At 60.4% G+C, this 57,141-nt stretch carries 52 protein-coding genes and 3 tRNA genes (2 of these 55 running past the window's edge); 19 read left to right on the top strand and 36 right to left on the bottom strand.

All coding sequences use genetic code 11. The features are described 5' to 3' along the window. From GOQ28_RS12620 to GOQ28_RS12605, 4 genes are all read right to left on the bottom strand, one after another. Nucleotides 1–979, bottom strand: partial view of an ABC transporter substrate-binding protein gene (locus tag GOQ28_RS12620; protein WP_160356694.1) — the 5' portion only. Its footprint begins 1,283 nt before the window's first position; 979 of the gene's 2,262 nt are visible here — the first part of the coding sequence; the start codon lies at nucleotides 977–979; the stop codon falls past the left edge of the window. A 110-nt stretch (nucleotides 980–1,089) separates the two neighbouring features. After that, nucleotides 1,090–1,785, bottom strand: coding sequence for a thermonuclease family protein (locus GOQ28_RS12615; protein WP_236844329.1), 696 nt, complete (start codon nucleotides 1,783–1,785; stop codon nucleotides 1,090–1,092). 144 nt (nucleotides 1,786–1,929) lie between these two features. Beyond that, nucleotides 1,930–2,934 (bottom strand): magnesium and cobalt transport protein CorA, encoded by a 1,005-nt coding sequence (locus GOQ28_RS12610; RefSeq protein WP_160356693.1) that lies wholly within the window; start codon nucleotides 2,932–2,934, stop codon nucleotides 1,930–1,932. 65 nt (nucleotides 2,935–2,999) lie between these two features. After that, nucleotides 3,000–5,078: an ATP-dependent helicase gene (locus GOQ28_RS12605; RefSeq protein WP_160356692.1), complete on the bottom strand. Its 2,079-nt coding sequence runs from the start codon at nucleotides 5,076–5,078 to the stop codon at nucleotides 3,000–3,002. Between the two features lie 149 nt (nucleotides 5,079–5,227). Between GOQ28_RS12605 and GOQ28_RS12600 the strand changes: the two genes are divergently transcribed. Then, nucleotides 5,228–6,130, top strand: coding sequence for a DUF72 domain-containing protein (locus GOQ28_RS12600; protein WP_160356691.1), 903 nt, complete (start codon nucleotides 5,228–5,230; stop codon nucleotides 6,128–6,130). A gap of 62 nt (nucleotides 6,131–6,192) precedes the next feature. Here GOQ28_RS12600 and GOQ28_RS12595 read toward each other — a convergent pair whose 3' ends face one another. Continuing rightward, nucleotides 6,193–7,854, bottom strand: coding sequence for an L-lactate permease (locus GOQ28_RS12595; protein WP_160356690.1), 1,662 nt, complete (start codon nucleotides 7,852–7,854; stop codon nucleotides 6,193–6,195). Nucleotides 7,855–8,065: 211 nt separating this feature from the next. Here GOQ28_RS12595 and GOQ28_RS12590 point away from each other — a divergent pair, with 211 nt between their 5' ends. Next, nucleotides 8,066–8,914, top strand: coding sequence for an inositol monophosphatase family protein (locus GOQ28_RS12590; protein ID WP_160349032.1), 849 nt, complete (start codon nucleotides 8,066–8,068; stop codon nucleotides 8,912–8,914). Nucleotides 8,915–9,054: 140 nt separating this feature from the next. On the opposite strand, the gene GOQ28_RS12585 is transcribed toward GOQ28_RS12590, so the two are convergent. The 3 genes from GOQ28_RS12585 to GOQ28_RS12575 form a co-directional block, all read right to left on the bottom strand. Next, complete coding sequence (locus GOQ28_RS12585; protein ID WP_160349031.1) at nucleotides 9,055–9,903, bottom strand: NAD-dependent protein deacetylase; 849 nt, start codon at nucleotides 9,901–9,903, stop codon at nucleotides 9,055–9,057. Continuing rightward, nucleotides 9,900–10,847 (bottom strand): serine O-acetyltransferase EpsC, encoded by a 948-nt coding sequence (epsC, locus tag GOQ28_RS12580; RefSeq protein WP_160356689.1) that lies wholly within the window; start codon nucleotides 10,845–10,847, stop codon nucleotides 9,900–9,902. The genes GOQ28_RS12585 and epsC overlap by 4 nt, the downstream gene beginning before the upstream one ends. 214 nt (nucleotides 10,848–11,061) lie before the next feature. Then, nucleotides 11,062–12,843, bottom strand: a complete 1,782-nt coding sequence (locus GOQ28_RS12575) for a hypothetical protein (protein WP_160356688.1) — start codon at nucleotides 12,841–12,843, stop codon at nucleotides 11,062–11,064. 273 nt (nucleotides 12,844–13,116) lie between these two features. Here GOQ28_RS12575 and GOQ28_RS12570 point away from each other — a divergent pair, with 273 nt between their 5' ends. The 3 genes from GOQ28_RS12570 (at nucleotide 13,117) to GOQ28_RS12560 (ending at nucleotide 17,148) form a co-directional block, all read left to right on the top strand. Next, on the top strand, nucleotides 13,117–15,510 hold the full coding sequence (locus tag GOQ28_RS12570) for a 3-hydroxyacyl-CoA dehydrogenase/enoyl-CoA hydratase family protein (RefSeq protein WP_160356687.1): 2,394 nt from the start codon (nucleotides 13,117–13,119) through the stop codon (nucleotides 15,508–15,510). A gap of 64 nt (nucleotides 15,511–15,574) precedes the next feature. Next, nucleotides 15,575–16,771 carry an acetyl-CoA C-acyltransferase gene (locus GOQ28_RS12565; protein WP_160356686.1) on the top strand — a complete coding sequence of 399 codons (1,197 nt, stop codon included), beginning with the start codon at nucleotides 15,575–15,577 and terminating at the stop codon, nucleotides 16,769–16,771. Between the two features lie 80 nt (nucleotides 16,772–16,851). Further along, the gene (locus GOQ28_RS12560; protein ID WP_160356685.1) at nucleotides 16,852–17,148 is read left to right on the top strand and encodes a hypothetical protein; all 297 of its coding nucleotides are present in this window, start codon (nucleotides 16,852–16,854) and stop codon (nucleotides 17,146–17,148) included. 150 nt (nucleotides 17,149–17,298) lie between these two features. On the opposite strand, the gene GOQ28_RS12555 is transcribed toward GOQ28_RS12560, so the two are convergent. Continuing rightward, a tRNA-Arg gene (locus GOQ28_RS12555) sits at nucleotides 17,299–17,375 on the bottom strand. Nucleotides 17,376–17,431: 56 nt separating this feature from the next. Next, the gene (locus GOQ28_RS12550; protein WP_160356720.1) at nucleotides 17,432–18,691 is read right to left on the bottom strand and encodes an MFS transporter; all 1,260 of its coding nucleotides are present in this window, start codon (nucleotides 18,689–18,691) and stop codon (nucleotides 17,432–17,434) included. Between the two features lie 246 nt (nucleotides 18,692–18,937). Here GOQ28_RS12550 and GOQ28_RS12545 point away from each other — a divergent pair, with 246 nt between their 5' ends. Continuing rightward, nucleotides 18,938–19,744 (top strand): AraC family transcriptional regulator, encoded by an 807-nt coding sequence (locus GOQ28_RS12545; RefSeq protein WP_160356684.1) that lies wholly within the window; start codon nucleotides 18,938–18,940, stop codon nucleotides 19,742–19,744. Nucleotides 19,745–19,782: 38 nt separating this feature from the next. On the opposite strand, the gene GOQ28_RS12540 is transcribed toward GOQ28_RS12545, so the two are convergent. Beyond that, nucleotides 19,783–19,859 (bottom strand) — tRNA-Arg (locus GOQ28_RS12540). 238 nt (nucleotides 19,860–20,097) lie between these two features. Between GOQ28_RS12540 and GOQ28_RS12535 the strand changes: the two genes are divergently transcribed. Next, on the top strand, nucleotides 20,098–20,802 hold the full coding sequence (locus tag GOQ28_RS12535; protein WP_160356683.1) for an ankyrin repeat domain-containing protein: 705 nt from the start codon (nucleotides 20,098–20,100) through the stop codon (nucleotides 20,800–20,802). Nucleotides 20,803–20,827: 25 nt separating this feature from the next. Here the strand turns inward: GOQ28_RS12535 and GOQ28_RS12530 are convergent, their stop codons facing one another. Next, entirely contained in the window at nucleotides 20,828–21,238 is a 411-nt protein-coding gene (locus tag GOQ28_RS12530) for a VOC family protein (RefSeq protein WP_160356682.1), read from the bottom strand. 31 nt (nucleotides 21,239–21,269) lie between these two features. Next, nucleotides 21,270–21,884 carry a glutathione S-transferase N-terminal domain-containing protein gene (locus GOQ28_RS12525; RefSeq protein WP_160356681.1) on the bottom strand — a complete coding sequence of 205 codons (615 nt, stop codon included), beginning with the start codon at nucleotides 21,882–21,884 and terminating at the stop codon, nucleotides 21,270–21,272. Nucleotides 21,885–22,003: 119 nt separating this feature from the next. Here GOQ28_RS12525 and GOQ28_RS12520 point away from each other — a divergent pair, with 119 nt between their 5' ends. After that, a complete protein-coding gene (locus GOQ28_RS12520) occupies nucleotides 22,004–22,915 on the top strand; it encodes a LysR family transcriptional regulator (protein ID WP_160356680.1) in 912 nt (303 codons plus the stop codon). Here the strand turns inward: GOQ28_RS12520 and GOQ28_RS12515 are convergent. From GOQ28_RS12515 to cysS, 10 genes are all read right to left on the bottom strand, one after another. Next, nucleotides 22,869–23,594 carry a potassium channel family protein gene (locus tag GOQ28_RS12515; RefSeq protein ID WP_202109708.1) on the bottom strand — a complete coding sequence of 242 codons (726 nt, stop codon included), beginning with the start codon at nucleotides 23,592–23,594 and terminating at the stop codon, nucleotides 22,869–22,871. The two genes, GOQ28_RS12520 and GOQ28_RS12515, sit on opposite strands and share 47 nt — an antisense overlap. A 117-nt stretch (nucleotides 23,595–23,711) precedes the next feature. Next, a complete protein-coding gene (locus GOQ28_RS12510; protein ID WP_160356679.1) occupies nucleotides 23,712–24,380 on the bottom strand; it encodes a DUF3313 domain-containing protein in 669 nt (222 codons plus the stop codon). Nucleotides 24,381–24,658: 278 nt separating this feature from the next. Next, a tRNA-Ser gene (locus tag GOQ28_RS12505) sits at nucleotides 24,659–24,751 on the bottom strand. Nucleotides 24,752–24,820: 69 nt separating this feature from the next. Further along, nucleotides 24,821–26,086 carry an aspartate kinase gene (locus tag GOQ28_RS12500; RefSeq protein ID WP_160356678.1) on the bottom strand — a complete coding sequence of 422 codons (1,266 nt, stop codon included), beginning with the start codon at nucleotides 26,084–26,086 and terminating at the stop codon, nucleotides 24,821–24,823. Between the two features lie 88 nt (nucleotides 26,087–26,174). Further along, on the bottom strand, nucleotides 26,175–26,537 hold the full coding sequence (locus tag GOQ28_RS12495; RefSeq protein WP_160356677.1) for a hypothetical protein: 363 nt from the start codon (nucleotides 26,535–26,537) through the stop codon (nucleotides 26,175–26,177). A 140-nt stretch (nucleotides 26,538–26,677) separates the two neighbouring features. Next, nucleotides 26,678–26,989, bottom strand: coding sequence for a hypothetical protein (locus tag GOQ28_RS12490; protein ID WP_160356676.1), 312 nt, complete (start codon nucleotides 26,987–26,989; stop codon nucleotides 26,678–26,680). A gap of 245 nt (nucleotides 26,990–27,234) precedes the next feature. After that, a complete protein-coding gene (tilS, locus tag GOQ28_RS12485) occupies nucleotides 27,235–28,212 on the bottom strand; it encodes a tRNA lysidine(34) synthetase TilS (protein ID WP_255448226.1) in 978 nt (325 codons plus the stop codon). An 88-nt stretch (nucleotides 28,213–28,300) separates the two neighbouring features. Further along, on the bottom strand, nucleotides 28,301–29,266 hold the full coding sequence (locus tag GOQ28_RS12480; RefSeq protein WP_160350026.1) for an acetyl-CoA carboxylase carboxyltransferase subunit alpha: 966 nt from the start codon (nucleotides 29,264–29,266) through the stop codon (nucleotides 28,301–28,303). A gap of 36 nt (nucleotides 29,267–29,302) precedes the next feature. Then, complete coding sequence (locus tag GOQ28_RS12475; RefSeq protein ID WP_160356674.1) at nucleotides 29,303–29,947, bottom strand: DNA-3-methyladenine glycosylase family protein; 645 nt, start codon at nucleotides 29,945–29,947, stop codon at nucleotides 29,303–29,305. 15 nt (nucleotides 29,948–29,962) lie between these two features. Next, nucleotides 29,963–31,426: a cysteine--tRNA ligase gene (gene cysS, locus GOQ28_RS12470; protein WP_160356673.1), complete on the bottom strand. Its 1,464-nt coding sequence runs from the start codon at nucleotides 31,424–31,426 to the stop codon at nucleotides 29,963–29,965. A 246-nt stretch (nucleotides 31,427–31,672) separates the two neighbouring features. Here cysS and GOQ28_RS12465 point away from each other — a divergent pair, with 246 nt between their 5' ends. The 3 genes from GOQ28_RS12465 to GOQ28_RS12455 all read left to right on the top strand — a co-directional run bounded on the left by GOQ28_RS12465 (nucleotide 31,673) and on the right by GOQ28_RS12455 (nucleotide 33,679). After that, nucleotides 31,673–32,278 carry a tetratricopeptide repeat protein gene (locus GOQ28_RS12465; protein WP_236844334.1) on the top strand — a complete coding sequence of 202 codons (606 nt, stop codon included), beginning with the start codon at nucleotides 31,673–31,675 and terminating at the stop codon, nucleotides 32,276–32,278. 128 nt (nucleotides 32,279–32,406) lie between these two features. Continuing rightward, nucleotides 32,407–32,916, top strand: coding sequence for a peptidylprolyl isomerase (locus GOQ28_RS12460; RefSeq protein WP_160350030.1), 510 nt, complete (start codon nucleotides 32,407–32,409; stop codon nucleotides 32,914–32,916). Beyond that, a complete protein-coding gene (locus GOQ28_RS12455; RefSeq protein WP_160350031.1) occupies nucleotides 32,909–33,679 on the top strand; it encodes a UDP-2,3-diacylglucosamine diphosphatase in 771 nt (256 codons plus the stop codon). Before GOQ28_RS12460 ends, GOQ28_RS12455 begins: the two co-directional genes overlap by 8 nt. A gap of 139 nt (nucleotides 33,680–33,818) precedes the next feature. Here the strand turns inward: GOQ28_RS12455 and GOQ28_RS12450 are convergent, their stop codons facing one another. From GOQ28_RS12450 to GOQ28_RS12440, 3 genes are all read right to left on the bottom strand, one after another. Next, a complete protein-coding gene (locus tag GOQ28_RS12450; protein WP_160350032.1) occupies nucleotides 33,819–34,685 on the bottom strand; it encodes an undecaprenyl-diphosphate phosphatase in 867 nt (288 codons plus the stop codon). A gap of 18 nt (nucleotides 34,686–34,703) precedes the next feature. Further along, a complete protein-coding gene (locus GOQ28_RS12445; protein WP_160350033.1) occupies nucleotides 34,704–36,290 on the bottom strand; it encodes a TerC family protein in 1,587 nt (528 codons plus the stop codon). A gap of 147 nt (nucleotides 36,291–36,437) precedes the next feature. Then, on the bottom strand, nucleotides 36,438–37,220 hold the full coding sequence (locus GOQ28_RS12440) for an inositol monophosphatase family protein (protein ID WP_160350034.1): 783 nt from the start codon (nucleotides 37,218–37,220) through the stop codon (nucleotides 36,438–36,440). A gap of 150 nt (nucleotides 37,221–37,370) precedes the next feature. On the opposite strand from GOQ28_RS12440, the gene GOQ28_RS12435 reads away from it, so the two are divergent. Beyond that, on the top strand, nucleotides 37,371–38,153 hold the full coding sequence (locus tag GOQ28_RS12435) for an RNA methyltransferase (protein WP_202109707.1): 783 nt from the start codon (nucleotides 37,371–37,373) through the stop codon (nucleotides 38,151–38,153). A gap of 174 nt (nucleotides 38,154–38,327) precedes the next feature. Here the strand turns inward: GOQ28_RS12435 and GOQ28_RS12430 are convergent, their stop codons facing one another. Next, a complete protein-coding gene (locus GOQ28_RS12430) occupies nucleotides 38,328–39,320 on the bottom strand; it encodes a Bug family tripartite tricarboxylate transporter substrate binding protein (RefSeq protein WP_160356672.1) in 993 nt (330 codons plus the stop codon). Nucleotides 39,321–39,488: 168 nt separating this feature from the next. Between GOQ28_RS12430 and GOQ28_RS12425 the strand changes: the two genes are divergently transcribed. Then, nucleotides 39,489–40,250 (top strand): IclR family transcriptional regulator, encoded by a 762-nt coding sequence (locus GOQ28_RS12425; protein WP_160350036.1) that lies wholly within the window; start codon nucleotides 39,489–39,491, stop codon nucleotides 40,248–40,250. 71 nt (nucleotides 40,251–40,321) lie between these two features. Here GOQ28_RS12425 and GOQ28_RS12420 read toward each other — a convergent pair whose 3' ends face one another. The 6 genes from GOQ28_RS12420 to GOQ28_RS12395 all read right to left on the bottom strand — a co-directional run bounded on the left by GOQ28_RS12420 (nucleotide 40,322) and on the right by GOQ28_RS12395 (nucleotide 47,029). Continuing rightward, the gene (locus GOQ28_RS12420; RefSeq protein ID WP_160350037.1) at nucleotides 40,322–41,158 is read right to left on the bottom strand and encodes a mechanosensitive ion channel family protein; all 837 of its coding nucleotides are present in this window, start codon (nucleotides 41,156–41,158) and stop codon (nucleotides 40,322–40,324) included. 103 nt (nucleotides 41,159–41,261) lie between these two features. Beyond that, the gene (locus GOQ28_RS12415) at nucleotides 41,262–42,419 is read right to left on the bottom strand and encodes a DUF1513 domain-containing protein (protein WP_160356671.1); all 1,158 of its coding nucleotides are present in this window, start codon (nucleotides 42,417–42,419) and stop codon (nucleotides 41,262–41,264) included. After that, the gene (locus tag GOQ28_RS12410; protein ID WP_202109706.1) at nucleotides 42,409–43,479 is read right to left on the bottom strand and encodes an imelysin family protein; all 1,071 of its coding nucleotides are present in this window, start codon (nucleotides 43,477–43,479) and stop codon (nucleotides 42,409–42,411) included. The genes GOQ28_RS12415 and GOQ28_RS12410 overlap by 11 nt, the downstream gene beginning before the upstream one ends. A gap of 21 nt (nucleotides 43,480–43,500) precedes the next feature. Next, complete coding sequence (locus tag GOQ28_RS12405; RefSeq protein ID WP_160356716.1) at nucleotides 43,501–44,973, bottom strand: di-heme oxidoreductase family protein; 1,473 nt, start codon at nucleotides 44,971–44,973, stop codon at nucleotides 43,501–43,503. 32 nt (nucleotides 44,974–45,005) lie between these two features. Then, complete coding sequence (locus GOQ28_RS12400) at nucleotides 45,006–46,304, bottom strand: imelysin family protein (RefSeq protein ID WP_160356670.1); 1,299 nt, start codon at nucleotides 46,302–46,304, stop codon at nucleotides 45,006–45,008. Between the two features lie 176 nt (nucleotides 46,305–46,480). Next, the gene (locus tag GOQ28_RS12395) at nucleotides 46,481–47,029 is read right to left on the bottom strand and encodes an antibiotic biosynthesis monooxygenase (protein WP_160350042.1); all 549 of its coding nucleotides are present in this window, start codon (nucleotides 47,027–47,029) and stop codon (nucleotides 46,481–46,483) included. 293 nt (nucleotides 47,030–47,322) lie between these two features. Here GOQ28_RS12395 and GOQ28_RS12390 point away from each other — a divergent pair, with 293 nt between their 5' ends. Continuing rightward, complete coding sequence (locus GOQ28_RS12390; protein WP_160356669.1) at nucleotides 47,323–47,877, top strand: NADPH-dependent FMN reductase; 555 nt, start codon at nucleotides 47,323–47,325, stop codon at nucleotides 47,875–47,877. A 607-nt stretch (nucleotides 47,878–48,484) separates the two neighbouring features. On the opposite strand, the gene GOQ28_RS12385 is transcribed toward GOQ28_RS12390, so the two are convergent. Continuing rightward, nucleotides 48,485–48,703: a dodecin gene (locus tag GOQ28_RS12385; RefSeq protein WP_160350044.1), complete on the bottom strand. Its 219-nt coding sequence runs from the start codon at nucleotides 48,701–48,703 to the stop codon at nucleotides 48,485–48,487. Between the two features lie 463 nt (nucleotides 48,704–49,166). On the opposite strand from GOQ28_RS12385, the gene GOQ28_RS12380 reads away from it, so the two are divergent. Then, nucleotides 49,167–50,408, top strand: coding sequence for a Hint domain-containing protein (locus GOQ28_RS12380; protein WP_160356668.1), 1,242 nt, complete (start codon nucleotides 49,167–49,169; stop codon nucleotides 50,406–50,408). Nucleotides 50,409–50,521: 113 nt separating this feature from the next. On the opposite strand, the gene kynU is transcribed toward GOQ28_RS12380, so the two are convergent. Next, a complete protein-coding gene (kynU, locus tag GOQ28_RS12375; protein WP_160356667.1) occupies nucleotides 50,522–51,772 on the bottom strand; it encodes a kynureninase in 1,251 nt (416 codons plus the stop codon). 138 nt (nucleotides 51,773–51,910) lie between these two features. On the opposite strand from kynU, the gene GOQ28_RS12370 reads away from it, so the two are divergent. The 4 genes from GOQ28_RS12370 (at nucleotide 51,911) to GOQ28_RS12355 (ending at nucleotide 56,964) form a co-directional block, all read left to right on the top strand. Continuing rightward, nucleotides 51,911–52,384, top strand: a complete 474-nt coding sequence (locus GOQ28_RS12370) for an Lrp/AsnC family transcriptional regulator (protein ID WP_160350047.1) — start codon at nucleotides 51,911–51,913, stop codon at nucleotides 52,382–52,384. A gap of 283 nt (nucleotides 52,385–52,667) precedes the next feature. After that, the gene (gene mutS, locus GOQ28_RS12365) at nucleotides 52,668–55,268 is read left to right on the top strand and encodes a DNA mismatch repair protein MutS (RefSeq protein WP_160356715.1); all 2,601 of its coding nucleotides are present in this window, start codon (nucleotides 52,668–52,670) and stop codon (nucleotides 55,266–55,268) included. Between the two features lie 50 nt (nucleotides 55,269–55,318). Beyond that, nucleotides 55,319–56,458 carry a cupin domain-containing protein gene (locus tag GOQ28_RS12360; RefSeq protein ID WP_202109712.1) on the top strand — a complete coding sequence of 380 codons (1,140 nt, stop codon included), beginning with the start codon at nucleotides 55,319–55,321 and terminating at the stop codon, nucleotides 56,456–56,458. A 266-nt stretch (nucleotides 56,459–56,724) separates the two neighbouring features. Continuing rightward, nucleotides 56,725–56,964 (top strand): endopeptidase, encoded by a 240-nt coding sequence (locus tag GOQ28_RS12355; RefSeq protein WP_160356665.1) that lies wholly within the window; start codon nucleotides 56,725–56,727, stop codon nucleotides 56,962–56,964. A gap of 97 nt (nucleotides 56,965–57,061) precedes the next feature. Here GOQ28_RS12355 and bamC read toward each other — a convergent pair whose 3' ends face one another. Next, nucleotides 57,062–57,141: the 3' end of an outer membrane protein assembly factor BamC gene (gene bamC, locus GOQ28_RS12350; RefSeq protein WP_236844326.1), read on the bottom strand. 1,051 nt of this gene lie beyond the right edge of the window; the window shows 80 of its 1,131 coding nt (coding positions 1,052–1,131); the start codon falls outside the window, past its right edge; the stop codon is at nucleotides 57,062–57,064.

Raw genomic sequence — 57,141 nt, 5'->3', positions numbered from 1 at the left:
CGCCACGGAAATTGGGATTGCGCGCCAGCACATGTCGCCGATTCTGCAAGGACTCCACCAGCATGTAGGGCCCAGTGCCGGCCGGCCAGGTGTTGAGTGACAGATTGTGTGCCGCCATCCCGGGTTGGCTATAGAACCGATCGGCTTCCCATGGGATAGGCGCGGTAAACGTCATGGCAAGCCAGTATTTGAACTGCGGATACTTGCCACGAATACGAATGCGCAAGGTGTGGTCATCCAGGGCCTGGACGCCGTCGAATCCATCGGATTCACGTAGATCCAGCCAGGGGAGATCGCGCTCGCCGGCCGGCAAGCCTTTACGCAAGGCCTGATCGCGCGCTTTCAAGCGTTCGCCATATTCGCGCATCCCGACTATATATTCGGCCAACAGCGAATAAATCGGCGAGGCCACGCGCGGGCTGGCGAGGCGGCGGATCCCATATACATAATCGGCGGCCGTGAGCGCGCGCGTGCCTGTTTCCTTGAAGTCTGTCAGGTAGTACTTGCCATCGATGTCGCCGGGCTTGAGCGGATAGTAGGTATAGCCACCCTGTGCATCGCGCGCGAAGGCGGGATGCGGCTGGAACAGGATATCTTTTTGGATCGGAATGTCGTAGACGCTTTGCGCGATTTGTTCGCCCGGTGCGTCCTCCGGCAAGACATTGCCTTGCGCATCCAGATAGCGCGGCGGCGCGATCTGCGCCGCCGCGCGAGGGATTAATTCGTAGGGCCGCTTGAGGTAGTGATACTGATACAGCGGCTCGTAAATATTGTAGGTAAATGGCGTCTCGTCGCTGGAATAGGAAAGCGCGGGATCGAGGTACTTGGGCGATTGCCTGACGAACGCCGTATACAAGGCGTTTTCGGACATCGCGCCAGTTTCATAGGGGCTATTGATCGGATCCCGGGAGCAGCCAGCCAGGGCTGCCGCCAGCGAGACCAGCACGACGATCCACGTCCGTTTCAACCATTCGCCCATACAATGTTTCCGTGTAGTAACCGGTTTCAAGCTGGGCAAAGCATAGCAAAGCTACAACGATTAGGGGGCCCGATAGGGCCCCCTCGCTGTGAACCGCCGGGCGAAATCGATCAGGGATGCTCGCAACGCTGGTTGCGCCAGCAGTCGTAGCGCCATTTCCACGGCTCGGTCGGACCGCCTTGCGCCCACAGGCCGCGCCCCGCCTCGCGTGCTTGCTCTTGCAGACTGCGCAGCGCGGTGTCGCGCAAATATTCGCCCCGCCGCGCGGTATAGGCCCAGGCGAAGCCATTCGCGACCATCAAACGGTTGACCGAGTCGCCATCTGGGAGCACCAGGGCACAGAGTTCACGGTTGTACTGATCCTTTTCATAGCACTGCGCCGTGATGCGCTTGCCGCCAACCAGACCCTCGAGATAGCGTTGGGATGCCTCGGCATAGGGCTGCCCGGGTTCGGTTTCGCTATGGCCGATTTCCGGCGCGTCGATACTGTCGAGCCGTACACGGCGCGACTTGCCACTGACAGTGATGGTCACGGTGTCTCCATCGGCGACTTTGCTGACCACACCGTTCAGCGTGTACTTCCCCGCAGGCGAGGCCCCCACTCGCAAGACGGCCGGCGACGGCGATGTCTGCGCCGCGGATTCTTGCGGAGCCGCTGGTTGCTGCGTCGACCGCGCGATATCCGGCTCGCGGGTGGAGTGGAAGTCCGGGCCCTGCGCCCACCAAAGCGCCAGTGCGGCAATGGCCAGCCCTAGCCCGATTCTCAGATTGCGGCCGGGGCGACCGCGCGACGACCGTCTACGCAAAATCAAATTATTCCTTAAAAAACGCTGGCTTACAGTTTGCCACAACCGCTATATATTACGGTCGAACTGGCATGATCAACTGAGCAGCGCCGTTATGGACCTGGTTGTAATCAGAGGTGCTCGCGACTGAAACGGCGCAATCGGCTAGAGCCAGCCCGCCTTTCGGAATCGCCAATACAGGCAACCACACACCGCGCCGATCCCGGCTAAGGTCAGCGGAAACCCCCACGGCGTCTGCAGGCCCGGCATGAATTCGAAGTTCATGCCGTAAATCCCCGCCACCGCGGTGGGCACTGCGAGGATGGCCGCCCACGCGGCTAGCCTGCGCATGATGTCATTCTGCTGGGTCTGCGCCATCATCAGGCTCGCCTCGAACGCGAAAGCCAGCGTTTCCCGCAGGCCGCTGACCAATTCGTCCACCCGCTTGACCCGATCCGCCACGATCGAAAAATACGGACGCGCCTCAGGATCGATATTGGTCATCTCCAGCGTAGCCAGTCGACGACAGATCTCGGCCAAAGGCGAAATCACCGTGTGGACCCGCAGCAGGTCGCGCCGCTGGCGATAGATCGTTCGAATGTCCGCGTCCTTCGCGCCGCGAATCATCAGCTTCTGCTCGGCGCCTTCGACCACGGCTTCCAGTTTGGCGGCCGCCTCGACATAGCGGTCGACCAACAAATCCAGCAACTCCGACGCGACATAGTCGCTGCCCCGCCGCAAAAGGTCTGGCGCCGACTCCAGTCGCTCGCGCAAGCCGCTGTGATTGGCGGTCGCCCCTCGCCGCACCGTGACCAGATAGCCATCGCCAATCACGATCTGGGTTTCGCCAAAGCTCGGTCTGCCCTGACCCACCTCCACAGTTATGCCGACGACCAGCACACAATGCCCGAAATCGATGACTTTGGGGCGGCGATGCACCTCGAGCATTTCCTCGCGAGCCTTGGGCTGGATGCCGAGGTCTTCCAACACACGTTCCAACAGCGACGCATCGGGGTTGCGTAATCCGATCCACAGCAGGTGTTCGTCCGCGATGGTGTGCGACTTGATCTCGTCCAGCGGCACATCGCGGAAGCGTTGCCCGCGTACATAAGCCACCGATGCCACCAGCCCATCTGGAAAAGACGGGGAAATGGTCTCCTGCTGCGACATGCCACCTCCGCATTGACCCACCAGGATAGCAATCATGCCAACCTAGTAATGCTGAGCATCATAGCCTAGCTAAAAAGCTTGCGAACACGCTGACCGACGTCGATGGACGGCTTGGATGCGGGCGCGGCCTGACCACGGCGAAATGGCAAATCCGCCAAAGTGGGAGGCGGGGGCAATGCCTCGAATAACGGCAATAAGGGTTCCGGAATAAAGCGCGTGCGGTTGCCGTAGACATGACGGTCGCCCATGCCGCTCTGCTGATGCACATAGAACCGCTGCGGGACAATCAGGTGCAGGCGCTCTTTAGCGCGGGTCATCGCGACATACAGCAGGCGACGCTCTTCTTCGATTTCATCGGCCGTGCCGGTACTCATGTCCGAAGGAATACATCCATCCACCACATTGAGCACATAGACGGATTTCCATTCCTGACCCTTCGCGGAATGGATAGTGGACAGAATCATGTAGTCTTCATCGCGCAACGGCGGCCCGGCCTCGGCGCTGGTGGCATCGGGAGGGTCCAGCGTCAGTTCGGTGAGAAACCGTTCGCGACTCGCATAGCCCGCGCCGATGCGCGCCAGCTGGTCCAGGTCCGCGCGACGCACACGGGCATCGTCATAGAGACGCTCGAGTTGCGGCGCATACCAGCCAATGGCGATATCCAGATCCGCGGGCCAGCGCTGACCGGAATCGCGCAATGCCGTATAGGCGTCTATCAAGCCATTCCAATCCGATTTGGATGCGTTGCCTGGCTTGAAAGATTCGAGCACATGCATCGGCTCGGCCGCCTCGGCAAGCGCATCCATCAAACGGCCCGCGATCGCCGGCCCGACACCCGGCAAAAGCTGCGCGACCCGAAAACCCGCCAGTCGGCTGCGGGGATTCTCGGCCCACCGCAACAGCGAGAGCACGTCCTTGATATGCGCGGCCTCCAGAAACTTCAAGCCTCCGAATTTCACGAAGGGAATATTGCGCCGTGTCAGTTCGAGTTCGAGCGCCGCGCTATGGCTCGCCGCGCGAAAGAGCGCGGCCTGCGACTTCAGCGTTGCGCCCGTCTCGCGTTGCGCCAGCACCTGATCGGCCACCCATCGCGCCTGCCCCGCCTCGTCACTGACCGTCACGAGCGCAGGGCGGATATCGGAGGCTCGGTCCGTCCAAAGATTCTTGGTGTAACGCTCGCGCGCCAGACCGATGACCGCATTGGAGGCGTCCAGGATGGGTTGCGTCGAGCGGTAGTTGCGTTCGAGCGTAATGATGTGTGCGGGTGGCGTGAACTGCGAAGGGAAGTCGAGAATATTGCGCACGGTGGCTGCGCGAAACGAATAAATCGATTGCGCGTCATCGCCCACGACGGTCAACCCGCGGCCATCGGGTTTCATGGCCAGCAAGATGGCGGATTGCAAGCGATTGGTATCCTGATACTCATCGACCAGCACATGATCAAAGCGTGCGCCGACATCGCGTGCAAGGTCGTCGTCTTGCATCATCTCTGACCAATAAAGCAGCAGGTCGTCGTAATCGAGAACCTGTTGATCCTGCTTTGCCTCTACATACGCGGCGAACAGGCGTTTGAGGGCGTCTTCCCATTGGGTGCACCACGGAAACGCGTGTTTGAGCACCTCGCCCACCGGGGACTGGCTATTGATGACGCGCGAGTAGATGGCCAGGCACGTGCCTTTCAGCGGAAAACGTTCCGCCGTGGCCGAGAATCCCAACTCATGGCGCACCATGCCCATCAGGTCTTCGGCATCGCCGCGATCGTGTATGGTGAAATTCTCAGACAGGCCGATGCGTCCCGCGCAGTCGCGCAGTAGCCGCGCACCGATGCTATGAAACGTACCCGCCCATGGCAAGGACGGCGCCTTCTGGCTGGAGTGCAGTTTCATCACGCGCTGCAAGACCTTGCCAACACGGCGTTCCATTTCTAGCGCGGCGCGACGCGAAAAGGTCAGCAGCAGCATCCGTTGCGGGTCTGCGCCGTTCAACACCAGATGCGCGACGCGGTGCGCCAGCGTGCTGGTTTTGCCCGAACCCGCGCCAGCAATCACGAGCAAGGCGGGCGCGTCGGGCGAGCCTGTGCCGTACGTCGCGGCTTCGCGCTGGGCCGGATTGAGGTCGGACAGGTAGTCGAGGTCGGCGGACATGCGGTAGAAATTGGAAGGATGAGCGAAACAGCGTGCCCGGCAATTCACCGAGCAGGCCTACGCGGCACAAGTCAAATTAACTGTATATTCATACAGATCATAACGGAACTGCTGGCCGCCTGCTCGCAGCGGCAGGCCGCCTTGTCACCATGCATATTCTGACCGGCACCGCTTCTTGGACAGATCCCACGCTGTTAGCCTGCGGCCGTTTCTACCCCCGAGACGTGCGCACGCCCGAAGCACGGCTGCGCTATTACGCCACGCAATTCAATCTGCTCGAGGTGGATGCCACCTATTATCGTTTGCCAGACGCGCGCGCCGCGCACGCATGGGCACAACGTACGCCCGAGGATTTCGCATTCCACGTTAAAGCCCATCGCCTGTTTACCGGGCACCCCGCCCCGACCCAGGATCTGCCTGGCGATATACAGCAGGAGCTCGCTGGGCAGACGAAGCTGTTCTATCACCAACTGCCTCGCGAGTTGCAGGAGGAGCTATGGCGACGATTCCTCATTGCGCTGGAACCGCTACGGCTGGCGGGCAAACTGCACGCTATTCACTTTCAATTCGCGCCATGGATTCAGCGCGGCGCGCGCGGCATGGCGTTGCTACGCGAGTGCCAGCGCTATATGGATGAACACGTGATGAGCGTGGAGTTTCGCCACCGCAGCTGGTTTTCGACAAAGACGGCATCGGCTTGGACGCTGGATGTTTTGCGTGAGGCCAACATGGTGCATACGGTGGTCGATGCCCCGAAAGGATTCGACAATACGGTGCCAGCCTTGTGGGACGCTACGCATCCAGACCTCGCCGTCGTACGATTGCACGGTCGCAATGCCGACGCTTGGGGGAACAACACCGGCGCTTCGTCCGGCCGGTTCCAATATGAGTATTCGCCCGAAGAGCTGGCCGAACTCGCACAAAGCATCAAACGGCTGGCTGAGCGCGTGCGCAATACTCATGTCGTGCTCAACACCAATTATCAAGACCAGGGCATGCGCAACGCGGCAGGGCTCGCCGCCGCGTTACGTAACACTCCCGCCCTGCCCTAGCATCGCGGCGCGGCGACGGCGATGCAAACAAGCCATCGCCGTGTCACCGGAGCATCGCCCGATCAACGCACCACCATCGCCGAGAATGGCCACACATACGCCTGCAAGGTCACCAGGATGCCCATCAAGCAGGCCAGCGCGATGGAGTGGAAAAACACATAACGCAGAATGTCGCCCTCATGATTGAACCAGCGCGTCGCGGTCGAGGCCACGACAATGGATTGCGCATCGATCATCTTGCCCATCACACCGCCCGAGCTATTGGCCGCTCCCATCAAGTTCGGCGACAAGCCCAATTGATCCGCCGCGACTTTCTGCATGCCGCCAAACAGGACGTTAGACGCGGTATCCGAGCCGGTCAGCGCCACGCCCAGCCATCCCATCAAGGTACCAAAGAACGGATACAGTACGCCGGTATTGGCGAACGCCAGGCCCAGCGTGGTGTCGGTCCCGGAATAGCGCGTCAATGTGCCCAACGCCAACATCAACACGATGGTGAGCAGCGAGTACTTCACCAACCACACGGTCTTGAAGAACGTACGAACAATCGCCACGGGCCCATAGCGCATCACAAAGGCGCTGATCACGGCCGCCAACAAAATCGCCGTCCCTGTAGCCGACAGTAGATTCAGCGTATAGACCGCGGCCTCCGGATGCACGCTGGGCACCACGGGCGGCACCTTCATGACCAGATTGTGCAAGCCCGGCATGGGATAGGCCGGCGCAAACAAGCTGTTGAGCCATCCCTTGACCGGCGGCAGGCCCCAGATAAACACCACGACAGAAAGGATGACCCACGGCGTCCACGCGGCAATCAAGGCCTCGCGGCTATGGCGCACCGGCGGCTGGGCAGGCTTGGCTTCCTCGGCGCTCAAATCCTTGCCACGCAGCGAGGCCGAGGTCCAGATCTGCTTGGGCTGCCAGACGCGCAAAAAGGCGACCAGGCAGGCCATCGACACCAGCGCGGCGATGATATCCACCAGTTCGGGGCCCATGAAGTTCGAGACCAAATACTGCGGAATGGCGAACGATGCGCCCGTGACCAGGATAGCGGGCCAGATTTCCCACATGCCTTTGCGCCCGGCGAACGCCCATATCAGCCAAAACGGCACGAGGACCGAGAAGAATGGCAACTGACGCCCGATCATCGCCGTGACGAGCTCCAGGTCGTAGCCATGCACCTTCGCCAAAGTAATGACCGGTGTACCCAACGCCCCGAACGCCACTGGTGCGGTATTGGCGATCAATGACAAACCGGACGCGGCCAAGGGCGAGAACCCCAAGCCAATCAAGATCGCCGCCGTCACCGCCACAGGGGTCCCAAAGCCAGCCGCGCCCTCAAAGAACGCGCCGAAACTGAACGCGATCAACAACAGCTGAATGCGCCGGTCCTCGGTAATGCCAGAGAGCGAATCCTGCAAGACCCGGAAGCTGCCGTTCTGCTCGGTCAGTTGATGCAGGAAAATAATATTGAGCACAATCCAGCCAATCGGCAGCAGACCGGTGAACCCACCGAACACCGCCGCGCGGCCGGCCATGTCGGCGGGCATCCCGTAGGCAAAGATCGCCACCAGTAACGCCGTGATCAAGCCCATGCCGGCGGCGATATGCGCTTTGATATGAAAAAACCCCAGCGCCGCCAACATCACCACGACGGGCAAGGCCGCAAGCGTGGTGGAAATCAGCATATTGCTAAACGGGTCGTAGATCTGCTGCCATGTCATGCTGTTGTCTCCGAATCGTTATCGCGCTGGCCTACAAAGACGGGCGCAAGATGGTTTTCAGAACACTGCTCATCACGGATCTAGCTCAGCCATCAAATCAGTGTTGCCTGACATCAACCTGAATCTCTACGCAGCATAGGGGGAAGCCCTGAGTCACAAAAACCTCACTTTTAAACGTGCTAGATTTCGGAATCATTAAGCAAAGTCCTCTATGAGCCGTTCCTTTACCCGAGAAGACATCCGCCGTATTGGCGCTATCCTGGCCGAAGCCGCGCAGGTCGAAGTCATGCCGCGCTTTCGCCGCCTGTCGGCCGAGGCGGTGCATACCAAAACATCGCCGCGCGATCTGGTCACAGACGCGGACGAAGCCGCCGAGCGCTTCATCATCTCGCGGCTGAGCAAGCTCTACCCCGGCGCCACCATGGTGGGCGAAGAGGCCACGGCACGCAATCCGGCGCTGCTTAACATGCTGGTGGATGCCGATCTGGCATTCTTGATCGATCCTATCGATGGCACGCGCAACTTTGTTGCGGGCTTGCCGCTATTTGGCATGATGGTGGCGGTCTGTCATCGCGGCGATGTGCTGGCGGGTGTGATCTACGACCCGGTAGGCCACGATTGGGCCATGGCGGTACGCGGCGAAGGCGCGTGGCTGGAATCGGGCGACGGCACGCAATCGCCCTTGAAAGTCGGGCAGCCCGCGCCGCCCGAAGACATGGACGGCATGATCAGCACGGAGTTTTTGCCGCCCCCCTTGCGCGGCATCGTCAATGCGAATCTGGGGTCATTGGGCTCGACGGCGTCGCTACGCTGCGCCGCGCACGAATACCGGCTCGCGGCCAGCGGACATTGCCAAGTGCTGCTCTACAACAAGCTCGATCCCTGGGACCATGCGGCCGGGTGGCTGCTGCATCGCGAAGCTGGCGGATTCTCCGCGCACTTCGACGCCAGCCCGTATAAACCGACGCATCGTACGGGCGGCCTGCTGTACGCCCCGGATGTGGGCAGCTGGCATGCAACCCGGCGCGCATTGCTCGGAGAGGATTTCCCGGCAGTGTAGGCAAGGCCGGCGAGCCCTCAGGGTTATCCCCAGTTTCTGTGGACAACCCTCTGGAAAGCCTGGGGTCATTAGGACAACCTTCAGCGATTTCAATGCCTTACAAATCCGCGATGCGAACTGCTCAGCACAACCATGCCGGGTCAACTCGCAGCCGCAGTTTCAAAAGGTCCATACAGTTGATCTAGTGCCTCGGCGCAGGGGGCGGTCACCTTCAGCTGGAACATGGCGTCCGCTCGCGTGCGGCCCAGATTGAGCGCCGCGATCGGCATGCCGTTCTCAAAGGCGCTACGCACGTAGCGGTAGCCCGAATGCACCATTAGCGACGAGCCAACCACCAGCATTGCATCAGCGTTTCGCAGGGCCTCGCGTGCGCGCTCGCCGCGTTCGGGGGGAATCACTTCCCCGAAAAACACCACGTCCGGCTTGACGATGCCGCCACAGACCGGACAATCCGGCACATCGAACTGTGAAAAGTCCACGCCTTCCAGATCGGCATCGCCATCGGGCGCATCCGCGGCGTCCAGCTCTATCCACGCCGGATTGCGCGCGTCCAGAGTGGCCTGCCACTCACCGCGCGACTGACGCCAGTCGCAACGCATACAACGCACCTCGTCTAAGCGTCCATGCAGATCGATGACCCGGCGGCTGCCGGCGGCCTGGTGCAGGCCGTCGACGTTTTGCGTCAACAACAGCTCCACCTTGCCCTGCTGTTCGAGCAATGCCAGCGCGCGATGTGCCGCGTTCGGATGCGCATAGCCAAAGCGGCGCCACCCCACCATACTGCGCGCCCAGTATCGCGCCCGCATCGACGCGTGACTCATAAAGGGCTGATAGTCGATGGGCGGGCTACGGGTCCAGTGACCGTTCTCATCGCGATAGGTCGGTATCCCCGACCCGATGCTGCAGCCAGCACCGGTCAGCACGAACAGCCGCTCGTGCCCGTCGATGAATTGCCCCAGCGCTTGCAGATCCGACGCGGCCGCTGTCACGGATTGCCGAGCCCGCAATTGGGCATGTTGTTAACCAGACTCGCCTGCGTGACGTTGCTGCCAGGCGGCACACTGCGCGTGAGCCAGACATTACCGCCGATCACCGAACCGTGACCGATCGTCACGCGGCCCAGAATGGTTGCGCCCGAATAGATCACCACATCGTCTTCGATGATCGGGTGACGCGGCAGCCCTTTTTTCAGCTCGCCATTCTCGCCGGGCGGGAAGCGTTTCGCGCCCAAGGTCACCATCTGATAGAGCCGCACACGGTCGCCAATGATCGCCGTCTCGCCGATCACCACACCCGTGCCGTGGTCGATGAAAAAGCTCTTGCCAATGGTGGCGCCAGGGTGAATATCGATACCGGTATCCGCGTGCGCGATCTCGGCCACGATACGCGCGAGCATCGGAACGCCCAGCTTATACAGCACGCTGGCCAGACGATGATGGATCATCGCGCTTACGCCCGGGTAGCACAGCAGCACCTCGTCCACGCTTTGCGCGGCCGGGTCTCCCTGATAGGCCGCCATCACATCCAGATCCAACGCCCGCCGCACCGAGGGCAAGGCCGCGCCGAACTGCCGCACGATCTGCACGGCGCGCGTATGGAGCACCTCGTCCGGCTCGACATCGCCCACCAGCCTGCCCATGTGGTGCAACTCCAGACAGACTTGATGCAGCAACGCATCCAAGGCGGCGCCTATCGTATGGCCAACGTAAAAGTCCTCGACTTCGGCGCGCAGATCGATGGGGCCCAAGCGCATCGGGAACAACGCGCCACACAATTGGCGCAAAATGGCTCGCAGACTTTCCTGTGAAGGGAATTCGCGATCGCCGGCATTCTCGCGCAGCCGTCCGCGCGGGCCACGCCAATCCACGCGCGCGGCGCGTAAGCCGGAGACGATTTGATCTAGATTCCAGTGGGCGGCGGGCGTATCGCTCATTGTGCCCGTCCTTTGGCAAGTGTTGCCGGTATGCGATCTAACATGGAAACCTCGGTATTAACTGCGCCGGCCTGAATCCGACGCGATACCGGGCTACTGTAACGCCAAGCCGGAATCTTTACCTGGACGACCCAATTCCCAACGCGGTTTTAGGCAGCGTCCCCATTCCGCTATCCCACGTCGGGAGGCCGAGAGATCGCCCGCAACGGCCCGTTCACGCCATACGATCAGAGAACGTGGTGTACGCATCCATTGTCGACGACGCCGTCAGAACCCGGGCATAAAAGTTAAACGCCTTATTCGCTTCGTAGTACGAGTGCATACCACTGCCCACAATGAACGCCGCCATGGCTCCACAGAATTTCTTGCCCTGCGGCGAAAATGGGTGCAGGTTCAACACATCGAGCACCTTGCACGTCAGATTGGCCATTCCCGACACGCCCGCCACATAGGGCAGCCTCTTGTCCCACATCTTTCCCATTGTCTTGTTGCTGTAATAGACATTGGGCCGCTTGTAGTCGATGTCTCTCACAAAAGGGAGAAATCTCTTGGTGGAAAACAATTCCGATTCAATGGTCTTGCTGTTCCCAAATGCGTACTGGTTAAGTGGCCGCGACGCCTTCTCCTCATCCTGCCAGTACTCCTTTGTCGGTGCGATCAAGTGAGCATATATGGCATCGATCATGGGCTCCCCATCTCCACCTCGACCCGCCATGAACACCGGCCAGATCATCGACAGCAAGATTATGGGGTCGTCGTGCGTTCTCAGCATGTCGACGAAGGCGTCAAACGAAGCTGGCCTTTCTATGGGAATGGGATAGCTGAACATCGAGCTCTTTAAGCTGTCCTTATACCTGTCAAAGAAAAGCTCGCGATCATCGCCGGAGAACATCTGTTCCAACCGGGTGGCCAGCGACTCTCCCACAAATTTGACTGTGGCCGCGGTCTCCTCGGATTGCAACACCGTCAACGCGTGCTGATCTTCCTCTATCAGCTTTTGCTTCTCGCTCAGCCCCTCAGCGCTATATTCGAACTCGAACTTATTGGCCAGATAGAACACACTTCTCTCGGGAAGCTCCAGGGGCTGCGGCGCGCCCGCTTCGGGCGAAGGCAGAACATTTGTGGAAGCCGGAAGTGTAAAGTGCGCTTCTGGAGCCTCCCCCGATGCCACCCATCCTCGCCACTGCAACGCGCCAGCCGCCTCGCCCTGCTCTTGCGGCTCCGCCACATAGGTCGCGTAGTCCAAACGTACGTCTATATTTTTCAGGCCACCCTGATCGAGACGGTATGCAATCCCCTGGGTAAACGCACCTAGGAACTGCGAAAACAACGTGGGAGCCTTGAGCTTGGACGCAAGCGCGTCACCTCGCAAGCCATGTGGATCGTCGAGGATGAATACGCCGGCCTGACTTACTCCCCCAGCCAGCTGGATGCGATCCGGATTGCTGTCATTGAGGCCGCAATTCATCGCCCACAGCGCTTTGAACTTCCCCAAGTCCGTGCCATCAGCGCTCGCGTTGTCCCACTGAATGCTACGACGTATCTCGACCCGCCCCTCGCCCAACGCAATGACTTCCGTGGCATGCCGGGGTTCGCCCTGGACTTTGATTCCAGCGCGGGCGACGACATCGTCCAGCAGATCATGGAACGCGGGCGTGCCGATTTGCGCCGCCACCTCGCGCGCTGCCGTCACGACTGCCGGGTTCTGTATCTCTAAATTCTTATCCTTAATCAATGCCGTGGCTACATGCCAGCTTAGATAAGCTAACAGAGTACGGCCTTGGTTTTCGAAGGATGCCTCGGTGTCTATCTCCAAGTAAGGTGACGGCGGTCCATCAAATCCGGTGAACGTGAGTTTCTCGCCATCCTGCAGAAAATGGGCGGCAAGGTTGACGCAGACGCGCTTCTCTCGCACTTCGGTCAGCCCGAAGGGCAAGGACGCTCCCTCGAGCTGCCGGTGGGTGTTCTGAGTCAGGTTGGAAACTGAGAAAGGCATGGGATTTCTTTAGTGAAATTTGAGATAACACGCTAATGCTGAGTAACATCAACACACCGGCGGTTCCGGCAATCCTCGTCGCCGTGGGGCTGGGTATCGCCTCCCGTACGGGCGTCGGTCGCGAACGGTAGAATGGGTCAGGTGCAACCGTTGCCGAGCGACCCGGCAGGTCGCGCAGGGGTAGTAAACCTCGCCCCTGTTCCGCGCGCATGGTAGACGCACGCATGCGAGCGGCCCACACCTGGCCCGACGCCGCAGATACAGGAGACCGCTTTGAACAATAGATTTATCGTCAAGCACGCCGCCGTCCTAGGAGCCGGTGTCATGGGCGCGCAGATCGCCGCTCATCTCGCCAACGCTGGCATCGCCGTCACCCTCTTCGACTTGACGGCCAAGGAAGGCGATCGCGACGGGATCGCCAAAAAAGCGTTGGCGGGCCTGAAGAAACTGGAGCCTGCCCCCCTGGCGAGCCCTTCGCGTCTGGCCCTGATCACCCCCGCGAACTACGACGACCATCTGGATCAGTTGCGCAACTGCGATCTGGTGATCGAGGCGATTGCCGAGCGCATGGACTGGAAGACGGCGCTCTACACTCGTATCGCGCCGCACGTGTCGCCGGATGCGATTCTGGCGTCCAATACCTCGGGCCTGTCCATCGGCGAGCTGGCCAAGTCGCTGCCGGAGTCGTTGCGTACCCGCTTCTGCGGCGTACATTTCTTCAACCCCCCGCGCTATATGCGTCTGGTCGAACTGATCGCGACTCCCTATACCGAGCCAGTCGTGCTGGATCATTTGGAAAGTTGGTTGACAAGCCGGCTGGGCAAAGGCGTCATCCGCGCGCAGGATACGCCGAACTTCATCGGAAACCGTATCGGCGTCTTCGCTATCCTGGCCGCCATGCATCACACCGAACGTCGGGGACTGGGTTTTGACGAGGTGGATGCCTTAACCGGCCCGAAAATCGGCCGCCCTAAAAGCGCGACGTATCGCACGGCCGACGTGGTGGGCTTGGACACGCTGGCACACGTGGTATCGACCTTGCGTGACAATTTGCCCGATGACCCCTGGCACCGCTATTTTCAGCTGCCCGCGTGGTTGAACGCCCTGATCGAGAAAGGCGCTTTGGGGCAAAAGACCGGGATCGGTGTCTATCGCAAGCAAGGCAAAGAAATCCAGGTCCTGGATCTCGCCGCGCGCGACTATCGGCCTGCCGCCGGTACGGTCGCCGACGAGGTCGAGGCGATCTTAAAGCAGCGCGATCCCGCTCAACGTTTTGCGTCCCTGCGCGCCAGCACCCATCCGCAGGCGCAGTTCCTGTGGAGCCTGTTTCGCGACATATTCCACTACAGCGCGAAGCAGCTTGAACACATTGCTGATAACGCGCGCGATGTGGATCTCGCCATGCGTTGGGGATTCGGTTGGGCGCAAGGACCCTTTGAAACTTGGCAAGCGGCCGGCTGGCAGGGTATTGCGGATGCGATCGCCGAAGACATCGCAGCCGGCACGGCAATGAGCGATGCGCCGCTTCCCGATTGGGTACGGGCGGCTGATCGCTCCGGTGTACATGACGCGGCGGGATCGTATTCCGCACGCGATGGCAAGCAGCATCCTCGCCCGTCTCTTGCCGTGTACCAGCGGCAGCTTTTCCCAGAACGTCTGATCGGCGAGACGGCGAGCGACCGCGGCATCACGCTGTGGGAGAACGCCGGCGTACGACTGTGGCATCTACCCGAGGTGGACGCGGGCATAGGCATTCTTTCATTCACATCGAAGATGCATACCATCGGCGACGAAGTGCTCGACGGTGTCATGCACGCGGTCGAACATAGCGAACGCCATCTGGATGCGCTCGTCATCTGGCACGAGGCGCCCTTCGCGGTGGGTGCGAATCTGTCGCAAGTCGTGCAAGCGTGCGCCGCCGGACAATTCGATGTCCTCGAAGCCACCGTCGCGAAATTCCAGCGTGCCTCGTTGTCATTGCAGCGCGCGCGCGTGCCCACGGTCGCCGCCGTGCAAGGCATGGCGCTGGGGGGAGGATGCGAATTTCTCATGCATTGCAGCCATCGTGTGCTGGCGTTGGAGAGCTATGTCGGGCTGGTCGAAGCCGGCGTTGGCCTGGTGCCAGCAGGGGGCGGCAGCAAGGCACTGGCCGCGCGCGCGGCGGAATTGGCGGCCCACACGGCGACGCCTAACGAGGTTTTCCCGTTCATACAGCCGGTATTCCAGCAAATCGCGACGGCGCAGGTTTCCAAGAGCGCCTTGCAAGCGATCGAGATGGGGTACGCGCGAGCCCATGATCCGGTGGTGTTCCATCCCGATGAGTTGTTGTGGGTGGCAATCCGCCAGGCCCGTGCCGCGGCCGACGCCGGCTATGCGCCCCCGTTGCCCGTCACCAACATCCCTGTCGCCGGCCGCACGGGCATCGCCAATCTGGAAATGATGCTCGTCAACATGCGGGAAGGCGGCATGATCAGCGCGCACGATTACCGCGTGGCCCGCAGCGCGGCGGTCGCATTGTGCGGCGGCGAAGTCGATGCCGGCACCCACGTGGACGAGGAATGGCTGCTCGCTGTGGAACGGCGGGAATTCGTCGCGCTGCTGCGTACCCCCGAGACACAGGCTCGGATCGAACACACCCTCAAAACGGGTAAACCGCTGCGTAACTAAGGCACAGCCCGTGACACGTCACGGCCATCGTCCGCCTTTGTTCAAGACAAGATTGGAGTCCGCTATGAGCCACGCAATTCAGGATGCTTTTATCGTCGCCGCCACGCGACTGCCCGTGGGCAAGCGCAACGGCGTCTACGCCACCACCCGCCCGGACGACATGCTGGCCGCCGCGCTACGCGCCGTGCTGGCGCAAGTCCCCGCCCTGGACCCTGCCCGGGTCGAAGACGTGATCGCCGGCTGCGCCATGCCCGAGGCCGAGCAAGGCATGAATGTCGCCCGCATGAGCTTGTTGTTAGCCGGCCTTCCCGACAATGTGCCCGGCGTCACCCTCAATCGTTTCTGCGCATCCGGCTTGCAAGCCGTGGCCGATGCCGCCGCGCGGATTCGACTGGGCATGGCAGACGTCATGATCGCCGCCGGCACCGAGTCCATGAGCGCCATGCCCCAAATCATGGGCAACAAGGTGGCGATCAACCCCGCGATCTTTGCCGATGATGCCAATCTGGGCATGGCCTACGGCATGGGCCTGACTGGCGAGAAAGTCGCCGCGCAATGGAAAGTCTCGCGCGAGGATCAGGACGCGTTTGCGCTGGCCTCGCATCGAAAGGCCTGCGCCGCGATATCAGCCGGGTATTTCGATGCGGAAATCACCCCCTATCGGGTGGAACACCACCTGCCGGGTGAAAACGGCACCCTGCGTGTGGTTGAACGCCTGGTCGATCGCGATGAAGGCCCACGCCCCGACACCAGCGCCGAAGCGCTGGCCAAGCTTCGGCCGGCATTTGCCGCGCGTGGCACGGTCACGGCGGGCAACAGCTCGCAGATGTCCGACGGCGCGGCAGCCATTGTGCTGGTGTCCGAGCGCATCGTACGCGAACTCAATCTCGCACCGCTGGCACGTTTCGTAGGATTCTCGGTCGCGGGTGTTCCGCCGGAAATCATGGGAATAGGCCCCAAGTTCGCAATCCCCAAAGCCCTAGCCCAGAGCGGTATCTCGCAAGACGACCTGAGCTGGATCGAACTGAACGAGGCTTTTGCCGCGCAATCACTTGCCGTCATCCGCGACCTGGGACTAGACCCTGAAAAGGTCAACCCTCTTGGCGGTGCCATCGCGCTAGGGCACCCACTCGGCGCCAGCGGAGCCATACGCACCGCCACGCTAGTACATGGGCTGCGACGCACCGGTGGCAAGTACGGCATGGTCACCATGTGCGTCGGCACAGGCATGGGAGCCGCCGGGGTGTTCGAGGCGTTGTAACCCACCCGCGCCCACCACCGTCCTTCCACCCACATATGTGTCAAAATGCAATCACAATACGGTGGAGTGCGAGTAGCAAGGTGAAGCTATTACTAGGGGTAGTGGGCCTGGTCGTTCTGATTGGGTACCTGATCACGGTCGCGATTGCGGGTTACGAAGGGATCTCATACGAGTTCGGTAAAGGATGGGCTATCGGCGCAATCGTGCTGGCGTTGGGCCGGTTTGCCTTTCCCTTGGGCGTGGGCGCCTTTCTTGGCGCATGGAAAGTATGGGGATGGCATTGGTTCCCCGCATTGGTGTTGGGGGTGCCGGGCGTGCTGCTTTTTATCCCGGGAATCCTGATGACGATCGTGAGAGTTTTCCGCAAAAAAGAGTGATCGTCTCCGTGCGCGGTCAACCCTGACCGCACGACTACACGGTGCGCGGCAGCACCGGGATCAGCGGCGCCGATGTCGGCGAGACTATCGATATCCGCATCAGAAAAAAAATGGCACTTCCAAAGAAGTGCCATTTTTTGCAATACTGAGTGGCGCGCCCGGCAGGATTCGAACCCACGACCCCTTGGTTCGTAGCCAAGTACTCTATCCAACTGAGCTACGGGCGCGCTGATGAAGAGGCGAAATTATAACTGATTTTTTTAACTTGTCCAGCGGCGGAGTTTCAGGCTGCTTTTTTCTTCCTTCCCTCGATATCGGGCAACCAGAACGCGACCAGCCCCAGCAGCGGCAGATAAGCACACACCTGATAAACGTATCCAATGCTGGTCGCGTCGGCGAGTCTACCCAGTGCAGCGGCGCCTAGTCCGCCCATCCCGAAGGCGAACCCAAAGAAGAGCCCCGCGATCATTCCGACCTTCCCTGGCACAAGTTCCTGCGCGTAGACCACGATGGCGGAAAATGCGGAGGCCAGGATGACGCCGATGATGACCACAAGCACCCCAGTCCAAAACAGATTTGCATGCGGCAACATCATCGTGAACGGCGTCACACCCAGAATAGATACCCAAATCACGATCTTGCGACCGATGCGATCGCCCACGGGCCCGCCGGCCAGCGTGCCGACCGCGACAGCCGCCAGGAACAGGAACAGGTACAGCTGCGCCGAACGCATGGACACATCGAACTTGTCCATCAAATAAAACGTGAAATAGCTGTTCAAACTGGCGAGGTAAAAGTATTTCGAGAAAATTAGCAGCGCCAGCACGCCTAACGCGCCCAGGACCTTGTTGCGGCTCAATGTGACGACATGGCCACCACTGCGCGCGCGTGGCTTGAGCAGTGCACGGTTAGCGGCATACCAACGCCCGATGCCGATCAGGACGATGATGCCGAAAAGCGCGGCCCAGGAAAACCACGCAACACTACCCTGCCCGTGCGGAATAATAATCAACGCGGCCAGCAATGGCCCAAGCGCGGAGCCCACATTTCCGCCGACCTGGAATAAGGACTGTGCCAGACCATGACGCCCGCCCGAGGCCATGCGGGCCACTCGGGACGACTCGGGGTGAAAAATCGAGGATCCGGTTCCGACCAGCGCCGCCGCGGTCAGCAGATACGGAAACGACGGTGCATAGGCGAGAAGCAGCAAACCCACCAGCGTGAAGCCCATGCCCACCGCCAGCGAATAGGGAATGGGCCGTTTATCCGTGTACAAGCCAATGCCAGGCTGCAACAGCGACGCGGCGAGCTGATACGTCAACGTCAGCATCCCGATTTGGGCAAAGCTGAGATCAAACGAATCCTTCAGCATCGGATAGATCGCCAACAGGATCGACTGGATCATGTCGTTCATCATGTGCGCGACACTGATCGCGCCCAGAACCTTGAACGAAGTCGCAGGCATCGCCTGCGGCACATTAGCCGCCGAAGCATCCATTGCTGGGCCGCCCGAGGGTGTGGGCACTGACGGATCAGACACCATGGAACTAGTGGAACCTGCCCGCGCAACGCCAGCAACGGGAATCGTCGCGGCATTAGCACCGGTCGAAGCAGAAGGAACAGTGGTCATGGCAAGCTAACCGGGCAACCGGGGAGTTTTGGATCGAGGCCGGCAACCCATCTCGCAAACGACAGAGCGGAATAGGCAACCGGGGCGGGTGCGAACAAACAGTGTATAAAGTCTCTCTCGCACTGAGGTGCCATTTTCTATCGCCTAAGTGACATAGTGATGCCACCTGCCGTCCCATCCCAGGCGCTGCCGCCTTTGGTTCATATCGAGCCCGCATCCACCGTCTTGCGCCCGGTAACCGCCCTGGCGAAAGCGTACTCGCCTAGCCAGACGACCGGCGCGCACAGTCACGAGGAAGGGCAACTGATCTATGCCATCGAGGGTGTCATGCGTGTCACCACGCCGGACGGCGTCTGGACCCTGCCACCGTTGCGCGCCTTATGGGTGCCGCCCGGCGTCACGCACGGTATTGAGATGATGGGCGCCGTACAGATGCGCAGCCTCTACCTGCATGGTGCAGCCGCGGCGACGTTGTGGCGTCATTGCCAGGTAATCGAGGTATCCGGGCTATTGCGAGAGCTGATTCTGGCGCTGGCGGCTCAGCCGCAGGAATACGCGGTAGAGGGCCGCGGGGGGCAGATCGCTGCGCTGTTGCTGACCGAACTACACGACGCCCCACGTATCCCTATTCGCATACCGTGGCCGCGCGACCGTCGGCTGCAGACCGTCTGCCGGACCATCCTGCTGCAACCCGATCTGAATCGCACCGTTCATGAATGGGGCGAAGAAGTAGGCGCAAGCGGACGCACGCTGATCCGTCTGTTTCAGTCAGAATTGGGCTTGAATTATCGGCAGTGGGTGCAGCAGGTACGCCTGGCCGATGCGGTGAACCGCCTGTCTCTCGGACAAGCTGTCGCACGGGTGGCGGCAGAACTGGGCTATCGCAGTCCCAGCGCCTTCACCGCGATGTTTCGCCGCGCGCTGGGAAAATCTCCGCAGGCTTTCCTGCGAACATCCGGCACATGAAAAAAGGGGTCCCCAAATGGAGACCCCTTTTTAATTTTTGGCGCGCCCGGCAGGATTCGAACCCACGACCCCTTGGTTCGTAGCCAAGTACTCTATCCAACTGAGCTACGGGCGCTGCAAGAAAAAGAATATAACACACATTTCTTTGTGTGCGCAAATCGAGATTTGCACGGCGTGATCGCCGCGAGCAGCGGCATTCCCTCGGTCCAGTCCTATTTTTGTACATGTCGAACATGTTCACCGCAGATTCTTGGCGGTGGGTGTATTGCAATTGCAAGCGCAAAGCACGGGCGGAAATCCTGTCCGTGCGCGCGCCGCTCATCCGATCCACCCATTCAATGCGATATGCCTAGATGATCCCCAACGTACTTGCATCCGCCGGCAACCTGCTCTCCAGCCTGTGGCCCGATAGCGAACCCGTCCGACAGCACGCCGTGATACAAAAACTGATAGCCTACATCGACCAGGATGACGTGACAGCCCTCACGGCTCTGCTCACCGACAGCGATGAACGCGCGCGCATCCTGGCGGCCCTCCCAGACGCCGACCGCTCACCGCTGCATTACGCCGCCGAACACGGCAAGTACAAAGCATTGGAGGTGTGCGTAGACAATTTACCCTTTGAGGTCTGGAACCTGCGCACACGCGATACCGGACGCACACCGTTGATGTTGGCCATGGAGAATAATCACGACGCCATCCTGCCCATGCTGAAGTGCCGGCTGACCGCATGGCTGGATAGCCTGGAGCACCTGTCTGTGGACGAGGCCAGCGATGCGCTGATCGATATGAAAATCGTCTACGATTGCGACTTTGAACGACAAGACGCGCTGGACACGCTGTGGCACATGGTCGTAAACGCGCGGGACCATGAAGGCAACACCCCGATGCTGCTGGCCATGAAGAACAAGCACTATGAATGCTGCAAGGCGCTCCTATTTCGTGGCGCCGACGTAGATATCCGAAATGACCACGATGAGTCGGCGCGTTTGCTGGCGCTCGACTTGCCGGCAGGCGAAGGGGTGCGCTACCTGCTGTACCGCGCCCCGACAGTTTGAGAGACAACGCCGGGAAAGCCGCGCTTCAATGGGCCAAAATCTCGTTGAATTCCAGCACGTTCAAATCCGGGTCGCGGATAAAACATACGTTGCGCCGACCATGTCCCATGATCACCGGGCCCTCGCTGATCCGGATGTTCTCTCGGGCGAGCCACTCCACCAGATCGTTCATGCTTTCCACGATGAAGGCGGCATGTGTATAGCCCGGACGTTTGACGGCGGCATCCAGCAAAACATTGCCTTCCTCCGCGCCGATGCCGTTGAAAATCAAATGGATTCGCAAGCCAGTGGGATGCACAAGACCACAGGCATGTGCTTGCGGGGCATATTCGGCCGGGTCGCGTATAAACCCGAGCTTTGCATAAAACGCTTCCGCTCTCGCCAGATCCGTGACACGAATACCGAAATGATCTAGACGTAAAGAATTAAAGTTCATGGAGATTTCCTGAAGGAGTGTGGATTCGTCATCAAGCTTCGAGGCCAGCACGGGTGCGCTGAAAAGGCAGAAACCCTGGTAAGGCTTCCACCTGACGCAGCCAACGCTGGACGTTGGGGTACGCCGACAGATCAACATTGCCTTCGGGTGCGCGCTCGGTATAGCTATAAAGGGCGATGTCCGCGATCGTAGGTGTCGAGTCGCCTGCGAGCCAACGCTGTGTCGCCAACGTGGTTTCCATGACCGCCAGCGTTGCATGCGCGCGCGCGATGACTTCCTCCGCGTTGAAAGACGCGCCAAACACGGTGATCAGTCTGGCCGCGCAAGCTCCATAAGCCACTTTGCCCGCCGCGACCGATAACCATCGCTGTACATGCGCCTCGGCGACCGGGTCCGTGGGCAGCCAATGCGCAGAACCGAATTTGCGCGCGAGATAAACCAATATCGCCAGCGAGTCCGCGATGATGACACCATCGTCATCGAGCACGGGCACTTCGCCAAAAGCGTTGATGGCGAGATAGTCAGGACGCTTATGCTCGCCCGCGGCCAGATCCACGGGGTTCAGCGTGTGAGGAACACTCAACAGCGACAAGAACAGAGCCGCGCGGTGGGCGTGCCCGGATAGAGGATGGAAGTAGAGTTTCACGACAGTCTGCTCCGGTTGAAGAGGAATCCATTCTGAACTTGGCGTGAAACTGGCACAATCAGGCAAGAACGCATTTCACTATTGCGATATTTGCTATCAATCATCCCGGACGTTCACCCATGGATCGACTGCGTACCTTGCGGCTTTTTGTCAGTGTGGCGGAGCACGCCAGCTTTGCCGAGGCCGGCCGGCAGATGCACCTGTCGCCTACGACCGTGTCGCGCACTATCGCAGCGCTGGAGGGACGTCTGGGCGTGCAGTTGCTACGACGCACCACCCGCAGCGTGCGTCTGACCGAAGAAGGCACCTTGTTTCTGGAAAGGTGTCGGGCGGGTATCGCGGAGATCGATCGCGCCTTTGATGTCGTGCGCGGGCGTGCCACGGCACCGAGCGGACTGTTAACAGTGACCGCGCCCGTGTTGTTCGGCAGGCGGCACATTCAGCCTATCGTGGTGGAACTGCTGGAACGGTATCCGGACCTGCGGATCAGACTGTTATTACTGGATCGGGTGGTCAATCTGGTCGATGAGGGCATCGATATCGCGGTGCGGATCGCGCACCTGCCCGATAGCTCGATGCATACACTGCCCGTGGCGGAGGTGCGGCGCGTTTTTGCCGCCAGCCCCAACTATCTCCTGCGTCATGGCCGGCCGCGATCGATTAACGAGTTGAGCACCCACGCGCTGATATGGACCGAGGACGAATATGGACTCAATCACGGCTGGGGGTTGGACGATGCGCGCCGCCTGGGCCCGACCGCGCGACTGTCCGTCAACAATGTGGAGGCCGCGATCGCTGCCGCGGTGGCGGGACTCGGTGTCGTGCGGGCGCTCTCGTATCAGATTGTCGACGAACTGAAATCAGGCGTCCTGGAGCACCTGATCACCGATGCCGGGCCCGCCATACCCGTGTCATTGCTGTTCCAGGGTGGACGCCAGGACCATCCAAACGTGCGGGCGTTTATCGAAGCGGCCAAAGCGCGTTTCAGTGCGGGGAATTCGACAGATTGGCCGAGTGGGCGCGGGCCGTGATTTCACGCTGACTGATTCGATTGATGATCGTCGTAATGTATGCGGTAAAGATGGGAAATATCGTCATCCCCAGCATCGCCAATATGGTGGTGATGATCTTTCCCGCAACGGTCACCGGTTGGATAGTGGAGCCTACCGTCGTCACAGTCATCGCCGCCCACCAAAGCGAATCCGCGTAAGTCTTAATCTCGCCATTCACGCCCCGCTCGACGACGTAAAAGATGAGCGTGATGAAATAGACAACGGAGATAAGAAAGATCAAATACGAGATAAAAAGCGCTGTCGTATTGTGCCGCACGATGATGGAGACAATAAGCACCAGCGCCGCCGCGCCTCGCGCCAAGGGTATCAACCGCAAAATATATATTTGCTCGGCGCTCAAATGAAAATACGCGTCACCGATGAGCGACAGGTACGGAATCGACAGCAGCAATATGACAAAGTAGCGCCTGAAAAAGCGCCACCTGCGCTCGGCAAGTAAAAGCTGTAGAAAAAAATCGACGATGAAATAGAGGCAGATCCAGAACTCCACGTCGAAATACACCGTTCTCGCGGTGAACGGCTGATCGCTGAATGCTTCCAGCGAAACGCTCACCACAAGGCATACGGACGCGATCACTGCCAGCACGTTTAACGCGTTGATTATTTTCCGGGCATGTGCCGGATTCAGACGTTTCATACGCTGGGGTACCGCTACCTTGTGATTGGTATTTCGAGAAAATGCTTTCAGCAGAAGCCGCTAAGAGCTGACCTGGAATATAGGACAGGACTGTGCCGGAAGTCCTGTCCCACGTCGCTATTTTTTCACAACATCGAACATAGCGGCGTCGGCTGCCAGGCCATCGATCACACCTTTCAGATCCTCGAGCGTGACCTGCTGTTCTGAGTTGTCGACTTGCTTTCCTTGCCCCTTGCGTACGACCTTCAAGACAGGCTTTTTCGTAACGCCGTCAAGCAACTCGCCTTCGAAATAGAGATTGGTGTCCTTGGGCCGCATGCCCGCGGCGGCACGGGTTCCGGCAATCACCAATGCGACCGGGATCAACTCACGCGGCTTTAAATCGCGATCACTGGTATTGACCGCTGTGATCGCCCCACGAAAGATCAACACGCCCTCCCCCGGTGAGTTGACCAGAGGCAACCGTTTTGCCGCCGCCTCGCGTAGTTGTGCATTGGTATAGGTCAACAGTCCATCCAAGGCCTGCTGACTGACCTGGCCGTTGGGCTCGGGCCGAGGGTAAAACCGCACGGGCTCATACACCAACGCTTTGTATTTCCGTGGATCAAAACCCGGCTCTACCCACCGTAACACCGGCGCACCCGATGCCGATACGGTCTGGTGCAGATCCGTATAGTCGCCCAGAAAGCCAGAGTATTGATTTGCGGTAGGCACCTTTGATGCGCAGCCTGCCAGCACGAACGTGCCCGCCAATACCACCGAAGCCATCACTCGCTGTAACCCCATTATTCTCTCCTGACTATGGTTCTTGATCGCGACAGTGAGGCGACGATAAACCAGCTAAGAGAAAACCTCCACGACTTTTATTCGTTGGACCTCTGGATGTTGACGTGTGAGTCGATGGGCAGATTGACGAAACACTCTGAGCGATAAGCGCTTGATCGCTGTGCACGGGCCCGAGGGAAAAGTTCGATGAGCTGTTAAGGCCCACCCTCGTCTAGGACTGTGAGGCAGTAGCTGACGAAAATAAAAAAGCCCTTGAATATCAAGGGCTTTTTCTACTCTGGCGGAGACGGAGGGATTCGAACCCTCGATGCAGTTTTAAGCCGCATGCTCCCTTAGCAGGGGAGTACCTTCAACCACTCGGCCACGTCTCCGCAGAACTTGCAATTCTAGCACTATTTTTTGTGGCGTAGCTCACTACGCCACAAATTTTTATGCAGAATTTAAGCTTTTTCAGCAGGCGCCTGGTCCAGGCCAAAAGCCTTGTGCAGCGAGCGCACTGCCAGCTCCATGTACTTGTCTTCGATCACGACCGAAGTCTTGATCTCGCTGGTGCTGATCATCTGGATGTTGATGCCCTCTTGCGATAGCGTTTGGAACATCAAGCTGGCCACGCCCACATGCGAGCGCATGCCAATGCCAACGATCGACACCTTGGCAACCTTGTCGTCGGTAACCAGTTCGCGCGCCTTGACGGCGGGCACGACTTCGCGGCGCAGCAGTTCGATGGTGCGCTGGAATTCGTTGCGGTTGACCGTGAACGAGAAGTCGGTCGTGCCAGCCACGGACTGGTTCTGCACGATCATGTCGACGTCGATATTGGCGGCGGCCACGGGGCCGAGAATCGAGTAGGCAACCCCCGGGGTGTCGGGCACGGCCAGCAAGGTGATCTTGGCTTCGTCGCGGCTGAAGGCGATGCCGGAGACAACGGCGGCTTCCATTTTTTCGTCTTCCTCAAAAGTAATCAGCGTGCCCGAAGACATTTCTTCTTCGAGCGGAATGAGCGGGTCGGTCAGCGAGGACAGCACACGCGTGGGGACACGGTATTTGCCTGCGAATTCGACCGAGCGAATCTGCAGCACCTTGGAGCCCAGCGAGGCCATTTCGAGCATTTCTTCGAACGACACGACCGACATGCGGCGCGCTTGCGGCACCACGCGGGGGTCGGTGGTGTAGACGCCATCGACGTCGGTATAAATCAAGCACTCGTCGGCTTTGAGCGCCGCGGCAACGGCGACGGCGGAGGTGTCGGAACCACCACGACCAAGCGTCGTGACGTGACCGTCGGGATCGATACCCTGGAAACCAGTCACGATGACAACGCGACCGGCGTCGAGGTCGGCGCGGATGCGAGCATCGTCGATAGACGTGATACGTGCCTTGGTAAAGGCCGAATCCGTGCGCACCGGCACCTGCCAACCGGCATAACTGCGAGCAGCCACGCCTTCGGCCTGCAGGGCCAGGGCCAACAGACCGCTACTGGCCTGCTCGCCCGTCGCCGCGATCATGTCCAGTTCGCGCGGATCGGGCTGGGTTGAAATCTCGCGGGCCAAGCCCAACAGACGGTTGGTTTCGCCGGCCATGGCCGACGGCACAACAACGACTTGATGGCCAGCGGCATGCCATTTCGCGACACGACGCGCGACATTGCGGATGCGCTCGACCGAGCCCATCGAAGTACCGCCATATTTGTGAACGATAAGGGACATCTCGTACTCTGGCTGGAAACCCGCCCCGGCTGGGCAGGCAAAGCTGAGTATTTTAGCGCGTGGTGAAGATTTGCGCAGGCGAGGTCCGCTAGGTCAGGGTAAAGTTGCCGAACGGACAGGGCGGACACGGCGGACAAGGGGCCGATGGCGCACGCTCGGTAGGCGACACATGGATAAGGCCGATGGTCATACCCAACAAGGCGGCCATTGCCAACCGCGCTGCAACGTTATCGTCCACAAAGGAAATCCCGATATCGACAATCATCGCCATAAGCGTGCTTGCCGGGGCCAAACTTATCATTTCCTCGGCGTTGTACCGCCGAGCCATGTGAGCCCCGACCGCATAGGCCACCGCACTCGTCGCACCCCCAAATGCTGCCGCCGCGACATGAACGCCTAGGCCGCCGCCACCCACGACAGCGCCGGTCTCCGAAAGATTGATTACTCGCATACAGCTCCAATAATGGTTCTTGAAACAGTGAAGTGGTGGTTCACCACGGCAGTCGAGGTGCTCACGGCAAAGCGGCCGCCAACGTTGACAATCCGGTTGCGGATACTGCCTAACATGACGGGTAAGCTGACGGCCCTGCCCTAATCCGATCGGGAAGCGTTCGAGTTGGAAGGGGACGCCAGCATGCCCCAGATGACACCGATGATGGCTGCGAGGCCCACGCGTTCTTCGGACATGTCGCCGCGATAAGCGGCGAACGCATCCACAGCCACCGGCAGTGTCCATCCGCTTAGACCCACACCGACCGCTTTTTCATAGCTATATGTCCCAAGCAATGCGGTCCGGGCGGCATAGCCAAGAACCGAACTCGCGGCGCCGACGACCGCCGCCATCACACTCAAGGTAAATCCACCGCCAATCAAGGACATCTGTTGCAGGCTAAGCTCGCGCATCACTGATTCCGGTGCTCAAGGCTGACAAGGAGATTCATCGAAGGGGCTCTACCGACCACAAGGCGCGGCGCGAGGCCAATCAATGGGAGGAGCAGCGAGATTAACGGCGTGAAGCGGCAAGCGATCCCCACCCAAGTAGTTCTTGTCAAATATCGGACAACTGCCCAGATGCCGGAGACCGCACACTAGCGCTGGCCCGCCCTACTCCCGCCCGCAATGCAGGCTCGCGCCGAGGGCGCTAACGCTCAAGCGTCGGTGCGAGGCTCAATCCAGACACGTCCGCGATGACACTGCACGACATGGTCGCCATGAGCGACTTTCATGTGCCGGTCGTGACCAAGGCTATGGAGCTGCCGTAGCTGGCGCAACAAGTCTGCCAGGCGCGCCTCGGTCGGCATGCGCGCGCCATTGCGGCGCAGCCAATAACGCAGCGCCAACGACTGCCGTGCAGGCGACAGGCTGCGCCACTGTGCCAGGGAAAAACTGATGCCATCCGGCGATGGCTGCAGGCCTGCGAAATCGCTTTGCGCGACTTCGTCGAGAATGCTGTTCGATTCCGCGGCATGACGAGCGTGGCTGGACAAGCGCTTCTGCCAGCCAGGCCACCGTACATCCAACACGGGCGTAAGCAATTCACGCACCGCCGCGCGTGTATATCGCGGGTCCGCGTTGGTAGGATCTTGAACGGCGTGCCACAGATATTGTTGAGCAAAGGCCTGCGCGGCCTGCAAAATGCGCGCGCGACTTTGATCCAACCAAGGGCGATGGTAAGTAATGCCATCGCGCTGCATAGAGGGTGCCATAGCGGCCATCCCCTCCGGCCCGGTGCCTCGCAGCAGGCGCAACAGCACGGTTTCTGCCTGATCGTTCTGATGGTGGGCGAGAAGAATATGGCGAACGTCATGGCGCTGCGCCAATTCGCTTAACGCCGAATAACGCGCATCCCGGGCGGCGGCTTCTATGCCCAGCCCAGAATCGTTTTCGACTTGAGCATAAGCGGTGGCCACCCGCACACCGAGTGTCTTGCCCAATGCCTGCACATGATCGGCCCAGCCATCTGCAGCCACCTGCAAACCGTGGTGGACATGGAACAAGATGATCGGCGCGCCGCGTTCGCGTGCGATGAGGCTGGCATGCGCGGCCAGCATGGCGGAATCGGCTCCTCCGCTGGTGGCAACGGCGACACATTCACCCGACGGAATCGAATCAGCAGCAAGATGCAGTGTGGACTTCTCCCCCGCAGATTTAACCGCGCCTGGCCACCCACGGCGCAAGGCTGCGATTAAATCCGGTTGAGGAAACACTGCCGCCTCAGGCGCGGACTTCTTGGAATTTGCCGTAGGACAACAGGCGCTGCACGCGCTGTTCGACCAACTGTTCAGGCGTCATACCGTGGAACTGACGCAAGGCGTCTCCCAACGCTCGACGCAGCAGGCGCGCCATCACGCGCGGGTCGCGATGTGCGCCACCGACAGGCTCATTGACCACGCGGTCAATAAGACCGAGGTCCTTTAAGCGCGGCGCGGTGATGGCCAAGGCCTCGGCAGCCTCCGAGGCCTTATCAGCGCTACGCCACAAGATCGAGGCGCAGCCCTCGGGCGATATCACCGAGTAGGTCGCGTATTGCAACATCAACACCGCATTCCCCACGGCGATCGCGAGCGCGCCACCAGAGCCACCCTCGCCGATGATCGTGGTAATGATGGGCACCTTGAGTTCGGCCATGGCATAGATGTTGTGCCCGATCGCTTCCGACTGACCGCGCTCTTCGGCGCCCACGCCGGGATACGCGCCCGGGGTGTCGACAAAGGTGAAGATCGGCAGCTTGAACTTTTCCGCCAAACGCATCAGGCGCAGGGCCTTCCGATAACCCTCGGGACGCGGCATGCCAAAGTTGCGCGCAGCGCGTTCCTTGGTGTCGCGACCCTTTTGGTGGCCGATGACCATGCAGGACTCGCCGTTGAAACGGGCCAAGCCGCCCACGATCGACTGATCGTCGGCGTACTGACGATCACCATGCAGTTCGTGGTAATCGGTAAAGATCTCGCGAACGTAATCCAGGGTGTAAGGGCGCTGCGGATGACGGGCCACCAGAGCGGTCTGCCACGGCGTCAGCTTGCCGTAGATTTCCTTGGCCAGCGTTTGGCTTTTCTGTTGCAGGCGGCTGATTTCGTCGGAAATGTCGACGGCGGAGTCAGCCTGCACATAACGCAACTGCTCGATTTTGTTCTCGAGCTCAGCCAGCGGTTGTTCAAATTCAAGGAAAGTATTGCGCATGAAGTAGGGTTCCGATATGGGGTGCCGGGTGATGCGTCAGTCCTGAACCGGGTTCGATTCGAGGCTGCGCCACAGGTACCAGGTCGCCACGGTACGCCAAGGCTGCCACGCGGACGAGACCTCTCTGGCCTCGAACCGCGAAACGGGCTCGCCGCTGAAGTAGTGTAACGAGATTGCCTTAAGCAGGCCCAGATCATCCAACGGCAGCACGTCGGGTCGCTGCAGATGAAAGATCAGAAACATTTCGGCCGTCCACCGGCCGATGCCACGAATGGCGACCAATTCAGAGACCACGCTCTCGTCGTCCATCGAGGTCCACTTCTCGGGGTGGACCCGACGCTCGGCGAAATGCGTGGCCAGATCTTGTACGTACTCACATTTACGCTGAGGCAAGCCTGCCTCGCGTAATCCCGCCAAGCCGACGTCCAGCACGCCAGCCGGCGTAGGGCGACGGCCGACGGTGTCCAGGAATCGCTCCCAGAGCGAATCCGCCGCCTTTGTGGAAATCTGCTGTCCCAAGATGGCACGCGCCAGGGTGACGAACGGCGTGCTGCGCTTGGTCAACCAGGTGTCGCCATGCTGCGGGATGATTTTCTTGAGAATGCGGTCACGTCGCATCAGATGTGCGACGGCCTCTTCCCAATAATCGGGTTTGGCGACAACGACTTCTGGACTAGGCATGATGGTCCAGCGTCCTCAGGCGCGACGCCATTGCGTGATGCCGCCCGGCTTGTCATCGAGTTCGATCCCAGCGTCGCGCAACTGAGCGCGGATACGGTCCGCCTCGGCGAAATTTTTCGCCTGTTTCGCCGCCGACCTCGCGGCGACCAGGGCGTCGATCTCCGCATCGTCCAGCGCACCGCCAGCGGCAGACGCACCTTGGCCGAGACTGGCGGCGGAATAGCGGGTCGCGCAGCGGAAATAATCGGCCGGGTCCTGTTGCAACAGACCCAAAACACCAGCCAGGGCCTTGAGCTGCCCGGCTGCTGCGGCGCTACGGCTGCGGTTGGCTTCGGTGGCGAGTTCGAACAAGGCTGCCAACGCACCCGAGGTATTGAAATCGTCATCCATCGCGGCCTTGAAGGCCTGCGCTTGCGGCGACTCCCAATCGACGGCGCTCTCGTCGGGCGCGACGTTGAGCAAGGCCTGATACAAGCGGTCGAGCGCGTTTTGCGCATCGACGAGATTGTCGGGGGTGTAGTTCTGCGGGCTGCGATAGTGGTTGCGCACGATGAAAAAGCGCAGCATCTCGGCTTCGCGCGGATTCACCGCATAATCGGACTGATTCGCGGCCGGTTCGCCCTGGGCGATGGTCTGGCGGATCGTGCGGAAATTGCCGAGCGACTTGGACATCTTGTCCGAGTCGACCATGAGCGGGCCGCAGTGCATCCAGACATTGGCCAGCACCCCGCCGAAGGCGCCCTCGGTCTGGGCGATTTCGTTCTCGTGATGAGGAAACTTCAAATCCGGACCACCACCGTGGATATCGAGCGGTAGACCCAGCAGCGCGCGGCTCATGGCGGAGCATTCGATGTGCCAGCCGGGACGGCCAAGGCCATAGGCCGATGGCCATTTGGTGTCTTCGGGTTCCTCGGGCTTGGCGGCTTTCCACAGCACGAAATCGAGCGGATCCCGCTTGGCCGAGCCGACCGCCACGCGTTCGCCGGCACGCAGGTCATCCAGCGCCTTGCCGGAGAGCTTGCCATAGCCGGGGAAGCCGCGCACGGAATAGTTCACGTCGCCATCGTCGGCGCGATAGGCCAGGCCGTTTTCCTCGAGCTTGCTGATGATATCCAGCATGTCGCCCACGTATTGCGTGGCGCGCGGCTCGCGATCGGGCGGCTGCACGCCCAAGGCGCGCTCGTCGGCGTGCATGGCGGCGATGTAGTACTCGGTGACCTCGCCGATGCGACGGTTCGTTTCCACGGCCCGGCGGATGATTTTGTCGTCGATGTCCGTGATGTTGCGCACGTAATCCACGGCATAGCCGCTGGCGCGCAGCCAGCGCTGCACGACATCGAAAGCCACCAGCATCCGGGCATGACCCAAATGACAATAGTCGTAGACCGTCATGCCGCAGACGTACATGCGCACCTGGCCGGGCTGGGCCGGCTTGAAGGGTTCTTTCGTACGCGATAACGTGTTGTAGATGTGCAGCATGACGCTTGAACAGGCCTCGATGGGTAGCGGGGTACAGTCTGCGCCGGGTGGCGTAACAGCGGCGAAATAACCGTGGACGCAACCGGGGCTAAAATGGTGGTCGTCAAGTATAGCAAGTGGCCTCGCCACGCGCCGGTCTGCCCTTTTTCAACGGAACCCCACGTGACCTTGAACCGCCTTCTTCGACCCTCGCTGATCATCGCGGCCCTGGCCGCCCTACCGGTTGGCGGCGCGCTGGGACAGTCCATGGGCGGCGGCGGCAATCTGCCCTATAGCGACACCGAGACGCGCACCAAGCTCGACGAGCCGCGCCCCGAGGGCGGCTGGAAGGCGCTGGCCAATCTGCTCGAAGCGCTCAAGCCCGGCGTGGATACGCGCCTGGACCCCACACCCTCGCAGATCGCCGCGCATATCGAGCGCCTGCTCAACGCCGGCAAGACGCAAGAAGCGCTGGAAATGATCGAAAAGCGCGAGGCCGCCATCAAGGGGCAGCGCGGCACGGATGTGCAGCTGATGTTTCAGCACGCGCGCGCGTTGGCGGCGCTGGACCGCGTGCCTGAGGCGATGGACATATACCGCGACATGACAACGCGATTTCCGGAATTGCCGGAACCCTGGAACAATCTAGCGGTCCTTTATGCGCAGCAAGGCGAATTGGATCAGGCTCAAAGCGCCCTCGAAATGGCGCTGCAGGCGGATCCGCAGTACGCCGAAGCCCGCGCCAACATGGGCGATATCCAGCTCATGCTGGCGCTGCGTACTTACCAGAATGCGGCAAAACAAGGCGTGCCCGGGACGAACACCAAGGCACGTGAAATCGAAAACATGCTGAAGGAAAGTCAACACAGATGATTTCGCGCTACTCTCCTCTTCATTTGCTGCGTATCGCGGCTTGCGGTGTTGCGCTGGCGATCGTGCCGGTCGCGGCGAGCGCCCAGTCGGCAGCCTCTTCCACACCCTCCACAGAAGGCACTACACCCATGAGCACCTCTTCCCGCGTAAAACTGCAGACCAATCAGGGCGACATCGTGATCACCCTGGATGCGGAAAAAGCGCCCAAGACCGTGGAAAACTTCCTGAGCTACGTCAAGAATGGTTTCTATAACGGCACGATCTTCCATCGCGTGATCGATGGCTTCATGATCCAAGGCGGCGGTTTCGAACCGGGCCTGAAGCAAAAGCCCACGCAGGCTCCGATCGAAAACGAGGCTAACAACGGCCTGAAGAACGACAAGTACACGCTCGCCATGGCTCGCACCAGCGACCCGCATTCGGCCACGGCGCAGTTCTTCGTCAACGTAGCCGACAACGATTTCCTGAACTTCACCGCACCCACGCCGAATGGCTGGGGCTACGCCGTATTTGGCAAGGTGACCGAGGGCACCGACGTCGTGGACAAGATCAAGGGCGTGAAGACCGGCAACAGCGGTTTTCACCAGAATGTCCCGACCGAAGATGTGATCATCGAAAAGGCCGAAATCGTTGAATAAGGTGACACTGCAGGGCCCGATCTGGGTCGCTTCGGATGTGCATCTGGGTCCCGCGACGCCGGCCACGGCCGAAGCGTTCACGGGATTCCTGGACGCGGCCGCGGACGAAGCCGCGGCCCTGCTGCTGCCGGGCGATATTTTCGACGCCTGGATCGGCGATGACGTCATCAAGGTTGCCCCGCCCTGGCTGGCGAGCGCGCTGCAGGCATTGCAGCGCACGGCCAGCCGCATTCCGTTGTACCTGGGACGCGGCAACCGCGATTTCCTGATGGGCGATGAGCTGGCCGGAGCACTAGGCGCGAAAATGCTGCCGGACGTCGCGATTCTGGAGACGGACTTTGGCCGCATTCTGCTTTCTCACGGCGACGAGTACTGTACGGACGATACGGCGTATCAGCAGTTTCGAACGATGGTGCGTAATCCCGAGTGGCAGGCGCAGTTCCTCGCCATGAGCATCCCGGAAAGGATGGCGATGGCGCAGCAGGCGCGTGGCGAGAGCCAGTCGGCAAACCAGATGAAATCCGCCGAGATCATGGATGTCAACGCGCAGGCAGTTGAACAGGCGTTCAGGGACGCCGACGTCGACATCATGGTGCATGGACACACCCATCGCCCTGACCGGCACGTGCTGGAAGTCGACGGACGCCGGCGCGAACGCTGGGTGCTACCCGATTGGGAATGCGACCATGCCAATCCGCCGCGCGGCGGTTGGCTGGTGATCGATCGTGAAGGACTGGCGCCATACGATCTGGATCTGGCCTGACGGCTGATGCAAGTCCCAAAAAAAACGCTGGATTGCGACAAAGCAACCCAGCGTTTTTTATTGGCATCGGACGAGTATCCGTCCAATAAGGCGAGCGCGCGGCCTGCGATACGCTCCCACCCTCCTCATCTATTTACCGCTACATCTTGGTTGTCAGCCAGATTGCGACCACGATACCCAATGCGATGCGGTACCAGGCAAATACCCGATAGGTGTGATTGGCGACAAAGCGCAATACGGCGCGCACGACGACCAGCGCGCTCAGGAATGCCGCGACGAACCCCACGGCGATGCCAGAGAGGTCATTGCTGCTGAGCACATCCATGTTGCGGTACATGTCGTATACCGCCGCGCCCAGCATCGTCGGCATGGCGAGGAAAAACGAGAACTCGGTCGCCGTCTTGCGCTGGATGCCGGCGATCATGCCGCCGATGATCGTGGCGCCTGAGCGCGACACACCGGGAATCATGGCCACACACTGCGCCACGCCCACGCCCAGCGCCTGTTTCCAGGAGATCTGTTCCAGCGTATAGGCCGTAGCACGCTCATCCGATGCGGCATCATCCGCCGCGCCCGGCTTGTCGCCCGGCGTGTGGTGCGTCTTGCGTTCGACCCACAGCATGATCAGGCCGCCCAGCACCAGCGTCACGGCGACAACGCCGGGGTGATAGAACACGCCTTTGATCGTCTTGATGAAGATCGCCCCGATCACCGCCGCCGGGAAAAACGCCAGCAGGAGATTGCGCGTAAACGCCATCTCGGTGGCATTGCCCGTGAGCGTGCCCCGAATCAACTGCCATAGTCGCGCCCGAAATATCCACATCACGGCCAGAATCGAACCCAGCTGGATCACGACTTCAAAGACCTTGCCGGAACCCGAATCGAACGAAATCAAGTCGCCCAGAATGATCAGATGCCCGGTGCTGGACACCGGAATGAACTCTGTCAGCCCCTCGATAATGCCCAGGAAGAAGGCCTTGATCAGATAAATAGTGCTTTCAGTCACAATATGCGCGCGGTGGGGTTAATGGCTATCGCCATCGGCATCGGCATCCGAGGGCGTCAGAGGCGTGCGCTCAACACGCACCGACGCAATGCGACGGCCGGCTAATTCGAGCACCTCGAAATGGAAACGATGATGCAGGTCCTCGCTGTCGCAGCGATCGCCCGGCTTGGGCAATTGCCCGAAACGCGCAAGGAGGTAACCGGCCAGCGTGGAATATTCCTGTGCTTCATCCACCAGCCCTTCGGTTTCCAATACCTGTTCGACATGATGCAGATCCGCTGCACCGTCGATTTTCCAGATGTTGTCCTCAATGGGAGAAATGTCAGGCTGTTCGTCCTCGTCCGGGAATTCGCCCGCGATGGCTTCAAACACGTCGATGGGTGTCACGAGCCCCTCGATGGCGCCGAATTCATCGGCCACCAGCACCAACTGGCCCTTTGAACGTTTCAGCGTGTCCATCAGACGCAGGATGCCGATCGATTCATGCACGATGATCGGATCGCGCAAACGATCGCGGCGGATGCGACGTTCCGAGATCAAGTCCGCCACCAGGTCCTTGGCGCGGCCGATACCGATGACTTCGTCCAGCGAACCCCGGCACACCGGGAAGAAACTGTGGGGCGTACCCATCAGCTGCTCGCGGATGACATCGGGCTCTTCGTCGATATTGATCCAGGACACATCGGTGCGCGGCGTCATGACGGAATGGATAGAGCGTTCGGCCAGGGTCAATACACCGCTAACCATGTTGCGCTCTTCCACCCCGAAGGCTTCGACCTCGGCCTGCTGCTGCCCCGGCACGGTGGCGTCCTCGACATCCACAGGAGGGCGTTTGCCCAGCATGCGCAGCACCGCGCTGGCCGTGCGGTCCCGCATAGGGCGCGAGGCGTCCAGACGCAGGATGTTGCGGCGAGCGACCTGATTCAACGCCTCGATAGCGACCGAGAAGCCAATGGCGGCGTACAGATAGCCCTTGGGCACCTTAAAGCCAAAGCTCTCCGCCAATAGCGAGAAGCCAATCATCAGCAAAAAGCCCAAACACAACACCACGACCGTGGGGTGGGCGTTGACGAACTTGGTCAACGGTTTGGACGCGATCAGCATCACGCCGATGGCGATCGTGACAGCCATCATCATGATGGCCAGATGGTCCACCATCCCAACCGCGGTAATCACCGAGTCCAGCGAGAACACTGCATCGAGCACGACAATCTGCGTCACGATGACCCAGAAGCTCGCGTACACACGCGGGCCGGCCACAAGTGCGGCCTTGCCTTCGATACGTTCGTGAAGTTCGAGCGTGCCCTTGAAGAGCAGGAACAGGCCTCCGATCATCAGGATCAAATCCCGACCGGAGAAAGTCACGGGCCCAACGGAGAACAGCGGAGCAGTGAGAGTGACCAGCCATGACATCACTGACAAGAGACCCAGTCGCATGACCAGGGCGAGGCTTAGTCCGACGATACGCGCGCGATCGCGCTGCGCAGGCGGCAGCTTGTCAGCCAGAATGGCAATAAAAAGTAGGTTGTCGATCCCCAGGACGATTTCTAATACGACCAGGGTCAGCAGGCCGACCCACGCGGCGGGGTCCTGCAGCCACTCCATCAAGTGCTCCGGAAGTTAAGGAACCGCCAATCGTACATGGAAATACAGCATTTTGCCGGGGACATCGCGGCAAATCGGGGGAAAATCCCTGCCATACCCCCGAAATCCAGCCTCCAGCGGGTCAATCACCCGCTGGCTGGCCTGCCCTTAATCCTGCTTGGGCTGTAGATGCGCGAGCATCTGAGCAAAGATCTTCGGGCTGGCAGCAAGAACGTTGCCCGAATCCATCCAGCCTTGTTCGCCGTCGAGGTCGGCAACCAGACCACCGGCTTCTTGCACCAGCAAGCTGCCTGCGGCGAGGTCCCAAGGCTTGAGCTTCAGGCCGCAAAAACCGTCCAAGCGGCCCGTGGCCACGTAAGCTAGGTCCAACACGGTCGAACCCAGGCGGCGCACACCGCTGCAATGCTCGGTCATTTGACGGAAGCGGCCACCGCCGGCGTCGGCATCGGTCGAACGCGGCCAGTGAGCGCCCAGCAACGCCTCGCTATAGCGGGTACGGCTCGCCACGCGCACGCGGCGGTCGTTCAGGAAGGTGCCGCTACCACGGCTGGCGGTGAACAATTCGTTGCGCGACGGATCGTAGACCACGGCTTGCGTGACCTGACCGCGCTGCGTCAGCGCGATGGACACGGCGTAGTTCGGCAGTCCGTGGATAAAGTTGGTCGTGCCGTCCAACGGATCAATAATCCACTGGAATTCGGCTTGATCGGGGCCCTGCAGACCGAATTCCTCGCCGAGCACGGCGTGATCGGGATAGGCGGTTTGCAGGGTCTCGACGATCGCCTCTTCGACGGCGCGATCCACATCCGTGACATAATCGCGCGGTCCTTTGCGCGCTACGCTGATTCGATCCAGATCCAGGCTGGCACGATTAATGATGGTGCCGGCACGCCGGGCCGCCTTGATGGCGATATTGAGCATCGGGTGCATAAAATTCCGTACGTATGCAGTAAAGCAGAAAAGGAAATACCGGAATTCCGGCAGTTCCCTTTGAGCGAAAACAGGGGGCGGCCCTGCCAATTCCGCTCGGCAAAGCCCCGAAAAAATCAGGATGGCACTAGGCCAAACCGGGTATTTTAAATGACTCAAGCATTTTCACGCGTTCAGTTCATCATGGTACAGCCCAGCCACCCCGGAAATGTCGGGTCGGCGGCGCGTGCCATCAAGACCATGGGCTTTCAGGATCTGGTCCTGGTCGAGCCAAAATTCCCCGACATGACGAGCCAGCCCGAGGCCATCGCGCTGGCCAGCGGCGCGGTGGACGTGCTGGATCGCGCCCGCATCTGCGCCACGCTGGAGGAAGCCCTGGAGCCCGTCACGCTCGGTTTCGCGCTGACCGCGCGCGTGCGCGACCTGGGTCCCCCACCCTGCGATATTCGCCAGGCGGCTGAACTGACGCGTGAACACTTGGCCAGTCCCGACACTGGCCACGCGGCAGTGGTGTTGGGCACCGAACGCGCGGGGTTGACCAATGCGCAGATCGCGCTGTGCCATCGTATCTGCCACATCCCGGCGAATCCGGAGTACAGCTCGCTCAATGTCGCGCAAGCCCTGCAGCTGGCCGCGTGGGAAATGCGTTATGCGTTGCTCATCGGGCAAGGCGCGCCTCTGCTGCCGAGTTCGTCTGCGCAGCAAGCCGACCCCGGCGCCGCCCCCGCCACCAGCGCCGCGGTGCAGGCGTTTTTGAAGCATTGGGAAGAAGCACTGATCGAGGTGGATTTTCTGGACCCGGCGCATCCCAAAAAACTGATGCCCCGCATGCGACATCTGTTTAGCCGCAGCGGTCTGACGCGCGACGAAGTCGACATGCTCAGAGGCGTCTGTACCGCCATGCTGCGCAAGGCACGTGGCGCCACCAAATAGACGGTAGGCACCCGCCCGGCTGGCTGCGCGCAGGCGGACGCCTTTGCGCGCTCGTACTTCGGTCTTCTCGAATCACCACGCGATCCGCGGAAGCAACCAGGCAAAAAAACAGGCGGGCTTGACGCCCGCCTGCTGATTCACACCGAGAACGCGATAAATCGCGCCGCGCTCGAGTTAGTCGACTTGCGCGCCCGAGCCCTTGACGACGGGAGCCCAGCTCTCGACCTCGGACTTGATGAATGCAGCGAATTCTTCCGGCGTGGTCTTTTCACCGACGGCGCCCAGGCTTTCAAACGCCTTCTTCACCTCGGGATTGTCCTGCGCCTTGACCATCGCGGCGTTGAGCTTTTCGATCACTTCGCGCGGTGTACCAGCCGGGGCGATCAGACCGAACCACGACGACACGTCGAAGTTTTCAAAGCCCAGTTCTTGCATCGTGGGCAGGTCCGGAGCCGACGGGGAGCGGTTCGCCGTGGTGACGGCCAGCGCCTTGAGCTTGCCGCCCTTCACGTGCGGCCACGAGGCGGGCATGTTGTCGAACATGAATTGCACTTGACCGCCGATCAGATCGGTCACGGCCGGGGCGCTGCCCTTGTACGGCACATGCAGGACATCCAGGCCCGTGCGCATCTTGAATAGCTCGCCGGCCATGTGGATGGACGTACCGCTACCAGACGAGGCGAAGGCCAAAACGCCGGGATTCGCTTTGCCGTATTCAACCAACTCTTGCACCGAGTTGACCGGCACGCCCGGGTTGACCACGAGAATGTTCGGCACCTTGGCGCCCAGCGCGACCGCCTCGAAATCCTTGGTCAGGTCGAACGACACGTTGCGATAAAGCGTCTGGTTGATTGCACTGGTCACCGCCACAAACAGCAGCGTGTAGCCATCGGGTTTCGCGCGGCGCACGTAGTCCGTCGCAATGTTGCTGCCAGCGCCCGGCTTATTTTCCACCACAAAGGTTTGACCCAATTCCTGAGTCAGTTCCTTGGCCATGATGCGCGCAACGACATCGGTAGTGCCACCTGCGGAAAAGCCGACAACGATATTGACGGGCTTATCGGGGTAGTCCGCGTGAGCACTGGCGGCGATAGCCAGCGAGCCAAAGACACCAGCGAGCAGGGTAACGGCGTGGCGAATAAAACGGGGTTTTTGACATTTTGTCATGTCGTGTCTCCTGTAAAGCGTCCATGTGACGGACACTGTGATCGGCAGAATCGGGGCAATTGTACTAGCCAGGTGCATCCCAGCAAGGTACAGTCCACCCTATGGACGAATAGATGCGCTAATATGGGGCACGACGCTCCATTGCAGTGCAACATTTTTGAGTACCTGATGTCGAGTTCCGAGAGTTCTTCTGGCCCACGCACGCTGCGGCGCGGTCTCGCTGTACTGGCCACATTGAGGGATCACGGCCCCGGCGGGCTAAGCGTCACCGATATTGCGCGATTAACCGCGATTCAGCGCCCAACGGTGTACCGATTGCTGGCAGCCCTGATGGATGCGGGACTGGTGCTACCGATACCGGGCACCAAGAAATACCGCGCCCAATGGGCCAAAGTCCCAGAGGCGGCGCATCCCGACCCGCGCGTCGCGCAAGCCATGCCCAGCTTGAAACGGCTGGCAGAACGCACCGGAGATGCGGTGTTTTTGGTGGTGCGCGAGGGCGATGAATCGGTCAGTCTGCACCGCGAAATCGGCGGCTATCCGGTGCAGATCCTGGCGACTTATGCTGGGAAACGTCAGCCGCTGGGCGTCGGCTCGGGCGGCATGGCGATCCTCGCGGCATTGCCGGATGCGGTGGCGCACGGCATTGTGCAGCGCAACTCGGGGTATTTAGACGAGTATGGCGGAATGACAACACATGAGATGTTGCGTCTCATCGAAAACACCCGTTCACGCGGGTATGCAGTAGTCGGAAACCATGCGGTGCGCGGCGCGCTCGGCGTGGGCTGTGCGCTGCTGGATCCGCAGGGCGCTCCGCTATTGGCGATTAGCGTAACCGCTATCATCGACCGCATGCCGGCACCGCGCCAGCGCGAAATCGCGGGATGGATACAGGCGGAACTCGCGCGCCTGTCGCTGCGCAACTTATAACGGCAGCGAAAGCAATCAGGCCGCCCGTCGCCAGGCGGCCTGATTAACAGCGATCGGGTCGTGCCGTCGTCTTATGCAGCAATGTCTTCCTTGCCTGGCGCCTGAATCTCGCGCACGGGGACGGGCGGTTTGAAACCCGCCGCGGCCAAGCTCTGGCGAATCTGATGGAACAGGCCCCAACGCAGTTCCCAATACTGCGAGGTGGCGCTCCACATACGGATATTCACGACCGTGCCGTTGTCCTTGTATTCCGTGACTTTGACCAGCGGCGCGGGGTCCTTCAGCACCAGGGGATGGTCCTGCACGATCTGCGTCAGGCAAGCGATCGCGGCATCCAGATCATCGGCATAGTGCACCGTGACCGGCAGATCCAGCCGGCGCGTCGTATTGCGGCTGTAGTTGGTGATCGTGGCGTTCCACACCACGCTATTGGGCAGCGTGATATAGATGCCATCGCCTTGGACCAGACGGGTTAAAAACAGGCCGACTTCGACGACCGTGCCTTCTGTCCCGGTGCTGAGCGCCACGTATTCCCCCGTGCGCAGCGGACGCAGAATAATCAGCATGATGCCCGCGGCGATATTCTGCAGCGTGTTCTGCAGCGCCAGACCCACCGCCAGACCAGCCGCGCCCAGCACGGCGATGAGGCTCGCCGTCTGTACGCCAAATCGCGCCAACACCGCAATCACGGTGAAGATGCGCACGGCCCACACCACCACCGTATGAAACATCGGCACGATAGTGGCGTCGATGCGTGGCGAGCGGGTCGCCACCCGGCGCACCCAGCTGCCCAGCAGCGACGACACCCACCATCCCACAATTAGTATTAGCAAAGCCGTGGCAACGTTCACGACGCCGTCGGCCAAGCGTGGCACCACTGCTTCCAAGCCGATTAAATAATCATCCATACCAAGCCCTATGACTCAAGATAGGCGCGTCTGTGCGCCCTGAAAAATGAATAGGCAGTGAATGTATCAGACCTGGATGACGGCGCGTAGCGATACGCGGGGATCACAAACGCCGGAAATGATTGTCCCAGGACAGATCACTCGATCGCGTCAAAATTGAAGCGGCCTCTTGCTCGGGTCCGGCCTGCACCAGTTCGCCCATACCGCTGTTGACCAGAAAACGCGCAGGCGCCAAAGGCGCGACTCCGCAGCCGTCGGCCAAGAGCGTAACGCCCTTCAATGTCCCATCGGCCGCATTCCAATACAGCACCTGGTTGCCGACCGGGCTGCTGGTGGCGATGACCTCGCCCGTGGGGTCGGCCGCCACCGAACCTATGTAATTACGACAGTTGCGCAATACTTCGTCCGGGCCGGTGAAGAGTTCCGGCGTCTGGCCGCGCCGATGTCGCCCCACGAGCGGCGGTCGCTCGCTGGCGGGGCCCATATGCTGACAGCCAAACCAAACCGTGCCATCGGCAGCCAAGGCGAGATGGCGGATCGACAGTTGATGCAGTGACGGTGGCAAGGCTATGCGTTCGAGCAGCTGCCCATTGCCCGCATCGATATAAGCGAGCGAGGGCTGCATCGTGTCCAAATTCAGCTCGAGCTTGCCGTAATCCGGATGCGTCAGAATGCCTCCATTGGCCACGCACAAGGTCTTGCCATCGGGCAGCAGCACGACCTCATGCGGCCCGATGCCGCCGGTGGAGAATTCGCCGATCCGGCGATAGGCGCCGCCCGGCGAGGCGTCGTAAATCCCTAAAACGCCCTGCCCTGCCTCGTAATCGTTTTCGGTGGCCAGCATGAGCTGGCCATCAGGCAAATAGACGCCATGACCGAAAAAGTGCCGCCCTTCGGCCGCAGCGATGGCCTGGGGTTCTGCCGAGCCATTGGTGCTGAATCCCACGGCAAAAAACCCAGGCTGCCGCCCGAACACCACAGCGCGACCACGCTGTGGATCGAGCGCGAAACTATGCCCACGCGCAGGCATGGGCACCACGTACTGATCGCGCCCCTGGGCATCCAGTACCACTGCCTCGTACCGACCATACGCTTTGCGCGCAGCCAGATACAGCCGGCCTGTCTCCGGAGCCTGCACGCCCGAACGCGTGTCCGCGCTCGCTCCTTGCACTTGCGCCCACGCCGACGTTGCGGCCAAACCCATCGACCCGGATGCCGTCAACGCGGCCCAGGTCAGAAAGCGTCGACGATCAATCTCCATCTAACGCATTGAATCCTATGGTGATACCCAAGGCCGGCGCCAGATTCTGGTCGACGATATCTTTCGCGTTTTTCAATATCAGGCCCGCCAATGACAGCTGTCGCCAGCCGTTCTCGCTGTCGAGCACGGTGGCCAGAGGGGCATCGATCTTATCCAAGGCCTGCGCACCACGCGCCAGTTCGCCACCGACCGCCGGCCCTATCCATGCTTCTTCATCGGGGTATTGGAACGCCGCCGCGCTATAGAAGTCGTGCATGCCCTTTACGCCGGCCGCCAGCGCCGGCACGGTCAGGCCACTGCGCCAGAAAGCGCCGCGCGATTCGCGTGTCTGTTGCGGCGAAGCGCCCAGCATCGGCATCAGTTTGATATCGCGGGCCGATTGCAATCCGGTGGATAGCGCCTTGATGGCTTCAGCGGCGACTTCCTGTTTGTTGCGATAGAGATCGCTATGCGCGCCCGGCGCGACGAACTGTTTGCCGAAATCACCTTGCGCGCTCCACGCCTGTCGCAACTCGCCGGCCACTGTGGCGACATTCGCCGCGACCGCGACGGCGTAAGCGCATGCGTACCCATTGAACTCACCCTTGGGCGATTTGACCAGCCCCGGACTGTCGTACAGCACGAATTCCAAAGCAGGCAGCCCTTGCGTGGCGACACTGCGCGAGGCCAGCGCACCGGGCGCGAGTAGAGCGGGGTCTTCGGCCGCCAGCAACGTGCGAACCTGGCGTGGCATCACGCCGCGCGTATCGGGCCAAAACGCCAGCTTTTCATAACGATTGCTCTGCACGAGCGGGCCAAACCGCAAGAACTCCACCGCCGCCCAAGCCTTGACGGTATCGGCGAAGGCTTCGCGCACCGCATTGGCATCACCACGCCCCTTGTCATCGCACCATGTCTTTAGCGCGGTTTCCAAGCCTGCTGCCCGATTGGCGAGCGCGACCGTCGCCGGTCGTGCATAGCCTTGGGCCAGACGCTGCCCAATATCGGCGGGCACCTGCGCCAACGCGGGCCACGGGGCCGTTGCCACCATGGCCACGACCATCCATTGCTTAAGCTTCATTTTGGCTCCTCTGGGGTTCGCTTACAGCGACTCCAGGAATCGAATCAGGTCTGCGCGTTGCTCGGGTGTCATGGCCACGACACGATCGCGCGCCGCTTGCGCTTGACCGCCATGCCACAGGATAGCTTCGAGCAGCGTGCGGGCGCGGCCGTCGTGCAGCCAAGTGGCATGCGGATTGACGGTGCGAGTCAAGCCAATACCCCATAACGGTGGCGTGCGCCATTCGCTGCCGCTGGCGCCGTCCTCGGACACCTTGTCCGCGAGGCCTTCGCCCATGTCGTGCAACAGCATATCGGTGTAGGGCCAGATTAGCTGAAAGCGATGTTCCGGGCGTGCGGCGTCACGCCGCGTCACGTATTTAGGCACATGACACGCCACGCAATTGGCTTCATAAAAAAGCTTCTTGCCGGCGAGCACGCGAGCATCGTCCACATCGCGCCGTTGCGGCACGGCCAGATTCAGTGCATAGGTGGTCACGAAATCCAGCAGCTCGCCCGGTACTTCGTGTTCGCCCAGATGCGGCTGCGCGCCGTGCGGCATTTTGAGGCACTCATCCTGCGCTTTCGTGCAGTCGCCATAATGGCTGGGAAAGAGCGGCGTGGACAAGCCCATGTCGTTCGAGAACGCGGCCGCGCTTTGCTGCTCCACGCTCGGCTGACTGGCCTTCCAGTTGAATCGGCCCAGCACGCGTTCGCCGGTGCGCGCATCGCGGGTCCAGTTTGGCCTGCCACGAATACCGTCGCCGTGATCTTTGGCCGCGTTGGCCAGAATGTCGTCCGGATGAATCGCCTCGAGCAGACCCAGACCGATCATGGGCTGCGCCAAGCGTGGCGAGATCTGGACATCCTCGCGCATCGGGCCATACCCGAGATTCTCGATGCGGTAGGTCGGCTTCATCAGGGTAGCGGTCTCGCCGCCATTGAGCGCGACGGTGATCGGCTCATAGTCGATCTCCAGCCGTCCCTCTGCCGGCAGGCCCGCCACCGAGAAATTCTGCAATTGCACGCCGTACACCGGCTCGGGCACGAAAGGCCAATGGCCGGAGGCGAGCTTTTCGCGCTCCAGGTCCGTGCTGGGTGGCACGGACAGACGCAACAGTAGCGCGACAGTATCCGAGCGCTCCATCGGATCGAACCCGGGCACCGATCCCCGACCGTCCTTGGTATGACATCCCTGACACGAGCGCGCATTAAAGAGCGGTCCCAGACCGTCGGAGGCTTGCGTGGACGACGGCGCCGATACCCAGTCTTTTCTAAACAGGCCGTTGCCCACCAGAAACTGCTGGCGCCCCTCGAACGTCAGGTTCGCCGACGGCTGAGAAAATATATCGGCATTAACCAGCTTGCGCGTCGTACCCGCGCCCGCCTGCAGCGATTCGAACGGCTCGGATTTACTGAAATCGCTGGTAGGCGCCGTGACTTTCGCCACGCGCGCGCGATCTTCGTCGGACAGATCGTCACGACCCGCAGAAGCGCCGACGGCGCTGACAGTCATCAGCGCCGCTAGCAAAGCAACAACACGAAAGTTCACTGAAATACCGCTTCCGGCTTATCGAGACTATCCGAACCCTCAAGCGCGACGTCGCCAAGATCCAGCACGGCAATCACGCGTTCCAGACTGCGCGTCTGATCGATCAGCGCATCGATGGCGGCTTGCACCACCGCATTGCCTTCGGCGTTGCCGGCGGCAATCATCTGATCGTAAGTTTCCACTTTCTCGGCTCGGTCGCGCATGGCCTGCATCGCCGCCACCGTCGCGTCGAGTTTCGCGCGCATTTCCGCGTCTAGCTTGGGATCGCGCGCTTTCACCAGGTCGGACAAACTCGCACCCTTGACCGTCTGGCCATCGGTGCGCTGGTATTCGCCCAGGTAAACGTTACGAATACCGATTTGATCGTAGTAGTGCGAGTTGTGCGTATTGTCGGAGAAGCAATCGTGTTCTTCTTCCGGATCGTTGAGCATCAGGCCCAGCTTCATGCGCTCGCCGGCGAGTTCACCATAAGACAGGCTACCCAGGCCGGTGACCATCGCGATGAGGCCAGCCTTGGGGTCTTCGGACACGGCCTTGCGCGCCGGGCCGTCGCCTTTCCAGTTTGCGACCATGGTTTCCAGATCGGATACCAGCAAGTCGGTGGCGGCTTTCAGATATTGAATGCGGCGCTCGCAGTTGCCGCCGGTGCAGTTCTTCGGGTCGAAATCCGTATGCGGGCGATTGCCGGCATGGCGCTCCTGCGGGGTGCCGGTACGGTCGGCCGGCGCGGGGCCGGTCCCGTTCAAGTCTTGGCCCCACAGCAGGAATTCAATCGCGTGATAACCGGTAGCGACGTTGGCCTCGTTGCCATCGGCCTCGTGCAGCAGATCGGCCAGCAGCTCGGGCGTGATATTGGTCGCATCGATGGTTTTACCGCCGACATTGATCTTCGAATTGGCGATCACGTTGACCGCGTAAAACGCGTTTTCATCGTTATCGGTGCCATACGAGGCGTCCACATAGTCGATCAGCCCCTCGTCCAGCGGCCATGCGTTCACGCTGCCTTCCCAATCGTCCACGATGGGATTACCAAAGCGAAATGCCTCGGTCTGCTGGTAAGGTACACGCGCCGCCAGCCAGGCCTGACGGGCAGCCTTGAGAGTGTCAGCGCTGGGGTTCGCGATCAACGCATCGATGGCGGTGCGCAGCGCTTTGGCTGTGGCGAGCGAATCTTCGTAGCCTGCCAGCGCGATATCGGAATAGGTCTGCACCACAGCCTTGGGTTCGGCCGCCGCTTGGGCCGTGCCGCCAACCAGAGCCGCCACCAGCATCGCGCCATAGAGCAACTTGCGCATCGAAACATTCTCCTTGGACTGAGCGAAGGCGTGTAACGTCTTCACGCATTTCTGACACTCAAATGAACGAACGCAAGTGTAAACAATTTTCGTTTAAGGTTCAGCCCCTGGGATGCTTTTTGGAAAATGTCCCAGCGTCCGGCGCCATGGCAGCGTGGCTGGGACCAGCCGCACGGCTAGTGCGATGTCGTTGGGTGCAGCCAGCGGCGCAATACCTTCGTGATGACGGGGATACAGATATAAGACAGCACCGGCGTCATGCAGACCGTCGTGACGAATACCCGCCAGAAGATCGGCAGCGTGCTCAAAATATCATTGGCCAGGATGCTAAAGAGTAGCAACATCGGAAAGTAGGCCAGCCAGACGCTGATGGCCTGCTTCCAGCGCGGCGGCGTTCCGTTGCCAGTAGAAAACCACGCGTTCAGACCGCTGACCCGATGCACGCGGCTTTCGCGCACCAGGCTGGCCCCACGCTCCAGCCACATTTTGCGCGGCAAGGAGTTTTCCCAGCGGGCGAGGCTTTCCGGATCTTCGAAACGCAGCACGATCTGGTACTCGTCGCCGCCCTCCGGCGGTTGCAACACGCCTGAACCCAGAAAGCCGGGAAAGCCAGCGGCCAGCAATTCGCCCTGTCGCATCCACTTCAGAAAATCGCTGTATTTCTCGGGCGCGATATGGCGCGTGACAAACATAGTGACCGGGGCGGAAACAGAATGGGCAGACATTTGATGACTCCATACAGCTGGGCTAGCGGCGCGAGGGCTCAATCCCCGCTACCTAGTGATTACCCTAGCAAAGTGCATGCCAACTTTTCTCTTGGGAGCGAGCCGGTATTTACATGCATCTGCGGTGCTGCAATGCAGCATCGCTGCACCGCATTAGGGAAATCACCTAGCCCTGCACCATATCGGTGCAAAGCATAGGCCAGAATAGACCCTCCGTCGGTTGCAGGAGTTTGCTTGAGAGCGCCCACCCGGACGTCTACACTAATTGCTCCCTATCCCCTGGAGCTTCGCTCATGAGCCAACTCAACATCGCTGTCTTCGTGGGCAGCCTGCGTGCTGCCTCTATCAACCTGCGCCTTGCTCGTGCGCTGGAAAAGCTGGTTCCCGAAGGTGTAGCGTTTCAATACGCCAGTCTGGGCGATGTGCCCCTGTACAACCAAGACCATGAAATGGACCTGCCCGCGCCGGCAGCCACGATCAAGCAATTGGTCGCCGACGCTGACGGCCTGCTGTTCGTCACGCCCGAGCACAATCGCTCCATTCCCGCCGCCCTGAAAAACGCCATTGACTGGGGTTCACGCCCTTGGGGTCAGAACTCTTGGACCGGTAAAGCCGGTGGAATCGTGGGTGCCTCCCCCAGCGCCGCTGGTACGGGCATGGCGCAGCAGCATCTGCGCAATATCCTGGCGGCCGAAGGCGTGAACATCTTTACCGTGCCAGAAGTCTTTCTGCAATATAAGGAAGGCTTGATTGACGACGATTACCAGATCACCAACGAAGGAACTCGGCAGTTCCTGCAGGGTTGGCTGGAAGGCTACGTCGCCTGGGTAAATAAATTCAAAAACTGAGCTTTGCGGCGGCCGATCTCAACAGTCGGCCGCGCTGTCGCGGATAGCGCAGTGGCTTTCGCGGCTGTTATCCCCTGTCGATGTGGACAAGCCGCTGAACAGCTTTCGGACAAGCGAGATTTTTTCTTTCCAAACAAAGACTTGTAGACAGTGCTCAAAAAATGGGCACGAGGCGAAGGAGTGACAAAATCGCTCGCCGGAAGCCCCGATCACGCGTTCATCAGGGCCCGCGCCATACCTGATACGGATCTCTGAGCCCGGATATTCACAACCTGTACGCTTATCCCCCAGGAATGTGGACAAACCCTTTGACAGGTTTCGGACAAGCGCAAAACATCCTTGAATAACAATAACCTGCACATCCCGGTGAAAATTTGCGCATCCAGCGATATCTGGCGCACATGCGCTTACGCGTATCGAATCAACGCCCTGATCCGCGCAAACCACCAGTCCAAATTCCGGAACAGGGGAAAACCTGCAGGCTTATCCCCCGCCGTTGTGGAAAACCTACTGAACAGGTTTCGGACAAGGCAAAAAAGGGCTGCAAATCCAAGCAGTTAGAAGCGCCGATCAAATATTGACCAGCGATTCGACTCGTGCGCTCGCCCTAATCCTCGTCTTCCAGGCGCATCCCGATCTTCAGTCCAACCTGCCAATGCGCGATCTTGCCGTCCCTGATATGGCCACGCACCTCGGTCACCTCGAACCAGTCGAGATTGCGCAGCGTCTCCGAGGCGCGCGCGATAGCCTGCGCGACCGCGTCGTCGGAAGACGTGGTCGATGAGCCGACCAGTTCAATCTGCTTGTAAATGTGGTTATCGGACATGGACGACCTCCTGAAAAGTAGAGCGCGGAACTCCGCAAGTTGCATACCCGCGCGGCGCGAGCGCGCCTGATCAGGGCCCCGAGGCAACTCGGGAATGTTGGTCATGAGACTTTCTGGCGGCCTCCTCACATTTTGAGAAGTATTGGGACTGACCGAATTAATCCGGCCGCTTTATACGTAAACCAAATAAGTACATATTTTTAGTATTAGGAATTACCAGTAGTTAATACCTACATATTCCGGGCAATCATTGCAAATCGCTGCAAAAAATAATAATTCCATCAAATTAATTGCTGAACTTAGATGTAATTACGTGAATTTCGGAACTTTTACACGGAAATAGCAGCGTGTTCTTAGACGAAACTTCTGCTCACTGGATCGAAAGTCCTGTATTATTTGAAAAATCCGCGGGACCGACCTTGCGGATTACATTTATTGCTAATTTTTGCAATGGGAGGCTTCCATGGCGGTTATCGGTATAGATATTGGATCCAGTAATCAGGTAATTAACTCGTCGAACTACGACGCCGATGCAGGAGATACCCTGCAGTTAAATGTGCTGGGAAGTAATACGCTGACCGTTGACGGTGTCGACGCGGTGGCTAACATGCTGGTGAGCGTGCAGGCCATTGGGACGCCGACATTCGCCGTTATTAATGGTGGCAGCCTCTCATTGAACTATGGCCTCGCCAACGTTTCAGCCCTGACCGGCGTCAACTACGAGATTGGCGATGGTTCCTCGATCACGGTGGACGCTGCCACTCTTGCGGTCGGTATTGTTGCCAACAACAACATTACGTTCACTGGCAACGGCGGGGGGGCGTTCGTCTATGATCCCGCAGCGCTATCGCTGGCGACTCCCACCACATTCACGGTCAACAGCATGGCGGTCGGCGATTCCTTATGGGTCGAAGGTCGCAGCAACGGCACGCTCAGCTATAATTCCGACACGCAGACCGCCACCTTGAACTACAACGGTAACCTCTCGACTGGTTTGGAAGCCGTCCGCTTCCAAATCCAGAACATTTCGCAAGCCGACTACGATGCCATGGTGCAACAGTACGGCACCTCGAATATCGGCGCGTTCGTATCCCCCGTGTGCTTCCTGCGTGGCACCATGATCCAGACCACCAAAGGCGAAGTTGCCGTGGAAGATCTGGTTGCTGGCGATGTCGTTATCGGCAAGTCCGGCGAACGCACCGTGAAGTGGGTCGGTTTCCGCAAGACGTTCACCAAGCAGATCCCGGCAGACCGCCGTGCCGAGCATATGCCGATCCGTATCGTACGCGATGCCATCGCTGAAAACGTGCCGAGCAAGGACATTGTGGTTTCGCCCGGCCATCACCTCTACGTGGAAGGCAAGCTGGTCCGCGCCAAGGACCTGGTCAACGGCAAGACCATCTACCAGGAAACGCATCACATCAGCTACGAGTACTTCCACGTTGAACTGGATCAGTTCGATGTGATCAGCGCCCACGGCATCATGTCCGAGTCCTGGGCCGATGGTGGTAACCGCGACTACTTCCAAAACGCCGACGTCACCGCCCTGCGTCCGGAAGATCGTCAGCGCCGTCTGGCCGACCGCCCCGGCTTCACGGTCGTGCGCAACAAAGCCGAAATCCAACGCCTGCAAGCGACCTACGCCGCTCGCGCCGAGGTGCTGGAACAAGACAGCGCCACTGAGCTGAAGGTCGCCTGCGCCTAATTTGGGCCAGCGCCACTGATACCCGCGGCACTTGCGAAGTGAAGCGGCTTCCCACTCGATACCTGTATCGAGTGGGATTTTTTTTGGACGTCGAGTTAAAAGATCGCTCGCAATCAGGTCACCGCAGTCCGCTGCTTGAACTCGGGCTTGTCCCAGCTACGGTTATCCAGCACGTCCTTCAAGATCTCCACCGCATCCCAGACATCGGCGTACCCAAAATACAGCGGCGTCAGGCCGAAGCGCAGCACTTCCGGCTCGCGGTAGTCGCCGATCACGCCGCGTGCGATCAGTGCCTGCATCACCTCGAAGCCATGGGGATGCCGGAAACTCACATGACTGCCGCGCTCGGCATGCGCGCGCGGCGTTACCAGCGTCAGCGGATGGCCAGCACAGCGGGATTCGACCAGTTCGATGAACAGGTCACCCAGCGCCAACGATTTCTTGCGGACCTCCTCCATGCCGGCGGCATGCGCCACGTCTAAGCCGCATTCGATCAAGGACATCGACACGATCGGCTGCGTGCCGCACAGATAGCGCCGTACGCCACCCGCCGGCTCATAAGCCACCGCCATATCAAAGGGACGGCTATGCCCCCACCAACCCGACAGCGGCTGCCAAAAGTCTTGGGTATGATGCGGAGCAACCCAGATAAACGCGGGCGAGCCAGGACCGCCGTTCAAATACTTATAGGTGCAGCCCACCGCGAAGTCAGCGTTGGCACCATTTAAATCCACGGGTACGGCCCCGGCTGCGTGCGCCAGGTCCCAGATTGTCAGCGCGCCTTGGCGATGCGCCTGAGCGGTAACCGCTGCCATGTCGTACATCCGGCCGCTACGGTAGTTGACGTGCGACAGCAGCACCACGGCCACCGATTCGTCCAGTGCCTCGTCCAAAGGCAGATCATCATCAATCAGCCGCATTTCGTAGCCCTGTTGGAGCAGGTCGATCATGCCCTGAATCATGTACAGATCGGTCGGGAAGTTGTCCCGCTCGGACAGGATGACTCGCCGCGTGGGATGCTTGTGCTGCTGAATGCGCAGCGCGGCGGCCAAAGCCTTGAAGATGTTCAGCGAAGTCGTGTCGGTAATGACCAATTCGCCCTCGCGCGCGCCCAGCAGACGCCCAAGCTTGTCGCCCAGGCGCGCCGGCAGATCGAACCATCCGGCCGAATTCCAACTGCGGATAAGGCCCGTACCCCATTCCTCATTGATCACCTGGGCGGCGCGTGCGGCGGCAGTCTTGGGCAGCACGCCCAGAGAATTGCCATCCATATACACCACCCCTTCGGGCAAATCGAATTGGTCCTTGAGGTGCGCCAGGGGATCCTGACGATCGGCGGCGACGCAGGCTTCGCGAGTGTTCATAGTCCATTCCTTCTAACGAGTTGCTAAATAGATACTATCAGCGCGAGCACGCAAAAAAGTTGCAAAGTCGTTCGTGACTGACCCTAGTTTTTCGAATTTAATTGCGTCAAGCTGCTTTGATAAGAACGAGATTGCGGAATGCAAATTGACACCATCGACCAACGAATCCTTGCCCGTTTGCAAGAAGACGGTAGCCTCAGCAACCAGGACTTGGCCGATCAAGTCGCGCTATCCCCCTCGGCATGCCTGCGACGCGTGCGTGCGCTGGAAGAAGCGGGGCTCATTCGCGCTTATCGCGCGGTATTGGACGCCGAGAAGCTAGGCTTTGATCTCGAGGCGATCGTGCACGTGTCGCTGGACCAGTCGCGCGCCGGCTGGCACGAGGAATTCCTGGCGTGCATCGCGCTGCACGACGAAATCACCGAGGCCAGCATCGTCACTGGCGCGTCCAACTATATCCTCCGGGTACGCACGCGTAATTTGTCGGCGTTTTCGAACTTTGTCGAGGATAAACTCAGCAAGCTTCCCGGCGTGCGCAACCTTTGCTCGCATATCGTCATGCGTAAGGTAAAAAATCGGGATAGCATGCTGCCGCTGGCCAACTGGCGCTGAAATACGTCGGGCGACAGCCGATGCACGCGCTCGGACAAGTCTTAAAACCCATCGCCGCCCCAAGGCTTGAACGCCCCTGAAGTCGCAAACCGGCTCGTCCGTGAGGACGGTTTTAATCGGCCTGTCCAAAAAAACTACACTAAGGCCTATGAGTAGTAAGGCGTACGATGCGGTGTCCCGAGCACCCGGCTCGACATTCATCGTCTTCGTACACCGCCGAACCGTATAGAAATATCAAGTGAATTCAACGTCTATCGAACCCAGTCTCGCCGGCCATACCCCCATGATGCAGCAGTACCTGCGCCTCAAAGCCGAGGCGGGGCCGCTGTTGCTGTTCTACCGCATGGGAGACTTCTATGAGATGTTCTATGAAGACGCCGAACGCGGCGCGCGCCTGCTGGGGTTGACGCTGACCAAACGCGGGGCCTCCAACGGCACTCCGATCCCGATGGCCGGTATTCCGGTGCACGCGATGGAGCAATACCTCGCCCGGCTGGTCGCACAGGGCGAATCGGTCGCGATCTGCGAACAGATCGGCGACCCGGCTGCCTCCAAAGGGCCGGTGGAGCGGCGCATCGTCCGTATTGTTACCCCCGGCACGCTTACCGACGAAGCGCTGCTGCCGGCCAAGGCCGACCGCGCGCTGGCGGCGATCTGCATTCATGGCAAGGGGCGCCTGCAGCGCGCAGCGCTGGCGTGGCTGAATTTGGCCAGCGGCGAGTTTCGGGTGACCGAGTGCGCTCCCGCACAGCTGGAATCCGAGCTGCATCGTGTGTCTCCGGCAGAACTGGTGTGTCCGGAGAGCCTGGACCTGTCCTTCCCCTTCGAAGGCGCACGCACGCGCGTACCGGACTGGCATTTCGAAAGCGATGGCGCGCGAGCGCATTTGCTGGCGCATTTCAAAACCGATTCGCTGTCCGGTTTCGATGTCGATGACATGCCCGCCGCGATTTGCGCGGCCGGCGCGTTGCTACGTTATGCCGCGCGCACGCAGTCGCAGGCCCTCGCGCACGTGCAGGGTATGGCTGTGGACCGACCCGGCGAATACGTGTTGATGGACCCGGTCACGCGACGCAATCTGGAGCTCACGCAGACCATTAGCGGCGAGGATGCGCCGACCTTGTTTTCGTTGTTGGACGGATGCCAGACGCCGATGGGCAGCCGCTTGTTGCGGCGCTGGCTGCATCATCCGCTGCGCGATAACGCGGCGGCGTTGGCCCGTCAGCAAGCCATTGCCGCATTGCTCGCGGGACGCATGGATGTGGCGCAAACATTTAGCGATGCGGACCTGCTGGAATCGTTGCGCGGCGCCTTGAATGCCTTTCCGGATGTCGAACGCATTGCCTCGCGATTGGCGCTACGCTCGGTGCGCCCGCGCGAGCTGGCAAGCTTGCGCGATGCGCTGCGTGCCCTGCCCACCCTGCATGATCTGATCGCGCCACTCGCCGGCACACCACGCCTGGGTCAGCTCGCCGCACATCTGTCGCTGGACCCCGCCATCGCCGAACTGCTCACCCGCGCCATTGCCCAAGAACCCGCCGTGGCGATACGCGACGGCGGCGTGATCGCGGCCGGCTATGACGCCGAACTCGATGAACTGCGCGCACTGGCGGCCGATGGCGGTGACTTCTTGCTGCAGCTCGAAGCACGCGAGCGCGAACGCACGGGCATCAGCAATTTGCGCGTGGAATTCAATCGCGTGCATGGCTTTTATATCGAGGTCACCAAAGGCCAGACCGACAAGGTGCCCGAGGACTATCGTCGGCGTCAGACGCTAAAGAATGCGGAACGCTACATCACCCCCGAGCTGAAGACCTGGGAAGACAAGGTGTTGTCGGCTCAGGACCGATCGCTTGCGCGCGAGAAATGGCTGTTCGAACAGGTGTTGGACGCCGTCGCCGCATTCGTGCGCCCCTTATCGGAATGCGCCTGCGCGCTGGCCGAACTCGACACCCTGGCCGCACTGGCCGAGCACGCCCGTCGCCATGACTGGATCGCACCGCAGCTGAGTGAGCAGGCGGAAATCTGCATCGAGGCCGGCCGCCATCCGGTCGTGGAACGCACCATTGAGCGTTTCACCCCCAATCACTGCGTACTCGAGGCAACGCGCCGCATGCTGTTGATCACTGGTCCAAACATGGGCGGTAAATCGACCTATATGCGTCAAGTCGCATTGATCGCGCTGCTGGCCCGCGTCGGCAGCTTCGTGCCCGCGACCAGCGCCACCGTGGGCAAGATCGACCGCATCTTCACGCGCATCGGCGCAGCCGATGATCTGGCGGGCGGCCGCTCCACCTTTATGATGGAAATGACCGAGGCCGCCGCCATCCTGGCTGCCAGCACGCCGAACAGCCTCGTTCTGATGGACGAAATCGGCCGTGGCACCTCGACCTACGACGGGTTGGCGCTGGCGTGGGCGATTGCGCAGCGGCTGGTGACGCATAACCAGGCGCTGACCTTATTCGCGACGCATTATTTTGAATTGACGCGACTGCCTGCTGAACAGCCCACCGCCGCCAACGTCCATCTGGCCGCGGCCGAATCCGCGGGCGGCATCGTGTTCCTGCATGAAGTCCGCGAGGGCCCCGCCAGCCGCAGTTATGGTATCCAGGTTGCTCAGCGCGCCGGCATCCCGGCAGCCGTGATCCGCCATGCCTCGCGCGAGCTGGAACGCCTCGAAGCGCAAGGCGCGCCTACGCCACAGCTCGGCTTGTTCTCCGCAGCCATCGAGGCAGACGCGCAGGCCCATGCCGCCCATGATCAACACGAAGAATCCGCGGCATTACAAAGCCTGCGCGATGAGCTGGCCCAAATCGACCCCGACAGTCTGACGCCGCGTGAAGCGTTGGACGCTCTTTATCGCCTCAAGGCGTGTTTACCGTGAATATCAACGAGTCCCTGCCCCTGCTGGGCGGCCTGAGCGCCGCTGACTTTATGCGCCGCTACTGGCAGCGCAAGCCCTTGCTGATCCGTCAGGCCATTCCGAATTTTAAGCCGCCGTTAAGCATCGCGCAGGTCAAAAAATTAGCGCGCCGCGACGATGTGGAATCCCGCTTGATCTGGCGCGAGGAAGGCGCGTGGCAAATGGAGAACGGGCCGTTCGCCCGATTGCCTAAAGCCACCGAGCCCGATTGGACCTTGCTGGTACAAAGCGTGGATCTGCACGATGACGCGGCGATGGCGTTGATGCAGCTATTCCGTTTCATTCCGGATGCGCGCCTCGATGACATCATGATCAGCGTGGCTTCCGATGGCGGCGGTGTGGGGCCGCATTTCGATAGTTATGACGTATTCCTGTTGCAAGCAGCAGGACGCCGGCGTTGGCGCTATGGCCGCCAGAAAGACTTAAGCCTGCAGCCGGATCTGCCGCTAAAGATTCTGCAGAATTTCGAGCCCGAGCACGATGTGGTGCTGGAACCGGGCGATATGCTGTACCTGCCACCGCAAGCAGCGCATGATGGCGTCGCGGTGGGCGGTGACTGCATGACCATATCGATCGGATTCCGCGCGCCCACGCAGGCGATATTGGCGCGCGGTCTGCTCGAAGCCGCGGCGGATCAGGTGATGGCGCGTGTCGGATTGCTCGGCGGCCCCTATGGCGAGCCGCCCTTGCCTGGGCCGCGCCTCGAAGCACTGTATCGAGATCCCGGCCAGCCAGCCGTCGAAACGCCCGCGGCCTTGCCTGACAGCCTGGTGCAGGCCACGCTAGATACTTTGGCCAAGGTGCGGTTCGATGATGCGGTGGCCGCTCGCTTTTTGGGATGCTGGTTAACCGAACCCAGCAATCTCAGCGTGTTTGAACCGCCGGCCGAACTCGCGGTCGATCTGGCGTTGGAATGGCCGGAGCGAGGATATCTCCAGCTGGATCGCCGCAGCCGCATGCTGTATCGCGGCAAGCAGTTGTTTATCAACGGAGAAGCGGCTCATGTGCCCGCGGAGCCGGCGCTACGCGCACTGGCCGATGCTCGCAAGCTGGCCTGCAACGACCCGCGATGCCGCAAGCTGAGCGACGACGCGCGGGAAACCTTGATGGACTGGCTGGACTCTGGCTGGCTCCACTATCGGGAAGCCTGACAAAAGATCTACCCGGTGGCTCTCTACCGTATCTTCCTGTCACGATGCTGTATCGGTCGTGCACAGAGCGCGATCAAGCCTGATTTTCTCGCAACATAGGGAAACGTCGCACACCTTGCTGTAAGGCCTGTTACGTTTGGGATGCCACCGCTTTAACTTTCACACTCCACAAACCGGACGATTCCTGTAGCCTGAATACTCGTTTCCCCTATTGGGATTTACCCCCAGCTGGGGCGGCAACATTGTCATCTAACAGGAGTCTCAACATGATCAGCAAAACTTTGATTATCGCCTCGGTTATGGCCGTCGCGCTGACGGCTTGCGACAAGAAGGACGACACCGCTGGCGCACCCAGCTCCGCGCCCGCTACCACGGCGCCGGCCCCTTCCACGCCCGCACCCGACACGTCCATCCCCTCGTCGAGCACGCCTGCTCCGGGCGGTACTTCGTCGCCGAGCGGCCCCACCTCGCCCAGCGGCTCGCCCGCGCCGAGCTCGGGCGGCTGAATCTAAACCGCCGTATTCGCCTGGACTGGCCACACCGCCAGTCGCAAAAAGGGCCGCGACACGAATGTCGCGGCCCTTTTTGCTTAGGCCTCTGGATTTAGACCATTTTGTCCTTGAGCACACCCAAGAGGCGTTGTGCCGTAGAACTGTTGTCCCGCTGACCGTTGGCGTCCAAAA

Source organism: Bordetella sp. 02P26C-1 (assembly GCF_009763255.1).
Taxonomy (GTDB): Bacteria; Pseudomonadota; Gammaproteobacteria; order Burkholderiales; family Burkholderiaceae_B; genus Bordetella_A.
The sequence above is the reverse complement of the archived record's forward strand: the minus strand, read 5'-3'. Positions and strand labels throughout refer to the sequence as shown.

Bases quoted from the DNA above. Each gene is read 5' to 3' on its own strand.
- GOQ28_RS12430 (WP_160356672.1), bottom strand. From the start codon at position 39,320: ATGACAAAATGTCAAAAACCCCGTTTTATTCGCCACGCCGTTACCCTG.
- GOQ28_RS12385 (WP_160350044.1), bottom strand. From the start codon at position 48,703: ATGTCCGATAACCACATTTACAAGCAGATTGAACTGGTCGGCTCATCG.
- GOQ28_RS12445 (WP_160350033.1), bottom strand. From the start codon at position 36,290: ATGGAGTGGCTGCAGGACCCCGCCGCGTGGGTCGGCCTGCTGACCCTG.
- GOQ28_RS12480 (WP_160350026.1), bottom strand. From the start codon at position 29,266: ATGCGCAATACTTTCCTTGAATTTGAACAACCGCTGGCTGAGCTCGAG.
- GOQ28_RS12475 (WP_160356674.1), bottom strand. From the start codon at position 29,947: ATGCCTAGTCCAGAAGTCGTTGTCGCCAAACCCGATTATTGGGAAGAG.
- GOQ28_RS12500 (WP_160356678.1), bottom strand. From the start codon at position 26,086: ATGTCCCTTATCGTTCACAAATATGGCGGTACTTCGATGGGCTCGGTC.
- GOQ28_RS12425 (WP_160350036.1), top strand. From the start codon at position 39,489: ATGTCGAGTTCCGAGAGTTCTTCTGGCCCACGCACGCTGCGGCGCGGT.
- GOQ28_RS12535 (WP_160356683.1), top strand. From the start codon at position 20,098: ATGATCCCCAACGTACTTGCATCCGCCGGCAACCTGCTCTCCAGCCTG.
- GOQ28_RS12370 (WP_160350047.1), top strand. From the start codon at position 51,911: ATGCAAATTGACACCATCGACCAACGAATCCTTGCCCGTTTGCAAGAA.
- GOQ28_RS12360 (WP_202109712.1), top strand. From the start codon at position 55,319: ATGCGCCGCTACTGGCAGCGCAAGCCCTTGCTGATCCGTCAGGCCATT.
- cysS (WP_160356673.1), bottom strand. From the start codon at position 31,426: ATGCTGCACATCTACAACACGTTATCGCGTACGAAAGAACCCTTCAAG.
- GOQ28_RS12600 (WP_160356691.1), top strand. From the start codon at position 5,228: ATGCATATTCTGACCGGCACCGCTTCTTGGACAGATCCCACGCTGTTA.
- GOQ28_RS12380 (WP_160356668.1), top strand. From the start codon at position 49,167: ATGGCGGTTATCGGTATAGATATTGGATCCAGTAATCAGGTAATTAAC.
- GOQ28_RS12515 (WP_202109708.1), bottom strand. From the start codon at position 23,594: ATGAAACGTCTGAATCCGGCACATGCCCGGAAAATAATCAACGCGTTA.
- GOQ28_RS12510 (WP_160356679.1), bottom strand. From the start codon at position 24,380: ATGGGGTTACAGCGAGTGATGGCTTCGGTGGTATTGGCGGGCACGTTC.
- GOQ28_RS12435 (WP_202109707.1), top strand. From the start codon at position 37,371: ATGACTCAAGCATTTTCACGCGTTCAGTTCATCATGGTACAGCCCAGC.
- mutS (WP_160356715.1), top strand. From the start codon at position 52,668: ATGATGCAGCAGTACCTGCGCCTCAAAGCCGAGGCGGGGCCGCTGTTG.
- GOQ28_RS12395 (WP_160350042.1), bottom strand. From the start codon at position 47,029: ATGTCTGCCCATTCTGTTTCCGCCCCGGTCACTATGTTTGTCACGCGC.
- GOQ28_RS12405 (WP_160356716.1), bottom strand. From the start codon at position 44,973: ATGACTGTCAGCGCCGTCGGCGCTTCTGCGGGTCGTGACGATCTGTCC.
- GOQ28_RS12575 (WP_160356688.1), bottom strand. From the start codon at position 12,843: ATGCCTTTCTCAGTTTCCAACCTGACTCAGAACACCCACCGGCAGCTC.
- GOQ28_RS12400 (WP_160356670.1), bottom strand. From the start codon at position 46,304: ATGCGCAAGTTGCTCTATGGCGCGATGCTGGTGGCGGCTCTGGTTGGC.
- GOQ28_RS12460 (WP_160350030.1), top strand. From the start codon at position 32,407: ATGAGCACCTCTTCCCGCGTAAAACTGCAGACCAATCAGGGCGACATC.
- GOQ28_RS12530 (WP_160356682.1), bottom strand. From the start codon at position 21,238: ATGAACTTTAATTCTTTACGTCTAGATCATTTCGGTATTCGTGTCACG.
- GOQ28_RS12595 (WP_160356690.1), bottom strand. From the start codon at position 7,854: ATGACATGGCAGCAGATCTACGACCCGTTTAGCAATATGCTGATTTCC.
- GOQ28_RS12565 (WP_160356686.1), top strand. From the start codon at position 15,575: ATGAGCCACGCAATTCAGGATGCTTTTATCGTCGCCGCCACGCGACTG.
- GOQ28_RS12545 (WP_160356684.1), top strand. From the start codon at position 18,938: ATGCCACCTGCCGTCCCATCCCAGGCGCTGCCGCCTTTGGTTCATATC.
- GOQ28_RS12590 (WP_160349032.1), top strand. From the start codon at position 8,066: ATGAGCCGTTCCTTTACCCGAGAAGACATCCGCCGTATTGGCGCTATC.
- GOQ28_RS12490 (WP_160356676.1), bottom strand. From the start codon at position 26,989: ATGCGCGAGCTTAGCCTGCAACAGATGTCCTTGATTGGCGGTGGATTT.
- GOQ28_RS12465 (WP_236844334.1), top strand. From the start codon at position 31,673: ATGGGCGGCGGCGGCAATCTGCCCTATAGCGACACCGAGACGCGCACC.
- GOQ28_RS12410 (WP_202109706.1), bottom strand. From the start codon at position 43,479: ATGAAGCTTAAGCAATGGATGGTCGTGGCCATGGTGGCAACGGCCCCG.
- GOQ28_RS12520 (WP_160356680.1), top strand. From the start codon at position 22,004: ATGGATCGACTGCGTACCTTGCGGCTTTTTGTCAGTGTGGCGGAGCAC.
- epsC (WP_160356689.1), bottom strand. From the start codon at position 10,847: ATGAGCGATACGCCCGCCGCCCACTGGAATCTAGATCAAATCGTCTCC.
- GOQ28_RS12390 (WP_160356669.1), top strand. From the start codon at position 47,323: ATGAGCCAACTCAACATCGCTGTCTTCGTGGGCAGCCTGCGTGCTGCC.
- GOQ28_RS12355 (WP_160356665.1), top strand. From the start codon at position 56,725: ATGATCAGCAAAACTTTGATTATCGCCTCGGTTATGGCCGTCGCGCTG.
- GOQ28_RS12610 (WP_160356693.1), bottom strand. From the start codon at position 2,934: ATGTCGCAGCAGGAGACCATTTCCCCGTCTTTTCCAGATGGGCTGGTG.
- GOQ28_RS12495 (WP_160356677.1), bottom strand. From the start codon at position 26,537: ATGCGAGTAATCAATCTTTCGGAGACCGGCGCTGTCGTGGGTGGCGGC.
- kynU (WP_160356667.1), bottom strand. From the start codon at position 51,772: ATGAACACTCGCGAAGCCTGCGTCGCCGCCGATCGTCAGGATCCCCTG.
- GOQ28_RS12605 (WP_160356692.1), bottom strand. From the start codon at position 5,078: ATGTCCGCCGACCTCGACTACCTGTCCGACCTCAATCCGGCCCAGCGC.
- GOQ28_RS12420 (WP_160350037.1), bottom strand. From the start codon at position 41,158: ATGGATGATTATTTAATCGGCTTGGAAGCAGTGGTGCCACGCTTGGCC.
- GOQ28_RS12440 (WP_160350034.1), bottom strand. From the start codon at position 37,220: ATGCACCCGATGCTCAATATCGCCATCAAGGCGGCCCGGCGTGCCGGC.
- GOQ28_RS12550 (WP_160356720.1), bottom strand. From the start codon at position 18,691: ATGGTGTCTGATCCGTCAGTGCCCACACCCTCGGGCGGCCCAGCAATG.
- GOQ28_RS12415 (WP_160356671.1), bottom strand. From the start codon at position 42,419: ATGGAGATTGATCGTCGACGCTTTCTGACCTGGGCCGCGTTGACGGCA.